This window comes from Novosphingobium sp. KN65.2, from assembly GCF_001368935.1.
GTDB classification, from domain to species: domain Bacteria; phylum Pseudomonadota; class Alphaproteobacteria; order Sphingomonadales; family Sphingomonadaceae; genus Novosphingobium; species Novosphingobium mathurense.
Genome location: NZ_CCBH010000124.1, coordinates 1 through 52,147, shown reverse-complemented (window position 1 = coordinate 52,147; position 52,147 = coordinate 1). Strand labels below are relative to the sequence as shown.

Here is a 52,147-nt window from a genome sequence, read left to right as displayed (position 1 = left end):
CGTGCATGCCCAAACGAAAACGCCCGGAGCATTAGGCTCCGGGCGTCCTCGTGACGAAACTCGTGGACCCCGCTGTGCGGTTCAGCGACACCCCTGTTTGTCGCTTAGTCCGATCCCTCAACTTGGTTCCCTGAACCGTGGCGCTTGTCTGTCAGCGACCTTTGGGTCAGAAGCAGCCCCCCAGCTGCATGGGTAAATTCCTACGAAACGCCGATCTTGCAAAGTGAATTTCCGGCATTGCGTGGATTTTGGCCCCCATCTGTGGTTATCGTGCAACATTCAAATTGTGTAACAGGCTGAAAAGGAAATCTCCGGCATGTCAGACGTCTCGAGCGCCGAACGCGAACTGGGATCAGCATTTCTCCCCAAGTTCGATGCGCATGGACTGCTGATCGCCATCGCCGTCGATGCAGTCAGCCGCGACATACTCATGGTTGCCTACATGGACGAGGAAGCGTTAGCGAAGACCCGCGAAACGGGTCTTGCCCACTTTCACTCGCGCTCGCGCGGCAAACTCTGGCTCAAAGGTGAGACTTCCGGTCATTTCCTGCGCGTGCAGGAAATTCGGGTCGATTGCGACCAGGATGCACTGATGCTGCTCGTCAAGCCGGAAGGGCCAGCCTGCCATACCGGCGCCCGCAGCTGCTTCTATCGCCAGTTGGAAGGCGACGCACTGGGCCGAATTGCTTAATAATCAGGGTGTGTCGGGAAGGGCGGATCCGGTCCATCCTTCCCGAAGGATCATTCAGCCGAGGATTTCGTCGAAGAGGCTGACCATCGAGGCCCAGCTCTGGCGATCGGCGCTGGCATCGTAGCCCAGCGCGTCCATCCCCCGGGCATCGCTGGCCGGTTCGGTGAAGCCGTGCTTGACGCCGCTGTAGGCATGGAAGTGCCAGTTGGCGCCAGCCGCATCCATTTCTTCCCAGAAGTGCATGACCTGATCGCGCGGAACCATCGGGTCGGCATCACCATGGCAGACGAGGACGCGGGCCTTGATCGCGCCGGGCTTGGCCGGGACGCATGCATCGAGTGTGCCGTGGAAGCTGGTGACGGCGGCAAGGTCCTGCCCGTCACGCGCGGATTCCAGCGCAGCCTGTCCACCCATGCAATAGCCGATGGCGAACATGGTCAAGCCCTCGGCCTCGGGCTGGGACCGTAGCGCCGAGATCGCAGCAGCGCAGCGCGCACGGTAGTAGGCATTGTCTTCGCGCAGCGCCTTGGCCATCGGGAACGAGGCTTCGAAGCTCTCGACCGGTGCGCCGTAGAAGTCCGCGACCATCGCGAGATAGCCGAGTTCAGCCAGCATTGCGGCGCGGCGGGCAGTGCCTTCGTTGTGATTGGCAATCGTCGGGAAGACGAGCACCGCAGCACGCGGCGTCCCTTGCGGGCGGGCGAGCCACCCGGTCAGGTCCACGCCGGCATGCGAATAGGAGACGGATTTCAGTTCACTCATTCGGGAAGAAACTCCGGAACCGACAGATAGCGCTCGCCGGTGTCGTAGTTGAAACCGAGGACTCGGCTGCCCGCGGGCAGTTCCTTCAGCTTCTGGGCGATGGCGGCGAGCGTTGCGCCCGAACTGATCCCCACCAGCATGCCTTCGGTCGTGGCGCAGCGGCGCGCCATTTCCTTGGCGTCGGCGGGATCGACCTGGATCGCGCCATCGATCGACTGGGTGTGCAGGTTGGACGGGATGAAGCCCGCGCCGATGCCCTGGATCGGGTGCGGACCGGGCTGGCCACCGGAAATGACCGGCGAAAGGGTCGGCTCGACCGCATAGGCCTTCATGCCCGGCCACTTGGCCTTGAGCGTCTCGGCGCAGCCGGTGAGGTGCCCGCCGGTGCCCACGCCGGTAATCAGAACGTCGATGGGGGTGTCTGCGAAGTCGCTCAGGATTTCCTGTGCCGTCGTGCGGACATGGATATCGACGTTGGCCGGATTGTCGAACTGCTGGGGCATCCATGCGCCCGGCGTGCTCTCGACCAGCTCCTTTGCGCGCTCGATTGCACCCTTCATGCCCTTTTCCTTGGGCGTGAGGTCGAACGTGGCGCCATAGGCCAGCATGAGCCGGCGGCGTTCGATCGACATCGATTCGGGCATGACAAGGACCAGCTTGTAGCCCTTGACCGCGGCCACCATGGCAAGGCCGATACCGGTGTTGCCCGATGTCGGCTCGATGATCGTCCCGCCCGGCTTGAGACTGCCGTCAGCCTCTGCAGCCTCGATCATGGCGAGACCGATGCGGTCCTTGATCGAACCGCCGGGATTGGCGCGCTCGGCCTTCACCCAGACTTCATGGTCCGGGAACAGGCGCGAGAGCCGGATGTGCGGCGTATTGCCGATCGTGGCGAGAATGCTGTCAGCCTTCATGCTCATGCTCCCTCTGGCGATAATAGGATTCGAATGTGCGGGCATTGCGGATCTCGGGGAAGATCCATGCCCAGAGTACGGTAATGACTATGGCAGCGCCGCCGCCGAAAACAACAGCCCCACTGGCGCCGAGCAGGGCAGCGGCCACGCCGGACTGCATTTCGCCCAGTTCATTGGAAGCGGAGACGGCCACGCCCGATATTGCCGAGACGCGACCGCGCATCTCGTCTGGCGTATTGAGCTGGATCAGCGAGTTGCGGATGAAGACCGAAATCATGTCCGCTGCGCCCAGCACGGCCAGGAAGCCCAGCGACAGCCAGTAATTCCAAGAGAGACCGAACGCCACGGTTGCCGCACCGTAGGCGCCGACCGCCAGCAGCATCTTCACGCCGACATTGGTGTTGAAAGGCCGGAACGAGAGCAACAGGGCGACGATGGCGGCGCCGAAGGCAGGGGCAGCGCGCATCGGGCCCAGGCCCTCTGGTCCGACATGCAGGATGTCGCGGGCAAAGACCGGCAGCAGGGCAGTCGCCCCGCCGAGCAGGACGGCGAAGAGGTCCAGCGTGATGCAGCCGCGCAGGAATCGCTCGTGCCAGACGAAGTGGAAGCCCTGCACGATCTGGCGCACGGGATGCGCCTTGCGGGCATGGGACGAGGGCGCCGGCAATGAGCGGATCATGATGATGCTGGCACTGGCCATCACCATCAGCACCAGCGAGATCCAGTAGGGCAGGGCACGCTCATGTGCGAAGAGGAAGCCGTACGATGCCGGGCCAACGACGGTGCCGGCTTGCCAGGCGATGGAATTGAGCGCGATGGCCTTGGGGATCAGTTCGGCCGGCACGATGTTGGGCGCGATCGCGCTCAGGGCCGGGCCGACGAAGATGCGGGCGCTGCCATGCAGGGCCGCGAAGAAGAACAGCAGCGGCAGGCTGTGGATCTCGAGCATCGTCGTTACCGCCAGGCCGCCGGCGATGATCATGTCCACGCACATCGCTGCAGCGGCAACCTTGCGCCGGTCGAACATGTCCGCGACCACGCCTGCGACGGGGGTCAGCAGGAACAGCGGCACGAACTGGACCAGTCCGAGAATGCCAAGCTGCAGCGATGCCTGCGGGATCGACATGCCGTATTCGGAACGGGCTACGTCGTAGAGCTGGTAGCCGATGATCACGACCATGCCCGTCGTGGCGACAACGGACATGAAGCGGGCGAACCAGAACTTGCGGAAGTCGGCGATGCGAAGGGGGGACGATGGTGTGCTCACGCGCGCACCTGTGGCACCGCCGTCGTCCCTTGCCAAGTCGGTCGTTTAAATGTCTCTTACAGTGAGAATTTTGCCGTCAGGCGGATGTCCCTGCCGGCAATCGGCACAAAGTCGCGCGTCTCAGACGCAGCGAGGCGGCCGGTCACGTCGAAAAGGTTGTCAGCCGACAGGATCAGCGAGACCGGACCGTCCTCACCCATCGGACGCCAGGTGGCGCTGGCATTGACGAGCGTGAAGGCGCTGGTGGGGTTTTCGTTATCGGCGACGCGGTCCTGCCTTGCGTTCCATTCGACATCTCCGCGCAGGGAAAACACGGGCGAGCCGAATTCGAGACCGCCGCGCAGGCGCAGCGGCGGGATGCGAGGGACCGGGCCGATGTTGACGAGGCGCGCATGCGTGTAATCCACACCGGCGTCGAACTTCAGGGAATTGTCCATGCCCCAACGCAGGAAGGTCAACTCGCCTTCGGCCTCGACGCCGCGGAAACGGGCAGGGGCCTGGAGATACTGGTAGACCGGGAAGTCCTCGATGATTTGGCCCGTCGGGACCGCAGTAATGAAGTTGGCGAAGTTGGTGCCGAAGGCCGTGACCGAGGCGTTGAAAGCGCCGCCGCTGTATCGCACGCCAGCCTCGATGCCATCGCTGCGCTCGACGGTGAAGCCGGGATCGCCGCGCTCGTAGGACTGGGTGGCGTCGTGCATGCCGTCGACGAAAAGCTCCTCGGCAGAAGGCGCGCGTTCGCCGTGCAAGTAGTTCACCGAGACGGTCATGTTCTCGATCGGGTGCCAGGCGATGCCTGCCACGCCGGAGTACTGTGAGAAGTTGCGCTTCTCGTTCGCTGGAACGGTGCGGATGCGCGTGTTTTCATAGCGCATGGCTCCCTCCAGGTCGAAGGCGCCCAGTTCGATGTGTTGCAGGGTAAAGACCGCGAAGCGATCGGTCTGGTTGTCCGGCAGGAGCAATTCATCGCCGCTGATGTCGAGGCGTTTGGATGAATATTGCACGCCGGTGCTGCCGCTCCAGATGCCGCGCCGCGCCTGGTCGGCCTGTGCACGCACTTCCAGGCCCTTGCTGTGGAACCGGGTGCCGATATTGCCGTCTTCGACTTCGGCGTGCTCATAGTCCCCAAATGCCCCGCGCAGTTCCACGCGTTTGAGGAACCCGTCGAGGTTGAGACCGGCACGAAGGTCGACGCGGGTCTGGCGCAGGGAGATGGATGTCGCCCCCGGATCGGTCGAGGGGCGTGGCGGAATGCCGTAGTCGGTCGCCAGTCGTTCGAACGAGACGCCGATGTCGCCGCCTTCATCGATGAAAGCGATGCCCGAGCCCAGCGTCCAGCCCTTGGCCCAGCTGTTGGGGATCCGTCCCTTGCGGTTGGCCTGCGCCGTCAGGCTTGCCGCGCCGTCGGAATCGCCATTTTCCGCCAGGTCACTGGCTTGCGTCAGGGTTTGCGCACGCAATTCCGGGGAGAGGACGTGGCCGCCCACGCGCAGGTCATTGGCATGGTTGTACGAGGCATCGAAGTGAGCGACAACGCGCGGATCGAGCCGGATGTCGGCGGCAATGCCCCCGTTCACGGCATCGGCCGCAGTGCCGTAGGAGCCCAGAGCATCGAAAGTGAAGAGCTTGTCCGGGATGCGGCGGGGAATGCGCTTGTCGGTGGCGTTGACTGCGCCGCCTGCCGGGTCGCTGGCGTAAAGCAGGACGCGCGGGCCGTGCAGGACCTCGACCCTGTCGACGTTGAGCGTGTCTAGCGAGACGGCATGATCCGCCGAAACGGAAGATGCGTCGAGCGAGCCGAGCCCGTCGAGCAGCACTTGGACGCGCGGCCCATCGAAGCCGCGCAGGATCGGGCGGGAGACGCCCGGCGCAAAGCCGCTGCTCGAGACGCCGGGAAGGCTCGCCAGCATCTGGCCGATCTGCGGCGCCAGATTGCGGGTGAGCGTCTCGCCCTGAAGCACGACAGGTGCGGAGATTGGATCGGTGTTCCCGGATATCACGCGGCCCGTGACGATGATGTCCGGGCCGCTTTCGCTGGCGTGCGTACTGTCGTCTGCAGGAGTGACCGTTTGGGGGGCTGCGGTTTGGGCGAAGGTGGTAACGGCGGCGAAGGGAAGTGCTGCGGTTGCGAGGAAGCTGGCGCGGACCAGCGTGGCGATTCGGGGGGAGGAGAGCCTGCTCATGTCTCCCGCTTACTTGTGATGTTATACTATATCAACATTGGATTGCGGTCGATCCGGAGGAAATGACGCACTGCGGCATGCGCGGTGGCTCGGGCAAAGCTCGAAAGTGCTGTATGAAGTCTGCCGTGTCGCGCCGCGGCACGAAATCAGCGGCGCGGACGCAGGCGTGGATTGGGCTGGATGGCGTCGACCAGCTTGAGGAATTCGTCCACGCGGATGATCCGCTCGAACTGGAACCCGGCGCGGCCTTCATGGGACCAGATCAGGTGCGCCTCGATCCGACCGATGACGGGCAGACGAATGACGACACGCTCGCCGCGTTCCAGCTCGAGTTCGCCGTCGGCCATGAACCCTTGGGCGGAAACGTTGACGATGTGCAGGTGAACGTCGCCCAATTGCCGGTGCTCACCGATGACCGAATGGTCAACCGGATGGCGTGCCGCGCGGCGCTTGTCGGTTACGCTGAGCTGTGCTCCGGCACTCATCGTCGTTTTGCCTCAATGTCGTTGTCGAGGCTGGCATGATGCATTCAATTGGCAAACATTCCGTAAACCCGGCAAGATTTTGCCGGGTTTACGGCGCGATGCCGAGATTTACACGCCTTTAAGGATGCCGTGCTTTTTCTTGCCGAGGCTCAGCTTGCGGGTCTCTCCGGCAGGCACCGTGATCAGCAGGCCCGGATCGTCCATCGTGGCGTCGTCCAGCTTGACCGCACCTTCGCCGATCTTGCGCTTGGCCTCGCCGTTCGAGGCGGTGAATCCAAGGGCGGTGCAGGCCGCGCCAAGACGGATACCTTCCGCATTCACTTCGACAGTCGGCAGGTCTTCGCCCAGGCCACCGCCCGCGAAAGTCTCGGCGGCGGTCGCTTCGGCGGCCTTGGCAGCTTCCTCACCGCGGCACAGCTTGGTTGCCTCGTTGGCGAGAATCACCTTGGCATCATTGATCGCGCCGCCTTCGAGCGCCTCCAGCCGGGCAATCTCGTCGAGCGGCAGGTCGGTGAACAGGCGCAGGAACTTGCCGACGTCGCGGTCGTCGCAATTGCGCCAGAACTGCCAGTAATCGTAGGAAGACAGCGCGTCCTCGTTGAGCCAGACCGCACCGGAGACCGACTTGCCCATCTTGGAACCGTCGGCCTTGGTGATGAGCGGGGTCGTCAGGCCGAAGACTTCCTTGCTGTCCATGCGCCGGGCCAGTTCGACACCGTTGACGATGTTGCCCCACTGGTCCGATCCGCCCATCTGCAGGCGTACGCCCATGGTTTCGCTCAGGTGTCGGAAGTCGTAGCCCTGCAGGATCATGTAGTTGAATTCGAGGAACGTCATCGGCTGCTCGCGCTCAAGGCGAAGCTTCACCGAATCGAAGCTGAGCATGCGGTTGACGGTGAAATGCGTGCCGACCTTCTGCAGCATCTCGATGTACCCGATCTGGCCCAGCCAGTCGTGGTTGTTGACCATCACCGCATCGGTCGGGCCGTCGCCGAAAGTCAGGAAGCGTTCGAAGGCCGTCCGAATCGAGGCGATATTCGCTTCGATGGCCTCGTTCGAGAGCATCTTGCGCACTTCGTCCTTGCCGGTCGGGTCACCGATGCGCGTCGTGCCGCCGCCCATGAGGACGATCGGCTTGTGGCCGGCCTGCTGGAGGCGGCGCAACAGCATGATCGAGACAAGGTTGCCGACATGGAGCGAGGAGGCCGTGGCGTCGAAGCCTACATAACCGGGCACGACCTGCTTGGAGGCGAGGGCGTCAAGGCCCTCGGCGTCGGTCATCTGGTGGATGTAGCCGCGCTCGTCGAGCAGGCGTAGCAGGGAAGAGTTGTAGGTCATGGCCTTGCCGTCTGGATGGTTGTCTCTTGATTGGAGCGGGGCGCCTAGCACGCAGCGGGCGTGAAACAAAGCGCACAGGCGCAGATGTCGCACCGGCAAGGCGCATGATCGCAGGAAACTCGGGATCGGTGACGAAGCCGATTGCAATTTCGCGGCAGTTCCGCCCTAGTCCGCGCGACCATGACAGACCTCATATACCATCCCGCCCATCCGCCCGCCCTCATCCGCAGCGTGGAGACGCGCTTCATCGGCTTCGATCATGAATGGGTCCGGGTCCGCTGGAAGATCCTCGGCGCGGCGAAGCTCGTGGTTCCGCCCTTCGCGGGCAAGGGCAGGGACGATGGCCTGTGGAACACGACCTGCTTCGAGCTGTTCCTGCAGTCGCCGGGCGACAGGGCCTATGTCGAACTGAACCTTTCGCCTTCGGAACGCTGGAACGCCTACGATTTCGAAGGCCGCCGCGAAGGCATGGCGGAGCGGCCGATGCCGCGCGAGCCGGAATGCACCATGCGCAAGGGCACGGACATGGCCATCTTCGACGCGGCGATCCCGGCATCCGGGCTTCCCGCGCGTCCCTGGCATTGCGGGCTGACCGCGGTTCTGGAGGAGGAAGGCGGCGTGAAATCGTTCTGGGCCCTGTCCCATGGCAATCCGGTTGCGCCCGACTTTCACGATCCGTCTTGCTTCACGTTCGAGGTTGCGGCACCGAGCGACGCATGAAATTCGGTATCGATCGCCTGCTGGCGGACCCTGAACTGCGCAAGCCGCTGGCCGGCCGGCGCGTGGCCCTCGTTGCCCATCCGGCTTCGGTGACGGACCGCCTTGTCCACTCCCTGGACGCTCTGGCGGCCTGTCCCGACATCACGCTGACGGCTGCGTTCGGCCCTCAACACGGCCTCAAGGGCGACAAGCAGGACAACATGGTCGAGACCGCGGACGAGCGCGATCCGATCTACGATATCCCGGTTTTCAGCCTTTATGGCGAAGTGCGCCGCCCCAGTGCGGCGATGATGGCGACGGCCGACGTCTTCCTGTTCGACCTGCAGGACCTGGGCTGCCGCATCTATACGTTCGTTACGACGCTGCTTTACATGCTTGAGGCCGCCGCCTCACAGGGCAAGAGCGTGTGGGTTCTGGACCGGCCCAATCCCGCCGGACGTCCGGTCGAAGGGACCACGCTTCGGGCTGGTCAGGAAAGCTTCGTCGGTGCCGGGCCCATGCCGATGCGCCATGGCCTGACGCTTGGCGAGATGGGCCATTGGTTCGTCCGCCAGTTCGGGCTCGACGTCGATTACCGCGTGATCGAGATGGAGGGTTGGGCGCCGTCGCAGGTGCCGGGGTTCGGTTGGCCGGAAAGTCGGATCTGGATCAATCCCAGCCCCAATGCGGCAAACCTCAACATGGCCCGGGCTTATGCCGGTACGGTCATGCTCGAAGGCACGACGCTGTCGGAAGGTCGCGGCACGACGCGTCCGCTCGAAGTCCTGTTCGGCGCGCCCGACATCGATGCCAAGTCCATCCTTGCCGAGATGGAGCGGGTCGCGCCCGACTGGCTCGATGGCTGCGCGCTTCGTGAATGCTGGTTCGAGCCGACCTTCCACAAGCACCGGGGCAAGCTGTGCAGCGCCCTGATGATCCACGCCGAAGGTGGGTTCTACGATCATGGTGCGTTCCGCCCCTGGCGTTTGCAGGCACTGGCCTTCAAGGCGATCCGCAACCTCTACCCGGACTATCCGCTCTGGCGGGACTTCCCTTACGAGTACGAATTCGACCGCCTTGCGATCGACGTGATCAACGGCGGCCCGGCCTTGCGCGAATGGGTGGATGACGCAGGCGCACAGGCCGGTGATCTCGATACGCTCGCAGCCCGCGATGAAGCGGCCTGGCTGGAGGCCACGAGAGAGCTGCGGCTTTACGGGGGATAACCGGGTTGCCTTAACCCCTCAGGAGCGTACGTTCCCGCCTCACGAGCAGCGCAAAGCTGCCGTGATCAACGGAGGGGACAATATGCGAGTTGTTTCATTCGCCCTGGTTCTGGCCGCGTTTTCTCTGCCCGGCTGCAGCCAGCAACCCACAGCACAAGCGGCCCAGCCCTTGACGCAAGCCGATGCACAGGCCGTGCTCGACACCTTCACCGAGGCGCTCGGCTCAATGGACCTGCAGAAGGTTGACGACATGTACGCCAGTGACGTCGTCGCGTTCGACCCGGGCAAGGCCGAACGCATTGGCGGAAAAGTGGCACTCCATGTCATGAATGCGCAGTACGTGGACATGAAGTTCAACCAAGTCGAGATGCCCGATCCCAAGTTCCAGATCCTTGGTCCGGACTTGTTCATCGCTTCCGGGACGATCCACTTCACCGGCACCGACGGCAAGGTGAAGGAAGGCGAGGTGCGCTACACCGAGGTCTTCCAGAAGCAGCCCGACGGGAACTGGCAGTCGATTCACGAGCATCTGGATTACCCGCCGAAGACCTGATTTCCTGCTGCTGCTGCTGCTGTAGCTGGGCGTTCCTCTTCCCCGGCGATGCCGACGGGGAAGATGAACGCCCGGATCAGCTCTTCTTGCGGGACAGTTCGCGCATCGCGGCATCCAGTCCTTCGAGCGTCATCGGGAACATTGCGTCTCCGAGAATCTCGCGGATCATGCGGGTGCTGCCCGAATAGCCCCACTGCCGTTCCGGCGAGGGATTGAGCCAGACCGTCGCGGGATAGGTCTGCACCACCCGCTGCAGCCAGACGCTGCCCGGTTCTTCGTTCATGTGCTCGACCGAGCCGCCGGGGTGGCTGATCTCGTAAGGGCTCATCGCCGCGTCGCCGACGAAGATGACCTTGTAGTCGTGTCCGTACTTGTGAAGGATGTCCCAGGTCGGCGTACGCTGCGACCAGCGACGGCGGTTGTCCTTCCATACGCCTTCGTACAGGCAATTGTGAAAGTAGAAGAACTCCATGTTCTTGAATTCGCTGGTCGCCGCGCTGAACAGCTCTTCCATCAGCTTGATGAACGGGTCCATCGAACCGCCGACGTCGAGGAACAACAGGACCTTGACCGCATTGTGCCGCTCGGGCCGCATGTGCAGGTCGAGCCAGCCCTGCTTGGCGGTGCCGCGGATCGTTTCTTCGAGATCGAGTTCCTCGGCGGCACCTTCACGGGCAAAGCGGCGCAGGCGGCGCAGCGCTACCTTGATGTTGCGCGTGCCAAGCTCCCTGGTGTTGTCGAGATTGGCGAACTCGCGCTTTTCCCAGACCTTGATCGCGCGCTTGTTGCGGCTTTCCCCGCCGATGCGGATTCCTTCCGGGTTGTAGCCGGAATGGCCGAATGGCGAGGTTCCGCCCGTGCCGATCCACTTGCTGCCGCCCTGGTGACGTTCTTTCTGCTCCTCGAGCCGCTTCTTGAGCGTCTCCATGATCTCGTCCCACGAGCCGAGCGACTTGATCTTTTCCATCTCCTCGGCAGAGAAGTACCTTTCGGCGATGCGCTTGAGCCACTCTTCAGGCACCTCGACGGGTTGCTGGCCGTAGTCGGTGAACACCCCCTTGAAGACCTTCTGGAACACCTGGTCGAAGCGATCGAGCAGGCCTTCGTCCTTCACGAAAGTCGCGCGGCTGAGGTAGTAGAACGCTTCGGGCGTCTGCTCGATCGCATCGCGGTCGAGCGCCTCCAGCAGGACGAGATGCTCCTTGAGCGATGCCGGGATCCCGGCTGCCCGCAGCTCGTCGATGAAGTTCAGCAGCATGGCAATCAGCTCTTCGGCGGAACCGGTGGCTGGCGCGGGAACTGTTCGAGCCTGGGATCGATCACCGCCCACGCGGGCGCATCGTCAAGCCAGATCGCCGAGGTCGGGGCGAGCCCGTCGCTTTCCTCGAGGAAGCCGACGCGAATGACGCTGGCCTTGGGACGCGAAGAGTTGCGCCCCGTGATCGCCGTGCCGCACTTGCCGCAAAAGCCCTGTTCGATGCTGTTCCCGCTGGCGGAAGTGTACCCGAACCACGAGAGTTCTCCGTCGATGGCAATGTCGTCGGTCATGAACAGGGCATTGGTTGTCGCGCTGCCCGCGGCCGACTTCTGGCACTGGCGACACCAGCATTGGCGAACCCAGAGCGGTTCACTGCTGATCGTCGCGGTGATGGCGCCGCAGTTGCAACGACCGGTATAGGGCGCTCCCATCTCACGCTCCCCTGCGTGACATGAACGCAAGGCGTTCGAACAGCATTACGTCCTGCTCGTTCTTGAGCAGCGCGCCATGGAGCGGCGGGATCGCCTTGCTGGGGTCCTGATTTTGCAGGACGTCGAGGGGCATGTCCTCGTTGAGCAAGAGCTTGAGCCAGTCGAGCAGTTCGCTTGTGGAGGGCTTCTTCTTCAGGCCGGGCACGTCGCGCAGTTCGTAGAAGATTTCCATCGCCTTGGTGACGAGAGTCTTCTGGATGTCGGGGAAATGGACATCGACGATCGCCTGCATCGTCTCGCGGTCCGGAAACTTGATGTAGTGGAAGAAACACCGGCGCAGGAACGCGTCGGGCAGGTCCTTTTCATTGTTCGAAGTGATCACGACGATCGGGCGGTCCTGCGCCGCGATGTGCTCGCCGGTCTCATAGACGTCGAAGGCCATGCGATCGAGTTCGGCGAGAAGGTCGTTCGGGAACTCGATGTCGGCCTTGTCGATCTCGTCGATCAGCAGGACCGGCAGCTTGTCGGACGTGAACGCTTCCCAAAGCTTGCCCTTGCGGATGTAGTTGCGGATGTCGTGGACGCGTTCGTCGCCCAACTGGCCGTCGCGCAGGCGCGCAACCGCATCGTACTCGTAGAGGCCCTGATGCGCCTTGGTCGTCGACTTGACGTTCCAGGTGATCAGCGGAGCATCGAGCGCCGCTGCGATCTGCTCGGCCAGCACGGTCTTGCCGGTACCAGGCTCACCCTTGACGAGGAGCGGACGGCGCAGGAGCACGGCTGCGTTCACCGCGACCTTCAGGTCATCGGTGGCGACATAACTGCTGGTGCCTTCAAAACGCTGCATCGAAACTTCCCGAAATTTTAAATGGTCGATTAAAGCCTATTTGGTGCGTCGCAGCATGGCAAGCATCATTACTGTCCGGCAATCGGTGCAGTCCGCGCGCGGGGCATGGACATCGCTGCCGGCCCATTGCACAAGTTTGCCCATGGGGGCTGATTTTCTGCGCAAAATGGAATGGTTGGGCCGCGACAGGGTCGTAGCCTACCTGCGGATCATCGCATTTCTGAATGTTGCGTTTCTGGTGCTCCTCGTCGCCACATCGAATGGCGGTGTCGATGCAAACGGGTTCCTGCTGGGCAGCGACTTCGTCAGCTTCTGGACCGTGGGACACATGCTGCAGGTTCATGGCAACGTGTACGACGGTGCGGCCCACATTGCCGCGCAGCGCGAATTCTTCGCTTCGTCAGGCGGTTATACGGCCTTCTTCTATCCACCCACGTTTTTGCCATTCTGCTGGCCCCTGGGCTATCTTTCCTATTTTCCCGCTCTGGCCTGCTGGCTGCTGACAACGGGCGCACTCTACATCTTCGCGGTGCGTCGTTGGCAGAGCGCCTTGCGGTTCGACTTTCCGCTCCGGCTTCCGATCCTTGCTTTCCCGGCCATTCCCATCGTCATCACGCATGGGCAAACATCCTTCGTCCTGGCCGCGCTGCTGGGACTGGCCGCCCTGCTGGTGCCGGGCAGGCCGATACTGGCCGGTGTCCTTTTCGGCTTGGCCACCATCAAGCCGCAGTTCGGTGTCCTCATACCTCTGGTCCTGCTGCTGACCCGTGATTGGAAAGTGATCGCGTCGGCCGCCGTCACGGCGATCGCCCTGGCCCTGCTGGCCGCACTGGCATTCGGAGCCGAGGCGTTTGCGGGCTGGTACGCCGCGAGCGAGAGGGCGCAGGTGGCCATGGTCGATGGGGCTGTGGGCTTCGGCAAGATGATGAGCGTCTTTGCAGGGGCGCGGCTGATCGGGTTCCCGACCGGCTTGGCCTATGCGGCGCAAGCGGCGGTGAGCCTTGTCATTATCGCGTTCCTGATCCGGGCCGCATGGGCAAGAACCTATTCGCCCGCGCTGGGTGCGCTCATGCTCGCAGCCGCACCGTTGGTGACACCCTTCGTCCTCGATTACGACATGGTCCTGCTCGCCTTTCCCTTGCTCTGGCTGACGAGCCGGGGGCTTGCTCATGGCTTTCGCGATTGGGAGAAGCTGGCCATTGCACTTGCCTTCATCGCGCCGGTCTTCGCGCGGCCCATCGGCCTTCAAATCGGCGTGCCGATCATGCCGCCGATCCTGATTTTCCTGTTCTGGGTGCTGTTTCGCCGGTTTCACATGGAAGCTCGGCGGGACGGGCCGGCTGCCGTGCAACCCTAGCCCTCCCGGCGTTTTGGGTTATGCAGGAATCTGAGTCATGAACCGAGAGGAGCCGCAATTGGCAGACCGCAAGCAACGTCAGAACCGCAACATCGCCTTGCTCATCGATGCCGACAACGCATCGCCGGCAACGCTCGATGCTGCACTGACGATCCTCGGCGATCTCGGGACGGTCAATGTCCGGCGCGTCTATGGGAACTGGAGCAAGACCGCGCTCAAGGGCTGGTCGCAGCTGGTCCATCGCCATGCGCTCGAACCGCAGCAGCAGTTCGACCTGACCAAGGGCAAGAACGCGACCGACATGAAGATGACCATCGACGCCATGGACCTGCTGTATGGCGGACATGTCGATGGTTTCGGCATCATGTCGAGCGACAGCGACTTCATGCCGCTCGCCATCCGCATTCGGCAGAACGGGACCCCGGTCTACGGCTTTGGATCCGCCCGCACACCGGAAGCATTCCGCGAAGCCTGCACCCGGTTCATCGACCTCGATGCCATGGTCGAGGACGACCAACGCGCCGAGCAGGGCGAAACGGCGGCCAAGCCCGAAGTTGACAAGGAACTGGTCAAGCTTCTGGGCGACGCGTGGAGGGCCAGCAAGCGCGATGACGATGGTTTCGCCAGTCTCTCCGAAGTCGGTCAGCGCGTCGCCAACCGCTCATCCTTCGATGCGCGCAGCTACGGCTTTTCCCGCCTGTCCGAACTGGTGCAATCCCTGCCCAATTTCACGACCGAAAAGCGCGAAAGCGGGCTGTTCGTCAAACGGGTGCGCTAGAGCCGAGCCCGTTCGAGGATCAGGCGTCGATCAGGTCGCGGTCGATTTCGCCGGCGCGGTTCTGGATGAACTGGAAGCGGTGTTCGGGGTTGCGGCCCATCAGGCGGTCGACGAGGTCCTTCACCGCGGCCCGGTCTTCATACTCGGGCGGCAGGGTGATGCGGATGAGCGAGCGGGTTTCCGGGCTCATCGTCGTCTCGCGCAGCTGCTGCGGGTTCATTTCGCCCAGACCCTTGAACCGGCCGACTTCGACCTTCTTGCCCTTGAACTTCGTGGCTTCGAGTTCCGCGCGGTGGGCATCGTCACGGGCATAGGCCGAGGTTGAACCGGAGGTCAGGCGATAGAGCGGCGGCTGCGCGAGATAGAGGTGGCCGCGCTTCACGATGTCCGGCATTTCCTGGAAGAAGAACGTCATCAGCAGCGTTGCGATGTGCGCACCATCGACGTCTGCGTCGGTCATGATGATGATGCGGTCGTAACGCAGGTTATCCGCGTTGCAGTCCTTGCGCGACCCGCAGCCGAGAGCGAGGTTGAGATCGGCGATTTCCTGGTTGCCGCGGATCTTGTCCGAAGTGGCGCTGGCAACGTTGAGGATCTTGCCGCGGATCGGCAGGATTGCCTGCGTCTTGCGGTCGCGTGCCTGCTTGGCCGAACCGCCGGCCGAATCGCCCTCGACGATGAACAGCTCGGTTTCGCCGTCGCCTTCGCCGGAACAGTCGGTGAGCTTGCCGGGCAGGCGCAGCTTCTTGGCGTTGGTTGCCGTCTTGCGCTTGACGTCGCGCTCGGCCTTGCGGCGCAGGCGATCGTCCATGCGCTCCATGACCGCGCCGAGCAGTGCCTTGCCGCGATCGAGGTTGTCCGAGAGGAAGTGGTCGAAATGGTCGCGGATCGCATTCTCGACGAGTCGGGCGGCTTCCGGGCTGGTAAGCCGGTCCTTGGTCTGGCTCTGGAACTGGGGATCGCGGATGAAGACCGAGAGCATCGTTTCCGAACCGACGACGATGTCGTCAGGGGTGATGTCCTTGGCCTTCTTCTGGCCGACAAGTTCACCGAATGCGCGGATGCCCTTGGTCAGCGCGGCGCGCAGGCCCTGTTCGTGGGTGCCGCCGTCGGGTGTCGGGATCGTGTTGCAGTACCAGGAATAGGCGCCGTCGGAATAGAGCGGCCAGGCGATCGCCCATTCGACGCGGCCCTGTTCGAGCCCCTGGTCGTTCTCCGGAAATTCCTGCGAGCCCGAGAAGAACTGCGCGGTGACGCATTCGCGGCTGCCGATCTGCTCGGCGAGGTGATCGGCGAGGCCGCCGGGGAACTGGAACGTGGCTTCGGCCGGAACGTCCTCGCTGGCGAGCGAGGGCGAGCATTTCCAGCGGATCTCTACCCCGGCGAAAAGGTAAGCCTTGGAACGCACCAGCTTGAACAGCCGGTTCGGCTTGAACTTCTGGTCGCCGAAGATCTCGGTATCCGGGGTGAAAGTCACGGAGGTGCCGCGGCGGTTGGGCGCGGCGCCCACCTTCTGGAGTGGCCCCAAGGTTTCACCGCGCGAGAATTCCTGCGCGAACAGTTCCTTGTTGCGGGCCACTTCGACGCGGGTCTTTACCGAAAGGGCGTTGACCACCGAGATGCCGACACCGTGCAGACCGCCGGACGTGGCATAGGCCTTGCCGGAGAACTTGCCGCCCGAGTGCAGGGTCGAGAGAATGACCTCAAGCGCCGACTTGCCCGGATACTTGGGGTGTTCGTCGACCGGGATGCCGCGGCCGTTGTCGGTGATCGTCAGGCGCCCGGCCGTTCCCGGCTCTTCCTCCAGCATGACTTCGATGCGGTTGGCGTGACCGGCAACGGCTTCGTCCATCGCGTTGTCGAGGACTTCGGCCGCGAGGTGGTGGAGTGCACGTTCATCGGTGCCGCCGATATACATGCCGGGGCGTCGCCGGACGGGTTCGAGACCCTCCAGAACTTCGATTGCGGAACCATCGTAGGATTCTCCGCCCGCAGACGGCAGCTTGTCGAAGAGGTCATCGGCCATGCTCGATCCTATACGGGACAGAGAAATCCCCGATCAAGCACGGCCGTGTTCTTATCCTCAGTCGCCGAAATGCGTGGGCGCGGGGCTGACGACCTTGACGCCGCCCTTTTCGATCTCGCGCACTTCCAGAGCGCGCTCGATGGTGCCGCCGCGGGTAAAGCGGAACGGACCGTCAAGGCCGAGGAAGCCGCCGCTCTCGAGCATCTGCGAAGTCGGGAAGGGCTTGCCCACCTTCCAGTCGCGCGCAACGCGCAGGGTAAGCAGGACTGCATCGTAGCCAAGCGTGGCGATGCGGGCAGGCTGACTGCCGAAACGGGTGCGGTAGCTCTTGGAGAACTGGCCGAAGCGCTGGTCGGAAACGGTGGCGAACCATGCGCCGGCAAGGGCGGGCGTGGTCGAGACGGCGCGTTCGCCGCTCCACAGTTCTGTGCCGAGGATGCGGACCTGGGCCTTGCCGCCGCCGGTCCGGAACTGCGTTGCCGCGCGGGCCGACATGTTGCCGCCATCGGCAATCAAAAGTGCGCCGTATCCGTCCTTGGCCTGGATGCGCTGGGCAGCCGAGGAGATCGAGGCGGCAGTCCGGTCATAGGGCTCCATCGCGACCACTGCGCCGCCAGTGTCGCGCACGGCGGCAAGCAGCGCGCTGCTGGCGCGGTCGCCATATTCGCCGCGCGGGATCAACGCGGCATAGCTCGTGATGCCGCGCGAACTGGCATAGCGCACTGTGCGTGCGACCGACTGGCCCGGCAGGTTGCCCATAACGAAGACGTCCTTGGAGGCGGCTTCCTCGTCATTCGAGAACGAGATCATTGGCACCTTGGCGGGACGCGCGAAATTCGCGACAGCCGGGATGTTGTCCGAGAGCAGTGGGCCGAGAATCAACCGGTTGCCGTCGGCGACGGCGCGCTTGGCGGCTTCGCCCGGATTGCTCGCCGTGTCGTAGGTGGTTACCCGCAGGTTGCCGGCATTTGTATCGAGCAGCGCCATGTTGGCGGCGTTGGCGATCGACTGGCCGACGGCGCCGTTGGGCCCCGAGATCGGGACGAGCAGGGCGATCCGGTGGCGATCGGTGTCCTCCTGAATCACGCTTTCGCTGGGCGCAGCCGTCGGCGTCGGGGTGGGCGCGGTGGTCTTGGGAACGATGCTGCAGGCGCTCAGCCCCGCCATCGCTGCCGCGGCGAGAAGATTGCGCCTATTCAGGCGTTTGTCGAACATTGCTTGCCGCTCCCGTAGTCCTTGGGCCATGAGTCTCGCGATGGAACACAGTCTTTCGCCGGGCCTCTATATAGTGGCAACCCCCATTGGCAACCTGAGCGACATAACGCTCCGTGCAATCGAGGTATTGCAGGGAGTCGGTGCCGTCGCCTGCGAGGATACCCGCGTAACGGGTAAATTACTGCATCATCTTGGAATAAAGAAGCGCATGATCCGCTATGACGACCATGCCGGGGAGGGGGATCGCGAGCGGCTTCTGAGCCTGATGGAGGCCGAGCCGGTGGCGCTTGTCAGCGATGCGGGAACGCCGCTGATTTCCGACCCGGGCTATCGTCTCGTGCGCACCGCACGAGAGCGTGGCATCGCCGTAACCAGCCTGCCGGGCCCCAATGCGGCCATTGTCGGCATGACCCTGTCGGGCCTAGCCAACGACCGTTTTCTTTTCGCCGGGTTTCTGCCGAACAAGGTCAAGGCGCGCGAGAGTGTGCTGCAGGAATTGTCCTGCGTTCCCGCCACCCTGATCTTCTACGAGACCGCACCGCGGCTCGAAGCCTCGCTGCAGGCCATAGCAGCGACCTTGCCAGGGCGCGAAGTTGCCGTGGCGCGCGAGCTGACCAAGAAATTCGAGGAATGCCGGACCGGCTCCCCTGAAGAAATCATTGCGCATTATGCGGCGCATCCGCCCAAGGGAGAGATCGTGCTGATGGTCGCTCCTCCTACTGATGAGCCGCTCGGCGATGTCGACGTCGACGCGCTGTTGCTGGCTGAATTGGCCGAGTCCAAGGCTTCGCAGGCCGCGGCCAGGGTCGCCAAGGCCACGGGCATGGATCGCAAGGCGCTCTATGCGCGGGCCCTCGAACTCAAGTGACCGCGACCCGATGAACCGCAGGGCCCGGGCCGAGCAGCGCGGTCGGCTTAGTGAAACGCTGGCCGCCTGGTATTTGCGGCTATCGGGCTGGCGGGTCTTGGCGAGCCGCGTCAGGACGCCTCGCGGCGAAGTCGATCTGGTAGTGAGGCGGGGCCGCGTCCTGTGCTTCGTTGAGGTGAAGTGGCGTGCGCGGGCACAGGATCTGGACAGCGCGATCGACGCGCATCGCCTGCGCCGCGTGGCGGCAAGTGCCGAAGCGCTGGCGCCGCGTTTTGCCCGGGTCGGCGACGATATCCGCATCGATGTCCTGCTCATGGCGCCGCGCACGTGGCCGCGCCGGATAGTCAATGCCTGGCAACCGGGGCGGTAGCTCTGATTTGCGGCGTGGAACCGGAAACAGGTCGCACGCCGGCAAATTTGGGACTAAGCGGACCACGGCAGCAACCCAAGGACCCGATTTTCCATGACGTTACGCATCGCCGTTCAGATGGACCCGATCGAAAGCATCAACATTGCGGGCGACTCCTCTTTCGCCCTGATGCTTTCCGCGCAGGACCGCGGTCACACGCTCTATCATTACGATGTGCGCACGCTGGCCTACGATACATCCGAAGGTGCCGCCGGACGACTGACCTGTTGGGGGGCGCCGGTGACGGTGCAGCGGGTCCAAGGTGCGCATTATACGCTCGGAGAGTACCGCCTGATCGATCTCGTCGCGGATATCGACGTCGTGCTGATGCGACAGGATCCGCCGTTCGACCTGGGCTACATCACGGCCACGCACCTGCTCGAGCGGCTCGAGGGCCGAACTCTGGTCGTCAACGATCCGGCTTCGGTGCGCAACGCACCTGAGAAGGTCTTCGTGCTGGACTATGCGCGTTTCATGCCGCCGACTTTCATTGCTCGCCGGATCGAGGACGTGCGCCTGTTCCAGCAGCGGCAGGTAGCTGCCGGTCTTGGCGGCGATCTTGTCATCAAGCCGCTGCACGGCAATGGCGGCAAGGCGGTGTTCCGTGTGCCCGCCGATGGCAGCAACCTCGGTGCCCTTGTCGAGATGTTCCAGAATGCCTGGGTCGAGCCGTTCATGGTCCAGCCGTTCCTGCCTGACGTCTCGGAAGGCGACAAGCGCATCGTCCTTGTCGATGGCAAGTTTGCCGGCGCGATCAACCGCAAGCCCGGGGAGGGCGAGTTCCGCTCCAACCTGGCGGTGGGCGGCTCTGCCGAAGCGACCGAACTCACTTCGGCGGAAGAAGAAATCTGCGCGGCGCTAGGACCGGAACTGAAGGCGCGCGGGCTGGTTTTCGTCGGAATCGACGTGATTGGCGGAAAATGGCTTACCGAGATCAACGTGACATCGCCGACCGGCATCGTTGCCATCGACCGTTTCAACGGCACCGACACGGCGGCCCTCATCTGGGACGCCATCGAGGCGCGTCACGCCGCGATGTGATCGCTCGCGGCGCGAGCGGGCGGGGCTGTCAGGGAATCAGGCATGGATGACTGGGTGATCCGCCTGATCGAAGGCGGTGGCTATTGGGGCATTGCCCTGCTCATGATGATCGAGAACCTCGTGCCGCCGATCCCGTCGGAACTCATTATGGGTGTCGCCGGGATCGCGCTGGCGCGCGGGACTATGGCGTTCCTGCCGGTGCTGGCTGCGGGCACGCTGGGCTGCACGTTGGGCAATTACATTCTTTTTCTCGCCGCCGACCGGCTCGGGTACGAACGCCTCCACCCTGTCGTCGAGCGCTGGGGTCGCTGGCTCACCATGGAATGGCACGATGTCGAGCGCGCCGGTCGCTTCTTTCGGCGCCATGGTCACTGGATCGTCTTCGTGACGCGGTTCATGCCGATGTTCCGTACGATGATTTCGATCCCCGCCGGCCTGTCGCACATGCGGCACGTGCCGTTCCTGCTCTACACGGCGGCTGGCGCGGCGGTATGGAACACGCTTCTGCTCATGGGTGGGCGGTGGCTCGGGCATCGTTTCGAGCAGGCGGGGGAATGGATCAGCTGGGGAACGCTGGCGCTCGGTGTGGCGATGCTTGCCTGGTACGTCTGGCGCGTTGCCCGCTGGACGCCGACCGCGCCAAAGGACAGCGTTTCGAAAAGGTGAGGCGAGCCCTTTCCGCGAAAAGGAAAGGTCTTTCGGGGGGCATACGGGAGCCTGGCCGATCAATCCCGCTCGCGTGGATGGGCATTGCGATAGACGTCGAGCAGGGTCGCCGCATCGACTTTCGTATAGATCTGGGTCGAGCCGAGGCTGGCATGACCCAGCAGTTCCTGCAGCGAACGCAGGTCCGCCCCGGCTCCCAGCAGGTGCGTCGCGAAACTGTGGCGCAATGCGTGCGGCGTTGCGCTCGACGGCAATCCAAGGCTGACACGGGCGCGGGCTACCGCCTTCTGTACCATGCCCTGCGACAGGGGGCCGCCCTTCGCTCCGCGGAACAGGGGATCCTTCCGGTGGTTCTCGTGCGCGACTGGCCAAGGGCACTTGGCCACATAGTCGTCCACTGCATCGCGGATGATCGGGAGCAGGGGCACGACCCTTTGCTTTCCGCCCTTTCCGGTAACTACCAGGGTGTCGGAGAGAGGAAGGGCCGAAGACGGGAGGGATAGCGCCTCTGCAATGCGCATCCCTGCTCCGTACAGCAGCAGCAGGACGGCCCGGTCGCGCGCGCCGATCCACGCTTCCCGTGCGTCTTCATCGACAGCCACGGCAAGATTGACCGCTTCGTCGGGCGTAACCGGGCGCGGAATGCCCTTCTTGATACGTGGCCCGCGCAGGCGCGGTGGCATCGCATCGGTCATGCCGGCCTTCTCGCGGGCGAAGATCAGGAAGGCCTTGAGCGCCGAAAGTTCACGCGCCGCCGAAACATTGCCGATCCCTTCTTGTCGCCGCGACGCCAACTGACGGCGCAGGGCCCCCGCATCGAGGCTGGCCAGTTGCGGCCAGTCGGTTTCGCCAAGGGTGTCGAGCAAGCGCGAAGCGGTGGCAACATAGGCGCGCACAGTGTGGGGACTGCGCCTGCGTCCCTGTGCGAGATGGGTGCCCCAGGCTTCGAGAAGGTCCGCCTTGGCCGTCACGGTTCGACGAGTTCCTCCGGTACCAGTTCGCCGAGCAAGGCATCGAGCAGAGGCATCCCGCTTTCGGCCACGCCAAGTCGCGAACCTTCGCGCCAGACGAGGCCCTGCCTTTCGTAGAAGGCCGCCTTGTCTGCATTGCACAGTGCTTCGTGGGCGAGGGCAAAGCGTGACGCCATGACGTCAAGATCGACCCCTTCGCGCAGCCGCAGGCCCATCAGCATGGCTTCGGAAGCCTGTTCCCTGAGTTCGAGCGGACGTTCCTCGCTGGTGCCATGGCCCTGTTCGGCCATCGCCGTAAGCCAGTTTTCCGGCTTGCGATGGCGCACGGTCGCCATGCCGCCACGCCGTCCGTGCGCGCCGGGGCCGACCCCGCAATAGTCGCCGTAACGCCAGTAGGTAAGGTTGTGGCGGCTTTCATCGCCGGGGCGGGCGTGGTTGCTGATCTCGTACGCGGGCAATCCAGCGCCAGCGGTCATCTCGCGGGTCAGTGCGAACATGTCGGCGCAGGCGTCCTCGTTGAGCGGCTCGAACGCGTGCTGGCGCACCATCGTGGCAAAGCGCGTACCGGGCTCGATGGTCAGCTGGTAAAGCGAGAGGTGGCCGGTGCCGAAGGACATTGCGCGCGCCAGTTCGGCCTGCCACTGCTCGACACTCTGGCCCGGCCGGGCATAGATGAGGTCGAACGACACCCTTTCGAAATGTCGTTGCGCGACGTCGAGGGCATCGAGCCCTTCGCGGGCATCGTGAAGACGGCCAAGGAAGCGCAGGGTCCTATCGTCGAGCGCCTGCAGCCCGAGCGAAACCCGGTTCACTCCGGCAGCAGCCAGCGCCGCATAGTTCGCCGCCTCGACAGAGGACGGATTGCCTTCCAGCGTGATCTCGATGCCTTGAGCGAAGCCCCAGAGGCGTTCGGCTTCTTCAAGGAGCCTTGCGACCAGTGCCGGTGGCATGAGCGAAGGCGTGCCGCCGCCGAAAAAGATCGATTCGAGCTTTTCTCCGCCCGCCAGCGCATGCTCGTGGCGCATGTCGGCGAGCAGCGCGTCCTGCCAGTGCTGGTGGTCGACGCGTTCGCGGACATGGCTGTTGAAGTCGCAATAAGGGCATTTTGCGAGGCAGAACGGCCAATGGATGTAGAGCGCGCGGGCCATCAGCCGATGTTAGCCCCCGAACTGCTCCGCGACCAGCTTGGCGAAGGCATCCGCGCGGTGGCTGATCTTGTGCTTTTCCTCCGGGTCGAGCTGGGCGAAGGTGACGTCGCGGCCGTTCGGCACGAAGACCGGGTCGTAGCCGAAGCCCATCGTTCCACGCGGCGGCCAGGAAAAAGTGCCGTTCACGCGGCCTTCGTAGACCGCGCTGTCACCGTCGGGCCAGGCAATGGCGAGGACGCAGCTGAACCAGCAGGAACGGTCGGCCTCCGGGCCTTGTTCGCACAGCAGGCCTTCGACCTTGCCCATCGCCATGTACCAGTCGCGCCCGGGCTCGCCTTCGAACCACTGACGTTCGGCCCAGTCGGCGGTATAGACGCCGGGGCGTCCGCCCAGCGCTGTCACCGAAAGTCCGCTGTCATCGGCCAGCGCCGGGAGCTGCGATGCCTGCGCCGCGGCCTGCGCTTTGATCAGCGCGTTCTCGACGAAGGTCTTTCCGGTTTCTGCCGGCTCGGGCAGGCCGAGCTGGCCCGCCGAAAGGCATTCCATGCCGAAAGGCGCCAGCAGCGCGCCGATTTCCTTCAGCTTGCCCGCATTGTGCGTGGCAATCACGAGGCGTTTGCTGTCGAGTTTCCGGGTCATGTCGCTGTCCTGTCGGCATCTTGTCTTTCCGCCATCCCCGCCCGGGGAAGGCAGGGATGGCGTTCAATCGAAACGAAGGCTTAGCGCCCGACGGCCTTGGCCTGTGCCGCGAAAATGCGTTCACAGCCGATGCGGGCCAGACGCAGGAGGCGCAGCAGGCCTTCCTCGTCATAAGTCGCGCCTTCCGCTGTCGCCTGGGCTTCGGCGATCTTGCCGCCTTCGATCAGTACGAAGTTGGCATCGGCACCGGCCGAGCTGTCCTCGATGTAGTCGAGGTCGAGAACCGGCGTGCCTTCGCAGATGCCGCAGGAAATCGCGGCAACGCGCGCTTCGATAGGGTCTTCGGCGATCTTGCCGTCAGCCATGAGCTTGTCGACGGCAAGGCGCAGGGCAACCCATGCACCCGAGATCGCGGCGGTGCGGGTGCCGCCGTCGGCCTGCAGGACGTCGCAGTCGAGCACGATCTGGCGTTCGCCCAGCTTCTTCATGTCGACGACCGAGCGCAGGCTGCGTCCGATCAGGCGCTGGATTTCCTGCGTGCGGCCCGACTGCTTGCCCTTGGCCGCTTCGCGCGAGCCGCGGGTATGGGTGGCGCGCGGGAGCATCGAGTACTCGGCTGTGACCCAGCCTTCGCCCTTGCCGCGCAGGAACGGGGGAACCCTTTCCTCGACCGAAGCGGTGACGAGCACGCGGGTATCGCCGAAGGAGATCAGCACCGAGCCTTCGGCGTGCTTGGTGAAACCGGTCTGGATGTCGATAGCGCGCATTTCGTCGGGCGCACGGCCGGAAGGTCGCATGTACTGTCCTCGTAGCTAAGATTGCAGCGGCCCTAGGCGTATTAAGCTTGAGGCTGCAAGCCCAATGCCTAAATTGCAGCGCATGACGACACCACCCATCACCGAATTGACCACGAGGGCGCGCGAGATCTTCCGCCTTGTCGTCGAAGGTTACATTGCGACCGGCAGTCCGGTGGGATCCAAGGCCCTTTCGGGCAACACCGGCGTGAACCTGTCTTCGGCCTCGATTCGCTCGGTGCTCGCCGATCTCGAATCGCTTGGATTGCTGGCCGCGCCCCATACGAGCGCTGGACGCCTGCCGACCGAAGCGGGCCTTCGGCTCTTCGTCGACGGAATCATGCAGGTGGCAGAGCCCACGGCAGAGGAGCGCGCGGTCATCGAGCGCCGCATCTCGCAACCGGGCCCCATCGAAGCGGCTCTGGAGGCGGCCAGCACCATGCTGTCCAGCCTGACGTCGAGTGCCGGGGTCGTGATGGTACCCAAGCGCGAGCCGCGGCTGCAGCACCTGCAACTCGTCCCGCTCGCGCCGGGAAGGGCGCTCGCCGTTCTGGTCGGCGACGACGGCGCGGTCGAGAATCGCATCGTCGAGCTTCCGGCATCGCTGCCCCTCGGAGCGCTCGAAGAAGCTTCCAACTATATCTCTGCCCGGTTGACCGGCCGGACGCTGGGCGAAGCGGTGCGGGTCATGCGCTCCGAGATCGCCTCGGGCCAGTCGGCGCTCGACGCGGCGAGCCGCGATCTGGTGGAACGCGGTCTTGCCGTATGGAGCGAGGACGTGATGCAGCGGCCCGTCCTGATCGTGCGGGGACAGGCGAACCTGCTGGACGAGGGCGCCCTGTCCGATCTGGAGAGGGTGCGCTCGCTGCTGGACGACCTCGAGAACAAGCAATCGGTCGCCGATCTTCTCGAGATGGCGCGAGAGGCCGAATCGACGCGCATTTTCATCGGTTCCGAAAACCGGCTGTTCGCGCTTTCGGGCTCTTCGGTGATCGCGTCGCCCTATCGCGACCGGGATGGTCGCGTTGTCGGAGTTGTGGGGGTTATCGGCCCGACGCGGTTGAATTATGCGCGAGTCGTCCCCATGGTGGACTTCACCGCCCAGAGCCTGGGCAAGCTCATCGGATAGCTGGAACCTTAGAATAATGACTGAAGACAAGACTCAGCCGTCACAGGATCAGGCTGTAGATCCCGCGGTGGCCGAAGAACTGAAGGGTGTGCCGGAACACATGGTAGACAAGGGCGCAGACAAGGACGGCGCCGACGACGAGCTGGCAAAACTGCGCGAAGAGCTCGAAGTCGCCAAGCAGGACGTGCTTTACGCCCGCGCCGAAACGCAGAACGTGCGCCGCCGTCTGGAAAAGGACATCGCCGATACCCGCAACTATGCGGCGACCGGCTTTGCCCGTGACATCCTTTCGGTGGCCGACAACCTGTCCCGCGCGCTTTCGGCGATTACGCCCGAACTGCGCGATGACGAGAAGGTAAAGACCTTCGTTGCCGGTATCGAGGCGACGAGCCGCGAGATCGAGAAGGTCTTCGGCACCCACGGGATTACCCGTGTGGCCGCCATGGGCCTGCCGCTCGATCCCAACCAGCACCAGGCCATGATCGAAGTCCCGTCCGCCGATGTGGAGCCGGGAACGGTCGTGCAGGAACTGCAGGCCGGTTACATGATCAAGGACCGACTGCTGCGTCCGGCGATGGTGGCCGTTGCCAAGAAGCCTGACTGATACCTGATTTGCCGCTCTGCCAGTGGGATAACCGGGGGCAGGGCGGCGGCAGGCCGTGGCACAAATCGGGAACCATGCGCGTTCCTCTCCGTTGATCGGATAGACCCATGCTGATTTTCGGAGACTCCCCATGCGCAAGTTCATTCTTCCCGTTATCGCTGCTGGTGCTCTTGGCCTCGGTGGTTGCGCCAGCAACTACGCCGGTGAAGGCGCGCTTGGCGGCGCGGCCCTTGGTGCCGGTGTCGGCGCCGTGACCGGGGGTGACGTCGGTACGGGCGCTGCGATCGGTGCCGCGGCTGGCGCCGCTGTCGGTTCGCAGGTCAACAAGGACAAGGGCTGCTATCGCTACGACCGCGATGGCCGTCGCTATTGGGACCGCGACTGCTGATATCAAGCGATCGGATTACGAGGAAAAAGGGGCGCGAGAGTGGATCTCGTGCCCTTTTTCTAGGTGTTAGCTCCGTCGAACGGAAGGATCCCGGAATAGGACCCGAGCGGCGGCGCTCCGGGAACGGCATGGCCGCGCCGCAGCAGGAAGACATGGCGGACGATTTCGGCCTGCTGCTCGATGCCGTAGCGCTCGAGCGTCCAGCCCGGTTTCAAGGCATAGTCGTAGCGGCACAGCGGGTGTCGCATGAGCGGCAGGTACCAGCGGCCCTTGCGCTGGGCCTGCCAGACGTGCGTCATCTCATGAATGAACAGGCCCTGCAGGGTGACGGAAGCGCACGAGAAATCTTCCAGATATAGCCCGGAGTCCGGGTGGAAATGGATGTGCCCACAAGGGGCCATTACCGTGTCGACCGGTTGCAGGGGAATCCATCGGCGGCGTCTGATCCGCACCGCCGACAAATCTATGGCATCACCGAAGACCGACCCCGCCAGCGCGACTTCACCCCAAGTCAGGCGGCGTTCGCCACCCGGCGCGCAAGGTCCGGCTTCGGCAAGGGCGATCAGTGGTGCATCTCCGCCATGGAGCCGTCATCCATCGATCCGCCCTCCATGCCGGCGTGATCCATGCCGCCACCCATCGTCTCCACCGTGAGGGGCATCGACAGTTTGTCGCCATCGGAGAAGGTCAGTGTCAGTTCAGCATTCTCGCCGGACTTGAGCGTATCGTCGATGTCGAAAGCCATGACGTGATAGCCGCCGGGCGCGAATTCGAGGATGCCGCCTGGCGCAATTTCAAGCGAGTCCACCGAGGTCATCCTGCCGCCTTCGGTCTTGTGCATCTGCACTTCGCCGGCCCCTGCGACATGGACGCCGACAAGCGTGGCGGACTGCGGGCCGTCGTTGCGGATCGTGAAGTAGACAGCCCCCGGGCGTCCCGCGACAACCGGCAGGATCATGCGGCCGTCACTGCCGGAAATGCCCGGCTTTGCGTCGGGATTGCCCGAATCTGCCGCTTCGGTCGCGTTGTCGGCGGGGGCTTCGGACTGCTGACAGGCCGCGAGCGACGCGGCGATTGCCAGCACCGAAGCAACTGCCACGGAACGAAAGATTTTCACCTCAGACATATCCTTCCTGGAAACCCTCGAAAAATTAGCGGGGGTAATGCCATTGAGGCGGTCTTGTTCCAAGAAAAACCGCTCCTATATCGCCCCCCGACGACATTGAACGTCATCGAGCCGCACAAGCCGCCTTGCCTCTAGTCAGGGAGGCGATCCGTGCGGTGTCATCCACTGACGTGAGGAATGGGGATAATGGGAAAAGTAATTGGTATCGACCTTGGCACCACCAACAGCTGTGTCGCCGTCATGGACGGTGGCAAGCCCAAGGTTATTGAAAACTCCGAAGGTGCGCGTACGACGCCTTCGATCGTCGCCTTTACCAAGGACGGCGAACGCCTGATCGGTCAGCCGGCCAAGCGCCAGGCAGTTACCAACGGCGACAACACGATTTTCGCAGTGAAGCGCCTTATCGGCCGCCGCTTCGACGATCCGGTGACCAAGAAGGACACCGAGCTGGTTCCGTACCACATTGTCAAGGGCAAGAACGGTGACGCGTGGGTCCAGGCTGGCGGCGAGGACTACAGCCCGTCGCAGATCTCGGCCTTCACCCTGCAGAAGATGAAGGAAACCGCCGAGAGCTACCTTGGCGAGACCGTCACGCAGGCCGTCATCACCGTGCCGGCATACTTCAATGACGCGCAGCGCCAGGCGACCAAGGATGCCGGCCAGATTGCGGGTCTCGAAGTGCTGCGCATCATCAACGAGCCGACCGCGGCCGCGCTCGCCTATGGCCTCGACAAGCAAGACGGCAAGACCATCGCTGTCTATGACCTTGGCGGCGGCACCTTCGACGTCTCGATCCTCGAGATCGGCGACGGCGTGTTCGAGGTGAAGTCGACCAACGGCGACACTTTCCTGGGCGGTGAAGACTTCGACACCAAGCTCGTCGAATGGCTGGCCGACAAGTTCAAGGCCAAGGAAAACATGGATCTGCGGACCGACAAGCTCGCTCTGCAGCGCCTGAAGGAAGCGGCCGAAAAGGCGAAGATCGAACTGTCGTCGGCTGCGACGACCGAGATCAACCTGCCCTTCATCACCGCGCGTATGGAAGGCGGCGCGACGACCCCGCTTCACTTGGTCGAGACGGTTACCCGTGCCGACCTCGAGAAGATGGTCGCCGACCTCATCAAGCGCACGATCGAGCCGTGCCGCAAGGCGCTGGCCGATGCCGGCATCTCGGCTTCGGAAGTCGATGACGTGGTGCTCGTGGGCGGCATGACCCGCATGCCCAAGGTTCGCGAAGTCGTGAAGGAATTCTTCGGGAAGGAACCGCACACCGGCGTGAACCCGGACGAAGTCGTCGCCATGGGCGCGGCGATCCAGGCCGGCGTCCTTCAGGGCGACGTCAAGGACGTGCTGCTGCTCGACGTGACCCCGCTTTCGCTGGGCATCGAGACGCTTGGCGGCATCATGACCAAGATGATCGACCGCAACACGACGATCCCGACCAAGAAGAGCCAGGTCTACTCGACTGCCGAGGACAACCAGCAGGCGGTCACGATCCGCGTGTTCCAGGGCGAACGCGAAATGGCGCAGGACAACAAGCTCCTCGGCCAGTTCGACCTGGTCGGCATTCCGCCGGCCCGTCGCGGCGTCCCGCAGATCGAAGTCACCTTCGACATCGACGCCAACGGCATCGTCAACGTGTCCGCCAAGGACAAGGGCACCGGCAAGGAACAGCAGATCCGCATTCAGGCTTCGGGCGGTCTGTCCGATGCCGACATCGACCAGATGGTCAAGGATGCCGAGAAGTTCGCCGAAGAGGACAAGAAGCGTCGTGAATCGGCGGAAGCCAAGAACAACGCGGACAGCCTCGTTCACGCGACCGAGCAGCAGCTTGCCGAAAACGGTGACAAGATCGACGCTGGCCTGAAGTCGGAAGTCGAGACTGCCATCGCCGAAGCCAAGACGGCTCTCGAAAGCGGCGATACTGCCGAGATCACGGCCAAGGCCCAGGCGCTTACCGAAGTCGCCATGAAGATGGGGCAGGCGATCTACGAGAAGGAGCAGTCCGCTGCTGCCTCGCCGGAAGCCGCACCTGCGGGTGACGAGGACGTGGTCGACGCCGAATTCTCGGAAGTCGACGAAAACAAGGGCTGAACGTCCTGATGAAAACCGTGGGCGTCACCGGTGCAATTCGCGCCGGTGGCGCCTGGGTTATCTACGGGGGTTAGATACGTGTCAGCTACCGAAGTAGACTATTACGAATTGCTCGAGGTCGAGCGGACTGCCGACGACAAGACCATCAAGTCGGCCTACCGTCGCCTCGCCATGCGATATCACCCGGACAAGAATCCGGGGGATGGCGAAGCCGAATCCCGCTTCAAGGCGATCAGTCAGGCATACGACTGCCTCAAGGACCCGCAGAAGCGCGCCGCCTACGACCGCTACGGTCACGCTGCGTTTCAGCAGGGCATGGGCGGTGGCGGCGGCGCCGGAATGGGCGCCGAGTTCGGCGATATCGGCGATATCTTCGAATCGATTTTCGGCAGTGCCTTTGGTGGCGGTGCCCGCCAGCAGGCGCGTCGCGGCGCCGACTTGCGCTACGACATGGAAGTCAGCCTCGAAGAGGCGTTCCACGGCAAGCAGAGTGAAATCACCATCGAGGTCTCGCAATCGTGCGAGCCTTGCGGTGGATCGGGCGCCGAACCCGGCACCGGTAAGCGGACCTGCAACATGTGCGCCGGGCATGGCAAGGTGCGCGCGCAGCAGGGCTTCTTCGTCGTTGAACGCACCTGCCCGACCTGTCACGGTCGCGGTGAGGTGATCGAGTCCCCCTGTCGCGCCTGTCGCGGCGAGGGACGCGTGGACATGCCGCAGACGCTCGAAGTGGAAATTCCCGCCGGCGTCGATTCCGGCACGAGGATCCGCCTTTCGGGCAAGGGCGAGGCCGGACCTTACGGCGCGCCTCCCGGCGATCTCTACATTTTCCTGCATGTGAAGCGCCACCGGGTGTTCGAACGCGAAGGCACGACGCTGCTCACGCAGGTGCCGATCACGTTTACCACCGCTGCGCTGGGCGGTTCGATCGAGATCCCCGGTATCGACGGGGCGAAGATCGCGCTGGATATCCCGGCGGGCATCCAGTCCGGCAAGCAGCTGCGCAAGCGCGGTGCAGGCATGCCCGTGCTGCAGGGCCGGGGGCGCGGGGATCTGGTGATCGAGATCACGGTGGAAACGCCCACCAAGCTCTCGGCACGCCAAAAGGAACTCCTGCGCGAGTTGCAGGCAACCGAGACCGGTGACGAATGCCCGCAATCGAAGGGCTTCTTCGACCGCATCAAGGACGTGTGGAGCGACCTTACCGAATGAGTAACGAAGGAACCCCGAGGCGCTTCAGTCAAGCGCCTCGACTTCCTTTCTGATCGTTCTGATCAGAGCAGGATCGGCCCGCAGCCGGTCCTGTTCTTCGTTCAGGATCGCCAGAAACGCGTCCTTCTTGAAGGCATTGAGCTCGCCTTGCGGGATCGCCTGACCCTTTTCAAGCGTTGAGGCGATCAGGTCGATCATGCGCTCGGCGCCGTGCAGGCGACCCCACAGGTAATCGTTCTCGCGATAGGCGCGGCTGAAAAAGGCGCCGAAGTTGTAGAACTCGGTTCCGCGCAGGGTATCGGCCATGCCGCCCTTGCGGATGGCATGGCAGTCTTCGGGCGATATCCGGTCGACCAGGATCGGATCGAACTCGGTCAGTCCTTCGCCGCGCAGGAGCGGGAGGGTGACCGTATCGTAGAACGGAAAGCCCAGGTAGGCGAGCAGCACGCGGCGACGCAGCGTGGGCGGCATGGCTGCAAGGACTTCGGCCAGCACTTCATCGACCTGCGCGTCTACCTCAGGCAGCGAACGCCTTGCGGCAATGTGATCGAGTGCAGCCGCCGGGTTGTCGAAGAAGTTGCGGGCAAGGGCAGGAAAGTCCTCTCCCAGATAGTGGAGCGGTTCCCGTTCTATGTAATGCGCAAGGGCCTCGTAGATCGCCGCCCGGGCATCGTCGCGATCCTGCTCCGTCACGCTGGGATCTCCTTCCCAGTCCTGCGTCACGCGCCGCGCCAGAAAGCGCAACCGGCGAATCCGGAAAGCCAGATCGTGGGTGCGGAAAAAGTCGATCATCGGTGCCGAGGTGCCTTCGCGCAGGGCCTGCATGCGATCGAGGCCACTGGCGGCCAGGTGGGTGACGAGGCGCTGGACGATCGGCTCGGTCGAGGACATCTCCTGCTCGGGGACTCCTTCGTCCACCATGCGGGCCAGCATGGCCAGGATCCCGCTGAACTTGACCTGCGCATAGCCGTGATAGGCAAAACCGGCCTGCTGGAATGCCGCCTCCTGGGCCTTGTTGCGCCAGGCCGCGAGCCGCTTGGGCGTCGGTCGGTCGAGGAACAGGGTCCGCCCGAAAAGCCTTTCGACGGTCTCTTCGATTTCTGGCCGGAGGGCCAGGACGATCTCGCGCATGGTGCGCATTTCGCGCGAATCGCGATCCAGCGTCTCCAGGTTGTCGCGGATCGGCTGCTCGCGCGGGATCGAGGAAAGCGAACCGAAGATCACCGGAAAGAAGCCCGGCACCTTCGTGTCGCGCCGCATGTTCGGTCCGATGTGGTCCGGGGTCGGGTCGATATAGACGAAGCGCCGGTCGACCTCGCGCGCGGCGGGCCTGTCGCGCAGCACCGTCATCGCATCGGCGAAAGGCGCATTGACGAGGACCGAACCGTCGATGAGCGAGACGCTGTCGATGTCCTTGCGGCTGAAATGCTCGGGCATTACGCGGCGCAGGAAGGCATCGCGATCGGGCCATTTGACCGCGGTCTCGGCGACGAGCTTGTCGATCTCGGCGATCTGTAGGGGCGGAAAGGCGCCGGGAAAGCTCGCCGTCGAGCGCGCAGCGAGAACCAGAGCGGGGATCGAGGCAAGCTCTTCGCCCTTGCCTCGCGACTTGACGTGAAAGTCGATCGTGAGGCGATGCTCGCTCTCCAGCACGAGTTCGGGCGAGTGGAGCCGCAGGGTTTCAAGGTGACCCTTGAAGTCTGTAGCCGTGACGAACAGGTCGAGCGGATGCCGCGTCGGGAGCAGGGGCTTGCCCTCGGGGGCGTCGGCCATGGCCATCATGGCCCGGTTGATAAGCCGTGAAAAGCCAATGCCGCTGAAGGGTGGTTCGAACCAGCGGGACCGGATCAGGCGCGAGAGCTTGTCGCGCACTTCGGTGCGCGTCTCGGGGGCGACCGATGCGCTCACCGCGTTGCCGGGGCGGTGGAGGAGGTAATAGACGATCGGGCTGGCCCAGAACTTGGCGGCGCGCGACCATGGCTTGGCATCGGGATCGAGCAGCACGTCGACGTCCGCGCACTCCAGCCACAGTTCGGTCAGCGGTTCTAGCGACTGGCCGGTGTGGATCGCCTGTGCGAGGAAGATGCTGTTGATTCCGCCCGCGCTCGCCCCGGCGACGATATCGGAAAGAACCCGCAATTTCAGATTGCTGCCCTGTTCGAGCCTGCGCAGCAGCCTTGCGTAAACGGCCTCGCTGCTCTCCAGAATGCCCTCGTCGGCCCAGAAGGCGCGGCTTGCCCGAAGGGCCTTCCACAGCTCCTTGGTCACGCCATGCATATAGACGGCAAGAGAGATGCCCCCATAGCAGACGAGCGTGATCCGCAGTTCTTTCTGCCGCATTCCACATACTTGGCCCGGATCAATGAGAAAGGCAATTGCGTTCTCATTCCGTTCCGGATAGGCGCAGCCTATGGCAAAGCCCAAACGTCGTTACGTATGTCAAAATTGCGGAAGCGTCGCGACCCGGTGGCAGGGGCAGTGCGCGGACTGCGGTGAATGGAACTCGCTTATCGAGGAAGCCCCGCAGACGGTCTTTTCCTCCAAGCACGATCTGTCCTCCGGCGGCCGCCCGATCCAGTTCACCCCGCTAGACCAGCCCGGCGAGATCCCGAAGCGGCAGGCCAGCGGCCTTGCCGAGTTCGATCGTGCGCTGGGTGGCGGTCTCGTTCCCGGATCGGCGATCCTCATGGGCGGCGACCCGGGTATCGGCAAGTCGACGCTGCTGCTGCAGGCATCGGCACACATCGCCAAGGCCGGGCGAGACGTCGTCTATGTCAGCGGCGAAGAGGCGTCCGGACAGGTTCGGCTGCGGGCGGAGCGGCTCGGCCTGTCGAAGTGTCCGATTCGCCTCGCCTCGGCTACTTCCGTACGGGACATCCTCACGACGCTGGGAATGGACGAGCCGCCTTCGCTGCTCGTCATCGATTCGATCCAGACGATGCATTCGGACCAGATCGAGGGGGCGCCCGGTTCGGTCAGCCAGGTACGCGGCTGCGCCTTCGAACTGATCCGCTATGCCAAGGAAAACAGCGTTACCCTCATCCTTGTCGGTCACGTGACCAAGGACGGCAACATCGCGGGGCCACGCGTGCTGGAGCACATGGTCGATGTGGTGATGAGTTTCGAGGGGGAGCGCAGCCACCAGTATCGCATCCTGCGCTCGCTCAAGAACCGCTTCGGTCCGGTCGACGAGATCGGCGTTTTCGCCATGGAAGGCGATGGGCTTGCCGAAGTCGGCAACCCCTCGATGCTGTTCCTCTCCGGGCGCGAAGAGCCGATGCCGGGTAGCGCGGTCTTCCCGGCAATGGAAGGGACGCGGCCGGTCCTGGTGGAAATACAGGCGCTTATCGTGCGCCTGCAGAGCGGGGCGACACCGCGCCGCGCAGTCGTCGGGTGGGACAATGGCCGCATGGCCATGCTGCTCGCGGTGCTCGAGGCACGTTGCGGCCTCAATTTTTCGAGCGCGGAAGTCTATCTCAATGTCGCGGGCGGCTATCGCCTTGCCGATCCGGCTGCCGACCTTGCCGTCGCTGCCGCGCTCGTCTCGGCCCTTGGCGACAAGCCGCTGCCGACCGACGCGGTGTGGTTCGGCGAAGTGTCACTCGCCGGCGAAATTCGCCCTGTCGCTCATTCATCGATCCGACAGCGCGAATCGGCGAAGCTCGGGTTCGGCAAGGCTATTGGACCTGCCGGTGGACCGCCGCCCGACAAGGGTATCCGGTTTTCCGGTCTGACAATGCTTCCCAACCTCGTTGACCGCATTCTTTCGGATGCTTAATTGCAGTTTACTATGAGTGGCTTCGATATCGTTGTCCTGCTGTTCGTGGGGGTCGGAGCCATCACCGGCTTCTTCCGCGGCTTCGTGCAGGAAATTCTCACGCTGGCGGCGTGGATATTTGCGATTTTCGCAATTCGGATGTTCCATACGCAGGTCACCGAAGTCCTCGAACCCTATATCGGAGAGGGTTCGGGCTCGGCGATCCTTGCCTTCGCACTTCTGCTGCTGGGGCCCTATGTGGCGGTCAGGCTCGTTGCCCGCTGGGCCGGCAGCAAGAGCCGCGGTTCGTTGCTGGGGCCGATCGATCGGGTTCTGGGATTCGGCTTCGGTGCGGTGAAGGGCGTCATCATCGTCGTCCTGGCCTTTTCCGTACTGGTGCTGGGGTACGATACCGTTTGGGGTGTCGCCGGTCGGCCGGAATGGATCGTTACCGCGCGATCCTATCCTTTCGTCAACGCCAGCAGCGAAGCCATGGTGAAGATGATCAACGAGCGCCGCCGGCAGCTCAACGATGATGATGCTTCGGTCGCGGCCAAGTAGCCCCTATCCCGGCAAGATCCATCGCATGTCGACCACCGTCCTTTACACCCCCGAGGTCCTTTCGCTTGCGGTTTCGCTTGCACGCTTCCCGTGGCGCGAAGATCTGTCGCTTCAGGGCGAGGCCCGCTCACGTTCATGCGGCAGTACGATTGCGCTGGGCCTTGCTGTCGATGAACAGGGCACCGTTACCGAGGTCGGCGTGCGCAGTCATGCCTGCGCCATCGGACAGGCCGCAGCGGCCATCTTTGCCGAAGCTGTCGTCGGCATGACCGGGGCCGACGTTCACCGGGCTGGAAAGGCCGTGGAAGACTGGCTGGCGGGCAAGGCGGACCTGCCGGATTGGCCGGGGCTCGATCGCATTGCAGCGGCCCGTGACTATCCTGGACGGCACGGCGCGGTCATGTTGCCGTGGAATGCTGCCATGCAGGTGCTTCCCTCTGCCTGATTGGCGGTTTAAACGCCTGTCGCGGCCCGATAACGCGGACGAGGGGGAAGTTTCAGAACAATGGCTGACGTACAGCAGCAATCGCATGCACCTGAACCGAGTGCTTCGGACATCAAACTCGTCATTGCCGCATCCTCGATGGGCACCGTGTTCGAGTGGTACGACTTCTTCATCTACGGAACGCTGGCCGGCATCATCGGCAAGACCTTCTTTCCATCCGGCAACGCGACGCTTGAAACGCTGCTGGTCTGGGCCGGTTTCGCGGTAGGCTTCGGCTTTCGTCCGCTCGGAGCGATCCTTTTCGGGTTCCTTGGGGACAAGCTGGGGCGCAAGTACACGTTCCTCGTGACCGTCACCTTGATGGGTATTGCCACGGCCGGCGTGGGCTTCATCCCATCGGCGGAAATCATCGGCCTTGCCGCACCTGCGATCATCCTGCTGCTGCGCATCATGCAGGGCCTTGCGCTCGGTGGGGAATATGGCGGTGCGGCTATCTACGTTTCGGAGCATTCACCGCCCAATCGCCGTGGCTTCTTCACCGGTTTCATCCAGGCCAGCGTCGTTGGCGGATTTGTGCTCAGCCTGATCGTGGTCCTTACCTGCAAGGGACTGATGAGCGACGAATTCTGGAACGCCTGGGGTTGGCGCGTTCCCTTCCTGCTCAGTATGATCCTGCTTGCCATCTCCTTGTGGATGCGCCTCAAGCTTTCCGAAAGCCCGGTGTTCAAGGCGATGCGCGAAGAGGGCGAGATCGCGGGTAACCCCTTTGTCGAGAGCTTCACGTATCCGGGCAACAAGAAGCGCATATTCATCGCGCTGTTCGGCATTGCGGCGGGGCTGACGGTGATCTGGTACACGGCGATGTTCTCCGCGCTCAGCTTCCTCAAGGGCGCGATGCGCATGGAAGCGACGACGGCGGAAATCATCATCGGCATTTCCGCAGGGCTCGGCATGGTCTTCTTCGTGCTGTTCGGCGCACTCTCGGACAGGGTCGGTCGCAAGAAGCCGATCGTGTGGGGGTACTTCGCCACGCTGGTGCTGATGTTCCCGCTGTTCTGGACGATCGGCGCCCATGCCAACCCGGGTCTCGCGCAGGCCAATGCAGACTCGCCGGTCGCTGTGTCTGGCCCCGACTGTCATTACAATCCCTTCGCTTCCGCGCAGGAGAGCGACTGCGGCAAGCTGTTGGAAGACCTGACCGCCGCAGGCATCACCTATCAACTCGCCGGCAGCCCCGAACTCGAACTCCGCATCGGCGGCGAGACACTGCCGCTTGCGACCTATCCGTGGGAGGACAAGGAAGCGCGCAACGCCAAGTTGAAAGGCTGGCTGACCGATGCGGGTTACGACCTTGGAGTCGTCAGGCCAAGCGTCACGGATGCCCTTGTGATCGGCGTCATGCTGCTGGTTTTCATGGCTCTGTCCGGCGCAACATACGGGCCTGTCGCCGCACTTCTGTCGGAAATGTTTCCCCCGCGCATCCGTTACAGCTCGATGTCCATTCCCTATCACATCGGAACCGGCTACTTCGGCGGCTTCCTGCCGCTGATTTCGAGCTATATGGTCGCGACCAGCGGGAATCCTTACCAGGGCCTGTGGTACACCTGGGGCATCGTTGCGATTGCCCTGGTGGTCGCAGTCTGGGGTTTGCGGGGCGGTCCCCCGCGCGATTACGGTGAAGATGCTGCCTGAATTACCCGAGCCGCCGCTGCGGCTGAATCTTGATTGGAATGCCCTGAAAGCCAATTGGCTGGCCATGGACCGCCTCTCGGGCAAGGCCCGGGCCGGGGCCGCGGTTAAGGCCGACGGCTACGGTCTGGGCGCGCGCAAGGCCGCCGCCGTGCTCCGCGATGCCGGTTGTCGCGACTTTTTCGTTGCGCACTGGGCGGAATCGGCCGAACTGCTCGATCTCGTCGATCCCGCCTCGATATCGGTCCTGCATGGACCGCAGTCGCCGGCCGATTGTGCCTATGGACAGGCGATAGGAGCCAAGCCGGTCATCAATTCGCTCTCGCAAGCGCAGCGTTGGCTCGATGCCGGCGGAGGCACTTGCGACCTCATGATCGATACCGGCATGAATCGCCTCGGCGTGCCGATGCAAGAAATCGGCAGCGAGGTCCTCGCCCGTCTCGACGTCGACGTACTGCTCTCGCATCTCGTCTCGTCCGAGGAGGATACTCCCCTCAACGCCTTGCAGTGCAGCAGATGGAAGGAGGCGCGCAAGGCCATTGCGCATAGGAACGCTAGCCTTGCGAACTCGGCCGGCATCACGCTTGGCTCTGAATTTCATGGAGATATCACGCGGCCGGGCGTTTCGCTTTACGGCGGGATTCCGCGCCCCTGTTTGGGACAGCTGATCCGTCAGGTCGTTCGCCCCGAAGCGATGATCATGCAGGTACGCCACGTCGCGGCGGGAGAAACCGTGGGCTACAATGCGACCTTCACGGCAAAGGCGCCGATGCGGCTCGGTACCGTTTCCACTGGATATGCCGATGGTTATCTGCGCTGCTGGTCCAACAAGGGCTTTTTTGAGGCAAATGGCGCAAAACTGCCGGTTCTTGGCCTCGTCAGCATGGATATGACAGTGATCGACCTGACCGATGCAAACGATATCGGTGAGGGCGACTGGGTTGCGGCCTCCTACGACCTGCCTGGTGCCGCTGCCGCATCGGGCCTGACCCAGTACGAACTGCTCACTCTCCTGGGTCGCCGGTTCCAGCGCTAAACGCTTCGCTGAGAACCTTTTGCTGCGCAGCAATTTGTGTTGCATCGCGACAAGGCGGGGTGGTAACGTAAGCCACTGTCTGGACGGGGATTGGTCATGGCTGAAGCGGCGTCGCACGACGACAACACTGTTATAATCAAAAAATATGCAAACCGGCGGCTCTATAACACGCAATCGTCGAGCTACATCACGCTTGAGCATCTGGCGAAGATGACGCGTGAAGGCGTGGACTACAAAGTGCTCGACGCAAAGAGCGGAACCGACATCACGCACACGATCCTCACGCAGATCATCATGGAGGAAGAATCCAACGGTGAGCAGATGCTCCCGGTGAATTTCCTGCGTGAGCTGATCAGCATGTACGGCAATTCGATGCAGTCGCTGATCCCGCACTATCTCGAAGCGTCGATGGAAAATTTCCGCGCCAACCAGACCAAGTTGCACAAGGCTTTCGAGGATAGCCTGGGCAACAATCCGCTCGCCAAGCTGGCTGAGCAGAACATGGCGATGTTCAAGGCTGCCGCCGCTGCCTTCATGCCCGGATCAGAGAAGGGCGAGAGCAAGCCTGCAGCTCCGGCAGAGGGAGACGACCTCTCCGCACTGCGCGATCAGATGGCAGAAATTCAGAAGAGGCTTGACGCGCTGGGCAAATAAAGGCCAGCGGGGTGCGTTCCGGCCTCGGGTGATCCCGCGGCCGGCCCCGATTCATGCGACGGATGGTCTGTCGCATTGCAGCAAGTCAGGAAGAACGCACCCGTGTCCGCCATTCGCCACGCCCTCTCGACCAAGCGCGAGGACGATTTCGCCCAGTGGTACCAAGAAGTCATTTCCGAGGCTGAAATGGCCGAGGAATCAGGCGTCCGCGGCTGCATGGTCATCAAGCCCTGGGGCTATGGCATCTGGGAGCGCATCCAGCGCCTCATGGATGACATGATCAAGGCGGCGGGCGTCCAGAACTGCTACTTCCCGCTGTTCATTCCGCTGTCCTACTTCGCCAAGGAAGCCGAGCACGTCGAAGGCTTCGCGAAGGAAATGGCGGTCGTCACGCATCACCGCCTTGTCGCTGACGGCAAGGGCGGGCTGGTGCCGGATCCCGAAGCGAAGCTTGAAGAGCCGCTGATCGTCCGTCCGACTTCCGAAACCGTGATCGGCGCGGCGATGGCGCGTTGGGTCCAGTCCTGGCGCGACCTGCCGCTTCTGACCAACCAGTGGGCCAACGTCGTGCGCTGGGAAATGCGCACGCGCATGTTCCTGCGCACCAGCGAGTTCCTCTGGCAGGAAGGCCACACCGCCCACGCCGATCGTGACGATGCGATGGTAGAGACGCTGCGGGCACTTGAGATGTACCGCGCTTTCGCTGAAGGTCCGCTGGCGATGCCGGTGATCGCCGGTGAGAAGCCCGAGAACGAACGCTTCCCCGGTGCCGTGGCCACCTACTCCATCGAAGCGATGATGCAGGACGGCAAGGCGCTCCAGGCAGGCACCTCGCACTACCTGGGCACCGGTTTCGCCAAGGCGGCGGGCATCCAGTACCAGGACAAGGAAGGCACCCAGCAGTACGCCCACACGACGAGCTGGGGTACTTCGACGCGCATGATCGGCGGCCTGATCATGACCCATGGTGACGACGACGGCTTGCGCGTCCCGCCGATGGTCGCGCCGCACCAGATCGTCATACTGCCGATGCTGCGCGAAAACGACGAGGACGAGGCCCTGCTGGCCTATTGCGAGGAACTGCGCGCAGCGCTTGCTTCGCAGTCGGCACTGGGCGAGCCGGTGCGCGTTCTGCTCGACAAGCGTCCGGGCAAGGCCACCCAGAAGCGCTGGGCCTGGGTCAAGAAGGGCGCCCCCCTGATCCTCGAGATCGGTGGCCGCGATGCTGCGGGGGGACAGGTCTCCATGCTGCGCCGCGATCGCCTGTGGAACGACAAGGCCAAGGCCAACTTCGTCGGTCTCGCGAGGGAAGACTTCATCGCGCGAGCCGCCTCGGAAATCGAGGATATCCAGTCCTCGCTCTTCGCAGAGGCTCGTGCCAAGCGCGATGCGAACATCACCCGCGTTACCAGCTTCGATGAAGTGGTCGCGTTCTTCTCGGAAGACAAGCGCTACCCGGGCTGGGTCGAGGTCGAATGGGCGCGTCCGACCGGCGATGAGCTGGAAGACGTGATCAAGCGGCTCAAGGAACTCAAGCTGACCATGCGCAACACCCCGCTCGATGCCGAGCCGGTGACGGGTAACTGCATTTTCACGGGACGTCCGGCGGTCGAAAGGATATACGTCGCAAGGGCTTACTGATCGAATGCAGGAGGGGACGTGTTCGCGGCAATCAAGTATAACCTCGCCAACCTGACGAACTTCTCGGGCCGCGATGCGCGGCCCACGTTCTGGCTCTACGTCCTCTTCCTTGTCATCGCGCAATATGTTGTGGGCCTTGTGATCTCGCTGCCACTGATGGGCGGGATGATGCAGGGGGTCATGGACGGCGTGAAGAATGGCATGTCCGAAGCGGAACTGCAGGCGCAGATGCTGGCTCGAATGACCGGACCGATGCGCTCGGCGATGATTTTCTCGATGGGGTTATACCTCGTATCGTCGGCACTGCTGGTCGCGTCCTTTGTGCGTCGCCTGCACGATTCCAACCGCCCGGGCTGGATTGCCGCCATCGCCTTCCTCTTCGTCCTGGGTGCACAGGCGGCATCGATGGCGAACATGGACCGGCTGATCGATGCAATGTCGATCTCGGCTACGGCTTCGGGCAGTCCCGAGGCGATCCTCGCGGCGCAGGGGCCGTTGATCTATGCCAGCATGTTATCCTGGCTCGGCATGTTGATCGTCATCGTTTTCGGTGTCTGGCCCTCGACCGACGGCCCTAATCGCTACGGTGAGGAACCGGTCGGCGACTGACCCTTGCGATGCGGGCGGCGATCGCGGTTGCAGCGGCCGTCGCCTGTGACGTCTGGCGTCGCCGCACCGATGCGCCGGAATGGGAAGCGCAGCCTGTCGTCGCCCCCAAAGCGCAGACCACCGGCAAGCTGGAGGCCTTGCGCGGCGACGACTGGTTGCCGGGCGTAAGTGCGCTCGCCACCGATGGCAGCGAGCGCCCGGTGGCGAGCGCGGTGTCGGTCGGCGGTTATGAACCGCTTGCCGCGCAAGAGTGAGGCCAGCGCCATTGTAATCCGGCGACATCGGGGCCATGGCAGGGACATGGCTCCCAAGACACGGCCCGCGCCGGGCCTGCCGACGCGCAAGCAGATCCTCGACTTCATCGCCAATTCCCCCGTTCCTGCGGGCAAGCGCGAAATCGCGCGCGAATTCGGCCTTAAGGGACAGGAGAAGATTCAGCTCAAGGCGCTGCTCAAGGACATGGCCGAAGAGGGCCTGATCGACGGCAAGCGCACCGCGTTTCACAAGATGGGCGGCTTGCCCAAGGTCACCGTCCTGCGCGTCGTAGACATCGACGAGGGCGATGCGATCGCGGTACCCGACACGTGGCAGCCAGAGGACGCGACCCCGCCGCCGCGCATTCGCCTCGTCGAGAAGGGCCGCAGCGCACTCAAGGTGGGTGACCGCGTCCTGTCGCGCACCGAAGAGTCGAACACGGGCTGGCGGGCCTGGCCGATGAAGAAACTGGCGCTGCGCTCTGAACAGATGCTCGGCGTGGTCGAAATCGACGGTGGCGGCAAGCCATGGCTGGCCCCGGTCGACAAGCGCATCCGTCATTCCTCGCCGATCTCGGACTTGGGCGGTGCGGAGAAGGGCGAACTCGTGCTCGCCGAGCCGGTGGGACGATCTGCCCGCGCATCGGTCAAGGTCACGCAGGTGCTTGGCGAACCGCTCGCGCCCAAGGCATTCAGCCTGATTGCGATCCACAAGCACGGCATTCCCAACCATTTCACGCAGGAAACGCTGGACGAAGCGCAGCTCGTCGCGAAGATGCCGCTCAGCCAGGACAAGCGTGAGGACCTGCGCCACCTGCCGATCGTCGCCATCGATCCATCCGATGCGCGCGACCATGACGACGCCATCTGGGCCGAGCCGGACGAGGAAGGCGGCTTTCGCGCCCTTGTCGCGATTGCCGACGTTTCTTTCTACGTACGACCGGGCGGCGATATCGACCGCGAGGCGCGCCGCCGCGGCAATTCGGTCTATTTCCCCGACCGCGTCGTGCCGATGCTGCCGGAAATTCTCTCCGCCGACGTGTGTTCCCTGCGTTCGGGCGAGGACCGTGCGGCCATGGCCTGCCACATGCGCATCGATGCAACGGGCAAGGTCGTCGAATGGCGCTTCACCCGCGCCATCGTGCGCATCGACGAGGTGATCGCCTACGAAGATGCGCAGGCGCGCATCGATGATGGCAGCGCCGCAGATAACCTCAAGCACTTGTGGGAATGCTGGAAGGCACTGGCCGAAGCGCGCCACAAACGCGACCCGCTCGAACTCGAGCTGCCCGAACGCCGGGTCAAGCTTGATGAGCAGGGCCGTATCACCGAGATCGCCGTGCGCGAGAGGCTGGATGCCCACCGCGTGGTCGAGGACTTCATGATCGCCGCCAACGTGGCTGCCGCCAAGGCGCTGGAGGCCAAGGTCGCCCCGGTGGTCTACCGCGTTCACGAAACGCCGAGCCGCGAAAAGCTCGTCGCGCTCAAGGATTACCTCGCAACGTTCGGCAAGAAACTGGCGCTGGGGCAGGTCATCACGCCGGGCCTGTTCAACCGCATGCTGAAGGACATCGCTGACGAGGCCGAAAAGGCCCTGATCATGGAAGCGGTCCTGCGCAGCCAGACGCAGGCTTATTACGGACCGCGCAACGAAGGTCACTTCGGCCTTGCTCTCGGGTCCTATGCACACTTCACTTCGCCGATCCGGCGCTATGCCGACCTGCTCGTCCATCGCGCACTGGTCGATGCCTACGGCCTAGAGCAGCCCAAGCCGCATGGCGATATCCCAGCGACCTCCGGCCTGTCCGAACGCGACCGGGACGACCTGGGCCGGATCAGCGACGCCATCTCCTCGGCCGAACGCCGCGCCATGGAAGCCGAGCGCGAAACGATCGACCGTTATGTTGCCGCATGGCTCTCCTCGCGCGTTGGCGACGTTTTCGATACGCGCATTACCGGTGTCCAGAAGTTCGGCTTCTTCGCGACGATCATCGGATTGGGCGGGGACGGGCTGGTGCCGGTATCGACGCTGGGCGACGAGCGCTTCGCCTACGACGAGAAATCGCAGGTGCTCGAAGGGGAACAGACCGGAACGAGCTATGCCATGGGCCAGATCCTGCGCCTGCGTCTGGCCGAGGCAAATCCGCTGACCGGCGCCCTCAAATTCGAGCTGGAAGAGGGCGGCTCAGGCCAGATCGAACAGCGCGGAAAGCCGATGCCGCTGAAAAAGCGTGGAAAACATTTCGTGGGGAAGCGCGGCCGTCCAGGCAACATTCGGCATCAGGGCCGAAACAAGCGCTGAGAAATCCGGTAGTCGGCGCCTCTAGCTGAGGCGTTCGATCGCCGCTTCGTCGAGCGTGCCGGGAACGACGAAGACCGGGCAGGTCATCTGCCCGATACCGGCCCCGGTGAAGTGCGCGACCAGTGGCCCCGGTCCGCCTTCCCTGGCCGCGCCGAGCACGAGTGCGGACACTTCTGGGTGCTCCTTCAGGTACTCGCGCACGACCTTGATGTCCTCGCCCATCCGCACCGCGATGACCGGCATCTTTGCGCCCTGCGAGAGCAGGTTGCCGGCGGCGGCCGTCACCAGCGTTTCGGCGCGCGCGCGGGCTTCTTCCTCGATGGTGGCCTGGACGCCGCCGAAGGCGTTGAAAGGTTGCGGCGGAACGAGGGCGAGAAGATGCAGCGCCCCGTCGGTTTTGGCCGCGCGCCGCGCCGCGAATTGCAGGGCGACAAGCGCCTCATCGGTTTCATCGACGATTACCAGATAGACCCGCATCTTTTACCCCTCTTTCCCGAACTTATCGGGCCATTCGAATGTCGGTGCAAGCCATCAGGAATTCGAATTAGCGTTGTGAAGATGCTTGTATGGACGCTGTAACTTGTCCAAGGAAAGATCGATCCAGAAATGACCTCCCCAGGATGAACAAGGGACTCAAACGCTTCCATGCCCATCGAGATCAAGATGCCCGCTCTATCCCCCACCATGGAAGAGGGGAAACTCGCCAAATGGTTGGTTAAGGAAGGTGATACCGTCAACTCGGGCGATATCATGGCCGAGATCGAGACGGACAAGGCGACAATGGAATTCGAAGCCGTCGACGAAGGGACTGTCGGCAAGATCCTCGTGCCCGAAGGCAGCGAGGGCGTGAAAGTCGGTACCGTGATCGCCATGCTTGCCGGCGAGGACGAAGACCTTTCGGCCGTCGAAGCCGCGCCGGCACCGTCCGCTCCCAAGCAGGAAGCTCCCGAGGCTGCTGAAGAAGCCAAGGCTGCGGCCCCGGCTCCTGCTGCCGCCAAGGCCAGCGCTGCGCCTGCCGCTTCGAAGGAAGGCCGCGTTCTGGCTTCGCCTCTTGCCCGACGTCTGGCCGATGCCAAGGGCGTCGATCTCGAGGCGCTGAGCGGTTCGGGCCCGAAGGGTCGCATCGTCAAGGCTGACGTCGAGGCCGCCAAGGCCGGAGCATCCAAGCCCAAGGCTGCCGCAGCGCCTGCGAGCGAGGCTGTCCTTGCTCCCACGGTCGAAATGGCCGACGAAACCCGCGCCCTGCTCGACGCCCGTGTGCCGCACAGCGTCGAAAAGCTCTCGGGCATGCGCAAGACTATTGCGCGCCGCCTGACCCAGTCGAAGCAGGAAGCACCGCACATCTACCTCTCGGTCGACATCGTGCTCGACAAGCTCATCGCCCTGCGCGGCGAGATCAACGAGATGCTCGGCAAGCGCGGCATCAAGGTCTCGGTCAACGACATGCTGGTCAAGGCTCTGGGCATGGCGCTGGTCGAAGTGCCCGAGTGCAACGTGACTTTCGCCGGCAACGAACTGATCAAGTACGAGCGCGCCGACATTTCGGTCGCCGTCTCGATCCCCGGCGGCCTCATCACTCCGATCGTGCCGGACGCCAATGGCAAGACCTTCTCCCAGATCGCGCAGGCGACCAAGGACCTGGGCGCGCGCGCCAAGGATGGAAAGCTCAAGCCGGAAGAGTATCAGGGCGGCACCGCGTCGATCTCGAACATGGGCATGATGGGAATCACCCAGTTCTCGGCCGTTATCAATCCTCCGCAGTCGACGATCCTCGCCATTGGGGCAGGTGAAAAGCGCCCCTGGGTCATGGCAGACGGTTCCCTGGGAGTTGCGACTGTCATGAATGCCACCGGTAGTTTCGATCACAGGGCCGTCGACGGCGCCGATGGCGCGCGCCTGATGGCGGCATTCAAGGCCTATGTCGAAAACCCGCTGAGCATGGTTGCCTGACACGATGGAAGCCCGGCGCGATCCGGTCATCCGCATCACGGCCATGCCGGCTGACGCCAACGCCTATGGAGATATCTTCGGTGGCTGGCTGATGAGCCTGATGGACATGGGTGCAGGCCTGATCGCGGCGCGGCACTCCCATGGCAGGGCCGTGACGGTGGCGATGGACGGGATGCAGTTTCACCTGCCGGTCAAGGTGGGTGACGAAGTCTCCGTCTATGGCGAGCTGCGCCGGGTGGGTCGATCCTCGATGACCATCGGGGTCGAAGCCTGGCGGCGTCACCGCCACGAGGAAGTAGAAGTAAAGGTTACCGAAGCCGTGTTCACCTTCGTTGCAGTGGACAACAGCGGCAAGCCCAGGACGATTGATCCGGGCCCAAATGACCAGGAGATTTGAAGCAGTGGCAGATTCTTACGACGTCATCGTTCTCGGTTCCGGCCCCGGTGGCTACGTCTCCGCGATCCGCTGCGCGCAGTTGGGTCTGAAGACGGCTATCGTCGAGCGCGAACTGCTGGGCGGCATCTGCCTCAATTGGGGCTGCATCCCGACCAAGGCGCTGCTGCGCTCGGCCGAAGTGTTCCACCAGATGAAGCACGCCAAGGCCTACGGTCTGGCGGCTGACAACATCACCGCCGATCTCGACGCGGTGGTCAAACGTTCGCGCGGAGTTGCCTCGCAGCTCAACAAGGGCGTGACGCACCTGATGAAGAAGAACAAGATCGCCGTCCACACCGGCACCGGCAAGGTCGTTGCCAAGGGCAAGCTGGCGGTGACGGACGCTGACGGCAAGACGACCGAACTGCAGGCCAAGCACATCATCGTCGCTACAGGCGCTCGGGCACGCGAGTTGCCGTTCGCCAAGGCCGACGGCAAGCGCATCTGGACCTACCGTCACGCGATGACGCCTTCGGAAATGCCGACCAAGTTGCTGGTCATGGGCTCTGGCGCCATCGGCATCGAATTCGCCAGCTTCTACAACGACATGGGCGCGGACGTGACCGTCGTCGAAATGCTCGACCGGATCGTGCCGGTTGAAGATGCCGATGTTTCCACCTTCCTCGAAAAGGCGCTGACCAAGCAGGGCATGACGATCATGACCGGCGCCGGCGTCGAGGCGATCACCGCCAGCGACAAGGGTGTGAAGGCCAAGATCAAGGGCAAGGATGGCAAGGTCGTCGAGCACGAGTTCAGCCATGTGATCTCGGCCGTTGGCATCGTGCCGAACACCGAGGAAATCGGTCTCGAAGGCGTGGGCGTGAAGCTCGATCGCGGTTTCATCCAGATCGACGGTTACGGCCGCACCGGCGTTGCCGGGATCTGGGCCATCGGCGACTGCACGCCCGGACCGTGGCTGGCTCACAAGGCGAGCCATGAAGGCGTCACCGCTGCCGAGGCGATTGCCAGGGAACTGGGCAACAAGGACGTCCATCCCCACCCGCTCGACCGCAACAACATCCCGGGCTGCACCTACTGCCACCCGCAGATCGCGTCCGTCGGGATGACCGAGGCCAAGGCCAAGGAAGCCGGTTACGAAGTGAAGGTCGGCAACTTCCCCTTCATCGGCAACGGCAAGGCGATTGCGCTGGGTGAGCCGGAAGGCTTCATCAAGACGGTATTCGACGCCAAGACCGGTGAACTGCTCGGTGCTCACATGATCGGCGCGGAAGTGACCGAGCTGATCCAGGGCTATGTCGTCGGCAAGACCCTCGAGACCACCGAGGCCGAACTGATGAACACCGTGTTCCCGCATCCGACGCTGTCGGAAATGATGCACGAGGCGACGCTGGCCGCTTACGGCCGCGCCCTCCACATCTGATCGCGATTCCGCGACCGGACAGGATTACAGGGAAGGGGCGGGTCCTGCGGGACGCGCCCCTTCCTCTTTGGGGCCGGGTCGTCCGGGGGTTCAGGCCGTCTGGTTGGACTGTACGATGTGCTCGAATACCGCGATGTGGAGCGGCGCGTCGAATTCGCAACCGATAGCCGAATCGCGCTCCCAACAGATACGCGCGGTCAGCAGTTGCATGCCGGGAATCCGGATGCGCAAGGGTAACTCCGGACGGGCCTCCGGAAACCATGCAATGCGAAAGCCGCCGGGAGAAAGGTCTTCTAGGCGTGCCATTTTCCAGGGCCGCGTGCCTTGCCGCACCTCGCACAGGATCGTGACGCCCACGCGCTTGGAACGCTGCGCGTGCGGCCGTTTCGAGCCGGTGATCCTTTCGTGGTGCAATGTGGTCTCCTGAGTTGGTAGAAACCATTAGATCTCAGGATGTTACCATCAGGTTAGCACCAATGCCGGTCGACACCCGGGTCGTGTTCAATATGCTGTAAGGCCATCCGGTCGTGCCTTGCGATAGGACTTGAGCCTCCTGGTACAAGTATCCGAAATCAGGTGAGAACCTTGGTCTTGACCGCTTCGCGGATAGCATCCGGTGCGCCTGCATCCTCGATCGTCGCCGGGGTTTCGAAACTTTCCCCGTTAACGATCTTGCGCAGGACATTGCGAAGGATCTTGCCCGACCGGGTCTTGGGCAACTGCGGCACCAGATAGGCGGTCTTGAGCGCAGCCACCGCGCCCAGTTCGGATCGCACCATGGCGATTACGCGCCCGGGGATGGTCTCGTCGTTCTCGGCGCCCGCTCGCGCCACCACGAATGCAATCGGGATCATTCCCTTGAGCGCGTCGTCCGCGCCAATCACCGCGCATTCTGCAACGCCTTCGACCGTCGCGACGATCTGTTCCATCTGGCCGGTTGAGAGGCGGTGTCCGGCCACGTTGATTATGTCATCCGTGCGGCCCATGATGTGGAGGAACCCTTCATCGTCGAAGTGCCCCGCATCGCCGGTTTCGTAATGGCCGGGGAAGGAAGCGAAGTTCTTCTCATAGCCTGCCTTGTTGTTCCACAGCGTCCGGAACGCGCAAGGCGCAAGCGGCTCGCGCATTGCAACGGCACCGCTCTGGCCATCCGGCACCGGGCGGCCCTCTTCGTCCAGGATGGCGAAGGCGTACCCGGGCACCGGAAAGCCGGCGCTGCCGCGTTTGCGTCGCGTATCACCGAGGCCGAAGCAACTGGCGATGGCGGGCGCGCCCAGCTCGGTCTGCCACCAGTGGTCGATGACCGGCAGGCCGGTATGTGTCTCGGCCCAGGCAATCGTTTCGGGATCGGCGCGTTCGCCGGCCAGGAAAATGGCCTGGAGAGTGCCGGTACCGATTTCCCGCAGGAACGTCGCATCGGGGTCTTCCTTGCGGATCGCCCGGATGGCGGTGGGTGCGGTGAAGAACGTCTTGACGTCATGACGCACGATCGTGCGCCAGAATGTGCCCGGATCTGGGGTGCCGACCGGCTTGCCCTCGAACAGCACGGTGGACGCGCCAACCAGCAGGGGGCCATAGACGATGTAGCTGTGGCCGACGACCCAGCCCACGTCTGAGGCTGCCCAGAAGACGTCTCCCGGGCCGATCGCGTAGATCGCCTCCATCGTCCAGGCGAGATTGACGGCATGACCGCCATTTTCGCGGACGACGCCCTTGGGGGTGCCGGTCGTGCCGGACGTATAGAGGATGTAGAGCGGGTCGTTCGATGCCACCGCAACGCAATCGGGGATCGCTTCTTCTGCTGTCGCAGCGCGTAATTCGGCCCAGTCGGAATCCCGGTCCCGGCGCAGTTCCGCGGTAAGGAGATCGCGCTGCAGGACGATCACGCGCTCGACCTTGTGCGTGGCGCTGGCCAGGGCCTCGTCGACCAAGGGTTTGTAGGCGATGATCCGCTTGCCTTCGATCCCGCACGATGCGGTCAACACGACCTTGGGCGTGGCGTCATCGATGCGCTTTGCCAGTTCGTGCGCGGCAAAACCGCCGAAGACCACCGAATGGATCGCCCCGAGGCGTGCGCAGGCTAGCATGGCGAAGGCCGTCTCGGGCACCATCGGCATGTAGATGACGACGCGGTCGCCCTTGGCGACGCCAAGGCTTGCAAGCATGGCAGCCACGCGTCCGACTTCGTCGAGAAGCTCGCCGAACGTCCAACTGCGGACCGCCCCGGTGACCGGGCTGTCGTAAATCAGGGCCGTGGCATCGCCGCGGCCTGCCGCCACATGCCGGTCGACGGCATTGTAACAGGTATTGAGCGAGCCCCCGGGAAACCACCCCTGTTCGGGATCGTAAGCGCGCGTCGGCTGCCTGTCCCAGTCGATCATTGCGGCCGCCTTCGTCCAGAAGGTCTCGGGATCGTCGATGCTGGCTTGCCAGGTTTGCCGGTAGGCTTCGCTCATTGGCCTCTCACTTGTTTTTCTGATGGTTATCTGAATGTCTTGGACAGGATTATCAGGCTCGGATCACCGTTGAACGGTTCGGGAACGAAGCCCTTTTCGCGTTCCAGTTCGATGGCTGCATGATTGGCCCTGTCCTCGATGGAAATGGCACGGCGGCAACCCCTTGCGGCGGCCTGATCTGCGAGGAAATCGAGCATGGCCCAGCCGATGCCCTTGCCGCGATGGCTGGCGCAGACCGAGATTGCGATTTCCGCCGTATCGAGCGGTCCGTCGCAGGCCATGAGGCCCGAGGCGACGATCTGTCCGCTCGCCAGGTTGCAGGCGATCCACGATTCCGTCCGGAAGTGATCCGGGTGCACCAGCGGTTCCAGCTGCTCGCGGCCGATATGGCGGGCACCGGACATGAACCGGAAACGGCGGTCCTCGTCGGTGACGCGCTCGAAGAAGGCGGCCAGTTCGGCTTCATCGGCTTCGGTTACGGGGCGGACTTCAAGTTCGATACCGGAACGGGTTTCAAGCTTTACGCAATCGTGGAGAGACATTGAGACAAACTCCGTCTGGAGGTGGGGGGCGGCAATCTCATATGTCGTCGGCGACGCCCGCACCTTGATCGAGAGCAATCTCGGCCAGGCGCGGGCGCTACTTTCATCGGATCAGTCGATATTCCGGCGGAACGTCTCCGGCAGGAAGAACAGTCCGATCAGCAGAGTCGCAACGGCGACCACCACAGGATACCACAGGCCGTAGTAGATATCGCCCGTCGCAGCGACCATCGCGAAGGCCGTGGTCGGAAGGAATCCGCCGAACCAGCCGTTGCCCAGGTGATAGGGCAGCGACATCGAGGTGTAGCGGATCCGGCTGGGGAACAGTTCCACCAGCATCGCGGCAATCGGGCCGTAGACCATGGTTACCAGCAGGACGAGGTAGAACAGGATTGCGACGACCGTGACCTTGTTCATCTGCTCCGGATCGGCCGCGGCAGGGTAGCCGGCTGCGGCAAGACCGGCCTTGAGCTGGTCCTGATAAGCGGTGATCGCGGCGGCGCGGTCTTCACCCTGCACCTCGGCCGGGTTGGGCGCGACCATCACGGTGTCGCCGATCGCGACCGAAGCCACCGTACCTGCAGGTGCAGCCTCGTTGGTGTAGTTGATGCCGCTCTTGGCAAGGAATGCCTTTGCAATATCGCAGCTCGAGGCATCGAACTTGTTCTTGCCGACCGGGTCGAACTGGAACGAGCACTCCGCATCGTGGGCCGTAACCACCACCGGTGCGTTAAGGCTTGCGGCGGCAAGGGCCGGGTTGGCGGCATTCGAAAGTGCGTGGAAGGCCGGGAAGTATGTCACCGCAGCCAGGGCGCACCCGCCCAGAATGATGTACTTGCGGCCGATCCGGTCCGAGAGCCAGCCGAAGAACACGAAGAACGGCGTGCCCAGCGCAAGGGCGATGGCGATCAGGTAGTTCGTGGTCGCGCCATCCACCTTAAGGATCTTTTCGAGGTAGAACATCGCGTAGAACTGGCCGGTGTACCAGACGACGGCCTGACCGGCGACGGCGCCGAACAGGGCGATGAGCACGAACTTGAGGTTGCCCCACTGACCGAAGGCTTCCTTGATCGGCGCCTTGGATGTGGTGCCTTCATCCTTCATCTTCTGGTAGACGGGGCTCTCGCTGAGCTGCAGTCGAATGTACATCGAGACGACGAGCAGGATTGCCGAAAGCAGGAACGGCACGCGCCAGCCCCAACCCGTGAAGCTTTCCTCGCCCATGCCGGTACGTACGCCCAGCACGATGAGAAGGGCGGCGAACAGTCCGAAAGTCGCCGTGATCTGGATGAAGCTGATCTGCCCCCTTCTGAGT

The 52,147-nt window shown here is 63.5% G+C and carries 51 protein-coding genes; 28 read left to right on the top strand and 23 right to left on the bottom strand.

Translation table 11 applies throughout. The annotated features are described in order from the left end of the window. The first annotated feature begins 316 nt into the window (after positions 1–316). Complete coding sequence (gene hisI / locus SPHV1_RS04570; RefSeq protein ID WP_054944865.1) at positions 317–691, top strand: phosphoribosyl-AMP cyclohydrolase; 375 nt, start codon at positions 317–319, stop codon at positions 689–691. 54 nt (positions 692–745) lie between these two features. Here the strand turns inward: hisI and SPHV1_RS04565 are convergent, their stop codons facing one another. The 6 genes from SPHV1_RS04565 to tyrS form a co-directional block, all read right to left on the bottom strand. Further along, complete coding sequence (locus tag SPHV1_RS04565) at positions 746–1,453, bottom strand: dienelactone hydrolase family protein (RefSeq protein ID WP_054944864.1); 708 nt, start codon at positions 1,451–1,453, stop codon at positions 746–748. Further along, entirely contained in the window at positions 1,450–2,367 is a 918-nt protein-coding gene (gene cysK / locus SPHV1_RS04560; RefSeq protein ID WP_054944863.1) for a cysteine synthase A, read from the bottom strand. The genes SPHV1_RS04565 and cysK overlap by 4 nt, the downstream gene beginning before the upstream one ends. Next, a complete protein-coding gene (locus SPHV1_RS04555) occupies positions 2,357–3,634 on the bottom strand; it encodes an MFS transporter (protein ID WP_079729864.1) in 1,278 nt (425 codons plus the stop codon). The genes cysK and SPHV1_RS04555 overlap by 11 nt, the downstream gene beginning before the upstream one ends. 56 nt (positions 3,635–3,690) lie before the next feature. Then, a complete protein-coding gene (locus tag SPHV1_RS04550) occupies positions 3,691–5,817 on the bottom strand; it encodes a TonB-dependent receptor (RefSeq protein WP_054944861.1) in 2,127 nt (708 codons plus the stop codon). A 146-nt stretch (positions 5,818–5,963) separates the two neighbouring features. After that, entirely contained in the window at positions 5,964–6,302 is a 339-nt protein-coding gene (locus SPHV1_RS04545; protein WP_054944860.1) for a pilus assembly protein PilZ, read from the bottom strand. Positions 6,303–6,410: 108 nt separating this feature from the next. Next, positions 6,411–7,640 carry a tyrosine--tRNA ligase gene (gene tyrS, locus SPHV1_RS04540; RefSeq protein ID WP_054944859.1) on the bottom strand — a complete coding sequence of 410 codons (1,230 nt, stop codon included), beginning with the start codon at positions 7,638–7,640 and terminating at the stop codon, positions 6,411–6,413. 180 nt (positions 7,641–7,820) lie between these two features. Here tyrS and SPHV1_RS04535 point away from each other — a divergent pair, with 180 nt between their 5' ends. From SPHV1_RS04535 to SPHV1_RS04525, 3 genes are all read left to right on the top strand, one after another. Further along, complete coding sequence (locus SPHV1_RS04535) at positions 7,821–8,360, top strand: DOMON-like domain-containing protein (RefSeq protein WP_054944858.1); 540 nt, start codon at positions 7,821–7,823, stop codon at positions 8,358–8,360. Then, the gene (locus SPHV1_RS04530; protein WP_054944857.1) at positions 8,357–9,565 is read left to right on the top strand and encodes an exo-beta-N-acetylmuramidase NamZ domain-containing protein; all 1,209 of its coding nucleotides are present in this window, start codon (positions 8,357–8,359) and stop codon (positions 9,563–9,565) included. The genes SPHV1_RS04535 and SPHV1_RS04530 overlap by 4 nt, the downstream gene beginning before the upstream one ends. Positions 9,566–9,647: 82 nt before the next feature. After that, positions 9,648–10,118: a DUF4440 domain-containing protein gene (locus SPHV1_RS04525; RefSeq protein WP_054944856.1), complete on the top strand. Its 471-nt coding sequence runs from the start codon at positions 9,648–9,650 to the stop codon at positions 10,116–10,118. 76 nt (positions 10,119–10,194) lie between these two features. Here SPHV1_RS04525 and SPHV1_RS04520 read toward each other — a convergent pair whose 3' ends face one another. Genes SPHV1_RS04520 through SPHV1_RS04510 form a run of 3 tightly spaced genes read right to left on the bottom strand, consistent with a single transcriptional unit; the run spans position 10,195 to position 12,654 of the window. Beyond that, the gene (locus SPHV1_RS04520) at positions 10,195–11,376 is read right to left on the bottom strand and encodes a VWA domain-containing protein (RefSeq protein ID WP_054944855.1); all 1,182 of its coding nucleotides are present in this window, start codon (positions 11,374–11,376) and stop codon (positions 10,195–10,197) included. A 5-nt stretch (positions 11,377–11,381) separates the two neighbouring features. Further along, entirely contained in the window at positions 11,382–11,807 is a 426-nt protein-coding gene (locus tag SPHV1_RS04515) for a GFA family protein (protein WP_054944854.1), read from the bottom strand. Between the two features lies 1 nt (position 11,808). Then, the gene (locus SPHV1_RS04510; RefSeq protein WP_054944853.1) at positions 11,809–12,654 is read right to left on the bottom strand and encodes a MoxR family ATPase; all 846 of its coding nucleotides are present in this window, start codon (positions 12,652–12,654) and stop codon (positions 11,809–11,811) included. A gap of 142 nt (positions 12,655–12,796) precedes the next feature. On the opposite strand from SPHV1_RS04510, the gene SPHV1_RS04505 reads away from it, so the two are divergent. Next, on the top strand, positions 12,797–14,011 hold the full coding sequence (locus tag SPHV1_RS04505; RefSeq protein WP_054944852.1) for a glycosyltransferase family 87 protein: 1,215 nt from the start codon (positions 12,797–12,799) through the stop codon (positions 14,009–14,011). A 37-nt stretch (positions 14,012–14,048) separates the two neighbouring features. Next, positions 14,049–14,789: an NYN domain-containing protein gene (locus SPHV1_RS04500; RefSeq protein ID WP_054944851.1), complete on the top strand. Its 741-nt coding sequence runs from the start codon at positions 14,049–14,051 to the stop codon at positions 14,787–14,789. Positions 14,790–14,808: 19 nt separating this feature from the next. Here the strand turns inward: SPHV1_RS04500 and parE are convergent, their stop codons facing one another. Together parE and SPHV1_RS04490 are read right to left on the bottom strand one after the other, a co-directional pair. After that, complete coding sequence (parE, locus tag SPHV1_RS04495; protein WP_054944850.1) at positions 14,809–16,815, bottom strand: DNA topoisomerase IV subunit B; 2,007 nt, start codon at positions 16,813–16,815, stop codon at positions 14,809–14,811. Positions 16,816–16,872: 57 nt separating this feature from the next. Further along, positions 16,873–18,030 carry a penicillin-binding protein activator gene (locus SPHV1_RS04490; protein WP_054944849.1) on the bottom strand — a complete coding sequence of 386 codons (1,158 nt, stop codon included), beginning with the start codon at positions 18,028–18,030 and terminating at the stop codon, positions 16,873–16,875. 40 nt (positions 18,031–18,070) lie between these two features. On the opposite strand from SPHV1_RS04490, the gene rsmI reads away from it, so the two are divergent. The 4 genes from rsmI (at position 18,071) to SPHV1_RS04470 (ending at position 21,014) form a co-directional block, all read left to right on the top strand. Further along, on the top strand, positions 18,071–18,898 hold the full coding sequence (rsmI, locus tag SPHV1_RS04485; RefSeq protein WP_054944867.1) for a 16S rRNA (cytidine(1402)-2'-O)-methyltransferase: 828 nt from the start codon (positions 18,071–18,073) through the stop codon (positions 18,896–18,898). A gap of 10 nt (positions 18,899–18,908) precedes the next feature. Further along, positions 18,909–19,268, top strand: coding sequence for a YraN family protein (locus SPHV1_RS04480; protein WP_054944848.1), 360 nt, complete (start codon positions 18,909–18,911; stop codon positions 19,266–19,268). A gap of 93 nt (positions 19,269–19,361) precedes the next feature. Then, positions 19,362–20,348: a glutathione synthase gene (gshB, locus tag SPHV1_RS04475; RefSeq protein ID WP_054944847.1), complete on the top strand. Its 987-nt coding sequence runs from the start codon at positions 19,362–19,364 to the stop codon at positions 20,346–20,348. Positions 20,349–20,390: 42 nt separating this feature from the next. Continuing rightward, positions 20,391–21,014 carry a DedA family protein gene (locus SPHV1_RS04470; RefSeq protein WP_054944846.1) on the top strand — a complete coding sequence of 208 codons (624 nt, stop codon included), beginning with the start codon at positions 20,391–20,393 and terminating at the stop codon, positions 21,012–21,014. Positions 21,015–21,073: 59 nt separating this feature from the next. Here SPHV1_RS04470 and SPHV1_RS04465 read toward each other — a convergent pair whose 3' ends face one another. From SPHV1_RS04465 to rph, 4 genes are all read right to left on the bottom strand, one after another. Beyond that, entirely contained in the window at positions 21,074–21,985 is a 912-nt protein-coding gene (locus SPHV1_RS04465) for a tyrosine recombinase XerC (RefSeq protein WP_054944845.1), read from the bottom strand. Beyond that, positions 21,982–23,133: a radical SAM family heme chaperone HemW gene (hemW, locus tag SPHV1_RS04460; protein WP_054944844.1), complete on the bottom strand. Its 1,152-nt coding sequence runs from the start codon at positions 23,131–23,133 to the stop codon at positions 21,982–21,984. Before hemW ends, SPHV1_RS04465 begins: the two co-directional genes overlap by 4 nt. 9 nt (positions 23,134–23,142) lie before the next feature. Then, a complete protein-coding gene (gene rdgB, locus SPHV1_RS04455) occupies positions 23,143–23,772 on the bottom strand; it encodes an RdgB/HAM1 family non-canonical purine NTP pyrophosphatase (protein ID WP_054944843.1) in 630 nt (209 codons plus the stop codon). An 80-nt stretch (positions 23,773–23,852) separates the two neighbouring features. Further along, a complete protein-coding gene (gene rph, locus SPHV1_RS04450) occupies positions 23,853–24,569 on the bottom strand; it encodes a ribonuclease PH (protein WP_054944842.1) in 717 nt (238 codons plus the stop codon). A gap of 82 nt (positions 24,570–24,651) precedes the next feature. Between rph and hrcA the strand changes: the two genes are divergently transcribed. The 3 genes from hrcA (at position 24,652) to SPHV1_RS04435 (ending at position 26,687) form a co-directional block, all read left to right on the top strand. Then, a complete protein-coding gene (hrcA, locus tag SPHV1_RS04445) occupies positions 24,652–25,695 on the top strand; it encodes a heat-inducible transcriptional repressor HrcA (protein ID WP_054944841.1) in 1,044 nt (347 codons plus the stop codon). A 16-nt stretch (positions 25,696–25,711) separates the two neighbouring features. Next, positions 25,712–26,299, top strand: coding sequence for a nucleotide exchange factor GrpE (gene grpE, locus SPHV1_RS04440; RefSeq protein WP_054944840.1), 588 nt, complete (start codon positions 25,712–25,714; stop codon positions 26,297–26,299). Between the two features lie 130 nt (positions 26,300–26,429). Continuing rightward, positions 26,430–26,687 carry a glycine zipper domain-containing protein gene (locus SPHV1_RS04435; RefSeq protein WP_054944839.1) on the top strand — a complete coding sequence of 86 codons (258 nt, stop codon included), beginning with the start codon at positions 26,430–26,432 and terminating at the stop codon, positions 26,685–26,687. A gap of 59 nt (positions 26,688–26,746) precedes the next feature. Here the strand turns inward: SPHV1_RS04435 and SPHV1_RS04430 are convergent, their stop codons facing one another. Together SPHV1_RS04430 and SPHV1_RS04425 are read right to left on the bottom strand one after the other, a co-directional pair. Then, positions 26,747–27,088, bottom strand: a complete 342-nt coding sequence (locus SPHV1_RS04430) for a hypothetical protein (RefSeq protein WP_369817869.1) — start codon at positions 27,086–27,088, stop codon at positions 26,747–26,749. Positions 27,089–27,249: 161 nt separating this feature from the next. Further along, positions 27,250–27,813 (bottom strand): copper chaperone PCu(A)C, encoded by a 564-nt coding sequence (locus SPHV1_RS04425; RefSeq protein ID WP_054944837.1) that lies wholly within the window; start codon positions 27,811–27,813, stop codon positions 27,250–27,252. 186 nt (positions 27,814–27,999) lie between these two features. On the opposite strand from SPHV1_RS04425, the gene dnaK reads away from it, so the two are divergent. Next, entirely contained in the window at positions 28,000–29,907 is a 1,908-nt protein-coding gene (dnaK, locus tag SPHV1_RS04420; protein ID WP_054944836.1) for a molecular chaperone DnaK, read from the top strand. Between the two features lie 78 nt (positions 29,908–29,985). Next, on the top strand, positions 29,986–31,119 hold the full coding sequence (gene dnaJ, locus SPHV1_RS04415) for a molecular chaperone DnaJ (protein ID WP_054944835.1): 1,134 nt from the start codon (positions 29,986–29,988) through the stop codon (positions 31,117–31,119). A gap of 24 nt (positions 31,120–31,143) precedes the next feature. Here dnaJ and SPHV1_RS04410 read toward each other — a convergent pair whose 3' ends face one another. After that, positions 31,144–33,459 (bottom strand): patatin-like protein, encoded by a 2,316-nt coding sequence (locus SPHV1_RS04410; RefSeq protein ID WP_054944834.1) that lies wholly within the window; start codon positions 33,457–33,459, stop codon positions 31,144–31,146. Between the two features lie 70 nt (positions 33,460–33,529). Here SPHV1_RS04410 and radA point away from each other — a divergent pair, with 70 nt between their 5' ends. The 10 genes from radA (at position 33,530) to rnr (ending at position 44,067) form a co-directional block, all read left to right on the top strand. After that, entirely contained in the window at positions 33,530–34,897 is a 1,368-nt protein-coding gene (gene radA, locus SPHV1_RS04405) for a DNA repair protein RadA (RefSeq protein WP_054944833.1), read from the top strand. A 12-nt stretch (positions 34,898–34,909) separates the two neighbouring features. Further along, on the top strand, positions 34,910–35,437 hold the full coding sequence (locus tag SPHV1_RS04400) for a CvpA family protein (RefSeq protein WP_054944832.1): 528 nt from the start codon (positions 34,910–34,912) through the stop codon (positions 35,435–35,437). Positions 35,438–35,462: 25 nt separating this feature from the next. Then, on the top strand, positions 35,463–35,882 hold the full coding sequence (locus tag SPHV1_RS04395) for an iron-sulfur cluster assembly scaffold protein (protein ID WP_054944831.1): 420 nt from the start codon (positions 35,463–35,465) through the stop codon (positions 35,880–35,882). A 60-nt stretch (positions 35,883–35,942) separates the two neighbouring features. Continuing rightward, positions 35,943–37,574, top strand: a complete 1,632-nt coding sequence (locus SPHV1_RS04390; protein WP_054944830.1) for an MFS transporter — start codon at positions 35,943–35,945, stop codon at positions 37,572–37,574. Beyond that, positions 37,564–38,607, top strand: coding sequence for an alanine racemase (locus SPHV1_RS04385; protein ID WP_054944829.1), 1,044 nt, complete (start codon positions 37,564–37,566; stop codon positions 38,605–38,607). The genes SPHV1_RS04390 and SPHV1_RS04385 overlap by 11 nt, the downstream gene beginning before the upstream one ends. Before the next feature lie 96 nt (positions 38,608–38,703). Then, positions 38,704–39,261: a polyhydroxyalkanoate synthesis repressor PhaR gene (gene phaR / locus SPHV1_RS04380; protein ID WP_054944828.1), complete on the top strand. Its 558-nt coding sequence runs from the start codon at positions 38,704–38,706 to the stop codon at positions 39,259–39,261. 102 nt (positions 39,262–39,363) lie between these two features. Continuing rightward, positions 39,364–40,902, top strand: coding sequence for a proline--tRNA ligase (gene proS, locus SPHV1_RS04375; protein ID WP_054944827.1), 1,539 nt, complete (start codon positions 39,364–39,366; stop codon positions 40,900–40,902). An 18-nt stretch (positions 40,903–40,920) separates the two neighbouring features. Beyond that, positions 40,921–41,511, top strand: coding sequence for a DUF805 domain-containing protein (locus tag SPHV1_RS04370; RefSeq protein WP_054944826.1), 591 nt, complete (start codon positions 40,921–40,923; stop codon positions 41,509–41,511). A gap of 8 nt (positions 41,512–41,519) precedes the next feature. Next, entirely contained in the window at positions 41,520–41,765 is a 246-nt protein-coding gene (locus tag SPHV1_RS04365) for a hypothetical protein (protein WP_054944825.1), read from the top strand. 46 nt (positions 41,766–41,811) lie between these two features. Beyond that, the gene (gene rnr, locus SPHV1_RS04360; RefSeq protein ID WP_197277642.1) at positions 41,812–44,067 is read left to right on the top strand and encodes a ribonuclease R; all 2,256 of its coding nucleotides are present in this window, start codon (positions 41,812–41,814) and stop codon (positions 44,065–44,067) included. 21 nt (positions 44,068–44,088) lie between these two features. On the opposite strand, the gene SPHV1_RS04355 is transcribed toward rnr, so the two are convergent. Further along, positions 44,089–44,544, bottom strand: a complete 456-nt coding sequence (locus SPHV1_RS04355) for a universal stress protein (RefSeq protein WP_054944823.1) — start codon at positions 44,542–44,544, stop codon at positions 44,089–44,091. Between the two features lie 168 nt (positions 44,545–44,712). On the opposite strand from SPHV1_RS04355, the gene SPHV1_RS04350 reads away from it, so the two are divergent. Genes SPHV1_RS04350 through lpdA form a run of 3 tightly spaced genes read left to right on the top strand, consistent with a single transcriptional unit; the run spans position 44,713 to position 47,834 of the window. Continuing rightward, complete coding sequence (locus SPHV1_RS04350; protein ID WP_054944822.1) at positions 44,713–46,017, top strand: pyruvate dehydrogenase complex dihydrolipoamide acetyltransferase; 1,305 nt, start codon at positions 44,713–44,715, stop codon at positions 46,015–46,017. Between the two features lie 4 nt (positions 46,018–46,021). Next, positions 46,022–46,414: an acyl-CoA thioesterase gene (locus SPHV1_RS04345; protein ID WP_054944821.1), complete on the top strand. Its 393-nt coding sequence runs from the start codon at positions 46,022–46,024 to the stop codon at positions 46,412–46,414. A gap of 4 nt (positions 46,415–46,418) precedes the next feature. Next, positions 46,419–47,834, top strand: coding sequence for a dihydrolipoyl dehydrogenase (gene lpdA, locus SPHV1_RS04340; protein ID WP_054944820.1), 1,416 nt, complete (start codon positions 46,419–46,421; stop codon positions 47,832–47,834). A 90-nt stretch (positions 47,835–47,924) separates the two neighbouring features. Here the strand turns inward: lpdA and SPHV1_RS04335 are convergent, their stop codons facing one another. The 4 genes from SPHV1_RS04335 to SPHV1_RS04320 form a co-directional block, all read right to left on the bottom strand. Continuing rightward, complete coding sequence (locus SPHV1_RS04335; RefSeq protein WP_231634518.1) at positions 47,925–48,248, bottom strand: PilZ domain-containing protein; 324 nt, start codon at positions 48,246–48,248, stop codon at positions 47,925–47,927. A gap of 158 nt (positions 48,249–48,406) precedes the next feature. Next, complete coding sequence (locus SPHV1_RS04330) at positions 48,407–50,290, bottom strand: AMP-binding protein (RefSeq protein ID WP_054944819.1); 1,884 nt, start codon at positions 50,288–50,290, stop codon at positions 48,407–48,409. A 26-nt stretch (positions 50,291–50,316) separates the two neighbouring features. After that, positions 50,317–50,832 carry a GNAT family N-acetyltransferase gene (locus SPHV1_RS04325; protein WP_054944818.1) on the bottom strand — a complete coding sequence of 172 codons (516 nt, stop codon included), beginning with the start codon at positions 50,830–50,832 and terminating at the stop codon, positions 50,317–50,319. A 111-nt stretch (positions 50,833–50,943) separates the two neighbouring features. After that, positions 50,944–52,147 (bottom strand): MFS transporter (locus tag SPHV1_RS04320; RefSeq protein ID WP_054944817.1); only part of this gene is annotated, 1,204 nt, incomplete at its 5' end.

Bases quoted from the DNA above. Each gene is read 5' to 3' on its own strand.
- hisI (WP_054944865.1), top strand. From the start codon at position 317: ATGTCAGACGTCTCGAGCGCCGAACGCGAACTGGGATCAGCATTTCTC.
- SPHV1_RS04565 (WP_054944864.1), bottom strand. From the start codon at position 1,453: ATGAGTGAACTGAAATCCGTCTCCTATTCGCATGCCGGCGTGGACCTG.
- cysK (WP_054944863.1), bottom strand. From the start codon at position 2,367: ATGAAGGCTGACAGCATTCTCGCCACGATCGGCAATACGCCGCACATC.
- SPHV1_RS04550 (WP_054944861.1), bottom strand. From the start codon at position 5,817: ATGAGCAGGCTCTCCTCCCCCCGAATCGCCACGCTGGTCCGCGCCAGC.
- SPHV1_RS04545 (WP_054944860.1), bottom strand. From the start codon at position 6,302: ATGAGTGCCGGAGCACAGCTCAGCGTAACCGACAAGCGCCGCGCGGCA.
- tyrS (WP_054944859.1), bottom strand. From the start codon at position 7,640: ATGACCTACAACTCTTCCCTGCTACGCCTGCTCGACGAGCGCGGCTAC.
- SPHV1_RS04535 (WP_054944858.1), top strand. From the start codon at position 7,821: ATGACAGACCTCATATACCATCCCGCCCATCCGCCCGCCCTCATCCGC.
- SPHV1_RS04530 (WP_054944857.1), top strand. From the start codon at position 8,357: ATGAAATTCGGTATCGATCGCCTGCTGGCGGACCCTGAACTGCGCAAG.
- SPHV1_RS04525 (WP_054944856.1), top strand. From the start codon at position 9,648: ATGCGAGTTGTTTCATTCGCCCTGGTTCTGGCCGCGTTTTCTCTGCCC.
- SPHV1_RS04520 (WP_054944855.1), bottom strand. From the start codon at position 11,376: ATGCTGCTGAACTTCATCGACGAGCTGCGGGCAGCCGGGATCCCGGCA.
- SPHV1_RS04515 (WP_054944854.1), bottom strand. From the start codon at position 11,807: ATGGGAGCGCCCTATACCGGTCGTTGCAACTGCGGCGCCATCACCGCG.
- SPHV1_RS04510 (WP_054944853.1), bottom strand. From the start codon at position 12,654: ATGCAGCGTTTTGAAGGCACCAGCAGTTATGTCGCCACCGATGACCTG.
- SPHV1_RS04505 (WP_054944852.1), top strand. From the start codon at position 12,797: ATGGGGGCTGATTTTCTGCGCAAAATGGAATGGTTGGGCCGCGACAGG.
- SPHV1_RS04500 (WP_054944851.1), top strand. From the start codon at position 14,049: ATGAACCGAGAGGAGCCGCAATTGGCAGACCGCAAGCAACGTCAGAAC.
- parE (WP_054944850.1), bottom strand. From the start codon at position 16,815: ATGGCCGATGACCTCTTCGACAAGCTGCCGTCTGCGGGCGGAGAATCC.
- SPHV1_RS04490 (WP_054944849.1), bottom strand. From the start codon at position 18,030: ATGTTCGACAAACGCCTGAATAGGCGCAATCTTCTCGCCGCGGCAGCG.
- rsmI (WP_054944867.1), top strand. From the start codon at position 18,071: ATGGAACACAGTCTTTCGCCGGGCCTCTATATAGTGGCAACCCCCATT.
- SPHV1_RS04480 (WP_054944848.1), top strand. From the start codon at position 18,909: ATGAACCGCAGGGCCCGGGCCGAGCAGCGCGGTCGGCTTAGTGAAACG.
- gshB (WP_054944847.1), top strand. From the start codon at position 19,362: ATGACGTTACGCATCGCCGTTCAGATGGACCCGATCGAAAGCATCAAC.
- SPHV1_RS04470 (WP_054944846.1), top strand. From the start codon at position 20,391: ATGGATGACTGGGTGATCCGCCTGATCGAAGGCGGTGGCTATTGGGGC.
- hemW (WP_054944844.1), bottom strand. From the start codon at position 23,133: ATGGCCCGCGCGCTCTACATCCATTGGCCGTTCTGCCTCGCAAAATGC.
- rdgB (WP_054944843.1), bottom strand. From the start codon at position 23,772: ATGACCCGGAAACTCGACAGCAAACGCCTCGTGATTGCCACGCACAAT.
- rph (WP_054944842.1), bottom strand. From the start codon at position 24,569: ATGCGACCTTCCGGCCGTGCGCCCGACGAAATGCGCGCTATCGACATC.
- hrcA (WP_054944841.1), top strand. From the start codon at position 24,652: ATGACGACACCACCCATCACCGAATTGACCACGAGGGCGCGCGAGATC.
- grpE (WP_054944840.1), top strand. From the start codon at position 25,712: ATGACTGAAGACAAGACTCAGCCGTCACAGGATCAGGCTGTAGATCCC.
- SPHV1_RS04435 (WP_054944839.1), top strand. From the start codon at position 26,430: ATGCGCAAGTTCATTCTTCCCGTTATCGCTGCTGGTGCTCTTGGCCTC.
- SPHV1_RS04430 (WP_369817869.1), bottom strand. From the start codon at position 27,088: ATGGCCCCTTGTGGGCACATCCATTTCCACCCGGACTCCGGGCTATAT.
- SPHV1_RS04425 (WP_054944837.1), bottom strand. From the start codon at position 27,813: ATGTCTGAGGTGAAAATCTTTCGTTCCGTGGCAGTTGCTTCGGTGCTG.
- dnaK (WP_054944836.1), top strand. From the start codon at position 28,000: ATGGGAAAAGTAATTGGTATCGACCTTGGCACCACCAACAGCTGTGTC.
- SPHV1_RS04410 (WP_054944834.1), bottom strand. From the start codon at position 33,459: ATGCGGCAGAAAGAACTGCGGATCACGCTCGTCTGCTATGGGGGCATC.
- radA (WP_054944833.1), top strand. From the start codon at position 33,530: ATGGCAAAGCCCAAACGTCGTTACGTATGTCAAAATTGCGGAAGCGTC.
- SPHV1_RS04400 (WP_054944832.1), top strand. From the start codon at position 34,910: ATGAGTGGCTTCGATATCGTTGTCCTGCTGTTCGTGGGGGTCGGAGCC.
- SPHV1_RS04395 (WP_054944831.1), top strand. From the start codon at position 35,463: ATGTCGACCACCGTCCTTTACACCCCCGAGGTCCTTTCGCTTGCGGTT.
- SPHV1_RS04390 (WP_054944830.1), top strand. From the start codon at position 35,943: ATGGCTGACGTACAGCAGCAATCGCATGCACCTGAACCGAGTGCTTCG.
- SPHV1_RS04385 (WP_054944829.1), top strand. From the start codon at position 37,564: ATGCTGCCTGAATTACCCGAGCCGCCGCTGCGGCTGAATCTTGATTGG.
- phaR (WP_054944828.1), top strand. From the start codon at position 38,704: ATGGCTGAAGCGGCGTCGCACGACGACAACACTGTTATAATCAAAAAA.
- SPHV1_RS04365 (WP_054944825.1), top strand. From the start codon at position 41,520: ATGCGGGCGGCGATCGCGGTTGCAGCGGCCGTCGCCTGTGACGTCTGG.
- rnr (WP_197277642.1), top strand. From the start codon at position 41,812: ATGGCTCCCAAGACACGGCCCGCGCCGGGCCTGCCGACGCGCAAGCAG.
- SPHV1_RS04355 (WP_054944823.1), bottom strand. From the start codon at position 44,544: ATGCGGGTCTATCTGGTAATCGTCGATGAAACCGATGAGGCGCTTGTC.
- SPHV1_RS04350 (WP_054944822.1), top strand. From the start codon at position 44,713: ATGCCCATCGAGATCAAGATGCCCGCTCTATCCCCCACCATGGAAGAG.
- SPHV1_RS04345 (WP_054944821.1), top strand. From the start codon at position 46,022: ATGGAAGCCCGGCGCGATCCGGTCATCCGCATCACGGCCATGCCGGCT.
- SPHV1_RS04330 (WP_054944819.1), bottom strand. From the start codon at position 50,290: ATGAGCGAAGCCTACCGGCAAACCTGGCAAGCCAGCATCGACGATCCC.
- SPHV1_RS04325 (WP_054944818.1), bottom strand. From the start codon at position 50,832: ATGTCTCTCCACGATTGCGTAAAGCTTGAAACCCGTTCCGGTATCGAA.